Below are 40,649 nucleotides of genomic sequence, written 5' to 3' on the forward strand. Positions count from 1 at the left end.
TCCGCGTCGCTCAACTGAAGATTCAACGCATTCGCACCGGCATGCACCAATGCGGCAAAGCCCGATGCAGACGAAGCCAAACCCGCCGCCGTCGGAAAATTATTCTGGCTGGCTACGTCTGCGCCCCACGCCACACCTGCACGCTCGCGCAGCAGATTGAGGCATGCGGTCACGCGCTTGGCCTCGGCCTCATCGCTGCGACCATTGAGGCTCACGCGGTCTGCCGTTTGTCCCGGCGTGAAGCACACCTGCGTGCGGGTCCACAAACTGTCCAGCGTGATCGAGATGGAACCGACCACCGGCAAGTTGAGCGCAGTGTCGCGCTTACCCCAGTACTTGATCAGCGCGATATTCGGCTGAGCTTGCGAGGCAGCATGGAATGGGCCGTGTGCATCGGCGCGGGTTTCACGAGTCATACGTTTCGCTGGGGAATGGAGTAGCAAAAAACCAAACAATCGTTATTTGTCAGACGTTTGCATCACATAGGGCAGACCGTTCCGACCCGGGGCCTTCATTGCGACCCGGCTCCATACGGTGTTTCCGCCTAACAAACTGATGCCGATATAACCGCGCAACTGCAGCCGATCGGGGCTGAGAAGCCTTACTAGGCAATTGTAGGTCTTGCCATTGTCGGAATTATAAACCCTGCCGCCGGTCCACTTGTTGGTACGGGCGTCATATCGCAGGCCTGTCAGCAGTCTGAGCCCGGTCAGAGGCTGTTCGCGTAGCGCAGGATTGGGATTATTTCGGTCTGTGACGACCTTTCCGTTAAGTGCAGGGCCATCCTCCGGACCGTACGTATCATGCAATTGCCACCGGATATAGCCCTGATATTCGTCACCGACGCGTTCGATATGGATCACCGCGTCGCGCGTCTCGACCAGCCAATCTCCCACAATGCCTGCTGCTGCCGGCGAATCGGACAGCCCATCATTGGCAACGGCAGGAATCCACGGGGCTGCGAAAAGCACGAGTGCGAGCGCAAGCAACCAAAAAGGACCCAGCGGGCGTCCGAGACGTACACAAGTCATCGTGCCCTCCTTGCATGGTGGATAAGTGGACCCAATGTCCGGCGCTTCGGCCAAGCGTGCCTGTAGCATAAACGTCCATGTCATCGAGCCTGATCGTTACCACCATTATCCATGGACTTGGCATCGGGCTGGCCTTTGCGGCGACCGGCTATACCTTCGTATCGCTTTGGGCCGTACTCAAAGGCCACCGCGCACCTGTTTGGAGCGATATCGGCGCACGCCATCCGCGACCGGTGACCGTGCTCAAACCGCTGCATGGCGCGGAACCTCGGCTCTACGAGAATCTACGCAGCTTCTGCATGCAGCAGCATCCGGATTATCAGCTCATCTTCGGCGTGCGCGATCCGGACGATGCCGCGATCGCCGTTGTGCAACGACTGCAATCGGAGTTCCCGCAGCTGGGCATCACGATGGTGATCGACTCTCGCGTGTATGGCGCGAATTTCAAGGTCAGCAATCTCTTGAACATGGTCGCGCACGCCAAATACGACTGGCTCGTGCTGGCCGATGCCGACATCCGCGTAGCCACCGATTATTTGACGCGCGTCACAGCTCCGCTTGCCGATCCGGGCGTAGGCATCGTGACTTGCCTCTATTACGGCATTCCCGGTCCGTCGTTCTGGTCGCGGCTTGGACGTCTATTCATCGACGACTGGTTTGCGCCATCCGTTCGACTTTCGCACGCCTTCGGATCGACGCGCTTCGCCTTCGGTTCCACGATTTGCCTGCGACGCGATGCGCTGCAAGCCATCGGCGGCTTCGAAGCGCTTCGCGATATCTTGGCCGATGACTTCTGGCTCGGCGAACTCACGCGTCGCGCAGGACTGCGTACGGTGTTGTCAGATGTCGTGGTTGGCACGGATGTAAACGAAAGCCAATTGAAAGATTTGTGGACGCATGAACTGCGCTGGTTGCGAACCATTCGCTCGCTCGCCCCTTGGGGCTTCGCCATGACTTTCGTGTGCTTTACCACGCCCTTGCTGTTGCTGGGCCTGTGTCTCGCGCCCGGTGCGATAACCGCGACGATTGCCCTATTCGGTGGCGCGGCCCGGGTTTTGATACACTTTTTGCAGCGGCGCACCGATGATCAAGCCCTCCCCTGGCATGAAGTCCTGTTGGTTCCCCTCCGCGACGTCTTGATGCTGATGGAATGGGCAGCCGCCCTCGCCGGATGGCAAGTAAGATGGCGCGGTCAGGTTCTGCATGCACGAGGCGGCGGTTCAGCGCCGTAGACCTAACATTTTTGAACTATCTGCTGTCCCTGGGCACGGTTACTGCCCCCGCAGGAGTCACACGTAATGAAAACGCTTTTTCTGCAAGCTCCTTCCTTTGATGGCTTCGATGGTGGCGCCGGTTCGCGTTACCAGGCCAAGCGGGAGATCAAGAGCTTCTGGTATCCGACCTGGTTGGCTCAACCGGCCGCGATGGTTCCCGATTCGCGCGTGCTCGATGCACCGGCCGACGAAGTGTCGGTGGAAGAGAGCCTGCGCATCGCCGAAGGCTACGATCTGGTGATCATCCACACCAGCACGCCCTCGTTCCCGACGGATGCGAAGTTCGCGGAGCTGCTCAAAGAGCGCAAGCCGAATGTGCTCGTCGGTCTTGTCGGTGCGAAAGTTGCGGTGGATCCGTCCGGATCGCTTACGGCATCGCCCGCGATCGATTTCGTCGCACGCGAAGAATTCGACTACACCTGCAAAGAAGTGGCCGAAGGTCGTCCGTTCGAAAGCATCACCGGCATCAGCTACAAGCTGGCCGACGGCACCGTGCAGCACAATCCGCCGCGCGCGATGATCGAGAACATGGACGATCTGCCGTTCGTCGCACCGATCTACAAGCGCGACCTGAAGATCAGCAACTACTTCATCGGCTATCTCAACTACCCGTACGTGTCGATCTACACGGGTCGCGGCTGCCGCTCCAAGTGCACCTTCTGCCTGTGGCCGCAGACCGTTGGCGGTCATCGCTACCGCACGCGTTCGGCCGCGAACGTGCTGGCCGAAGCGAAGTGGATCAAGGAGAACATGCCCGAAGTGAAGGAGCTGATGTTCGACGACGACACTTTCACCGACAGCTCCAACATGGAACGCGTGCATGAGATCGCGCGCGGCCTCGGTGCAATGGGCTGGACGTGGTCGTGCAACGCCAAGGCGAACGTGCCGCACGAATCGCTGAAGATCATGAAGGAAAACGGTCTGCGTCTGCTGCTTGTGGGTTACGAGTCGGGCGACGATCAGATCCTGCACAACATCAAGAAGGGCCTGCGCACCGATATCGCGCGCCGCTTCACCGAAGACTGCCGCAAGCTGGGCATCACCATCCACGGCACCTTCATCCTCGGCTTGCCGGGCGAGACGAAGGAAACGATCGACAAGACGATCGCGTTCGCCAAGGAGATCAATCCGCACACCATCCAGGTATCGCTGGCCGCGCCGTATCCGGGCACTACGCTGTACAAGCAAGCAGTGGAAAACGGCTGGCTGCAGGAAAATGAAGCGGTCAACCTGGTCAATGACAAAGGCGTGCAGCTGGCGCTGATCGAGTACCCGCACCTGTCCAAGCAGGACATCTTCCACGGCGTCGAGAAGTTCTATCGGGCCTTCTACTTCCGCCCATCGAAGATCTGGGAAATCGTCAAGGAAATGCTGACCAGCTGGGACATGATGAAGCGCCGTTTGCGCGAAGGCGTGGAGTTCTTCCGCTTCCTGCGCGCGCACGAAGCCTGATTCACCCGTCACTCCGGCGCAGACCGGAGTCCAGTATCGGAGGGCCGCATGCGTGTTCACGACGTCATGCGGCGACTTGACTGGACTCCGGCCTGCGCCGGAGTAACGTTTTAAGCGGGACGTTTTTAACCATCGTGCCAAACGCAGTCACGTCAACTCAGCGCCCTCGACTGATCGTCACCGCAGACGACTTCGGTTTGCATCATGCCGTCAATGAAGCTGTCGAGCATGGTTACCGCGATGGTGTGTTGCGCGCCGCAAGCTTGATGGTCGCCGCGCCTGCTGTCGCTGATGCGGTGGCTCGCGCCAAGCAGAATCCAGGCCTAGCGGTTGGACTTCATTTAGTGCTCGCCGATGGTCGTGCGATGTTGCCGCCGCAGCGCATCCCCGATCTGGTCGATGCGCACGGCATGTTCAACTCTGACATGGTACGCAACGGTTTTCGTTTCTTCTTCCTGCCGCACTTGCGCCGGCAACTCGCTGACGAAATTCGCGCGCAATTCGAAGCCTTCGCAGCAACGGGATTGCATCTGGATCACGTCAACGCGCACAAGCATTTCCATCTGCACCCCACGATTCTGTCGATGATGTTGGCCATTGGCCGCGATTACGGCATGCATGCCATTCGCCTGCCGTCGGAACCTGGCATGGGTCCGTGGCTGCGGCCATGGCTTGCACTTATGCGCTGGCGGATGAAAGAGGCGGGCATCACATACAACGACCATGTATTCGGCCTGCGCCATAGCGGCGGGATGGATGAAGCCGTGATGCTGGATATCCTCAAGCAGTTGCCGCCGGGCCTTTCCGAGGTGTATCTGCACCCTGCCTCGCACGGCCATATCACCGAAAGCATGGCGGACTATCGCCACGCCGACGAACTCGCTGCGCTGTTGTCGCCGCGCGTGCGCGAAACCATCGCCGAACGCTACGTGTTGTGTGACGGCTTCTCCGATCCAGCGGTGTCGGCGGCATGAACATGAAACGCCTGACGTATCTCGCCGGATTTCTCGGTCTGGCTGGCGCGATTGCGCTGATCGTGCATCAGGGCTGGGGGGAAGTTGTCGCGGCGATCGATCGCGCCGGCTGGCCGCTGCTTTGGTTGCTGCCGTTCCACATCGTGCCTCTGACCCTTGACGTGATTGCCTGGCGCATCTTGCTGGCACCGCGCGATCCGCACAAGCGAGCGACATTGCCGTTCCTCTTCTGGGTCGCATCCATTCGCGAAGCGAGCAATCGCCTCTTGCCAGTCGCCAACATCGGCGGCGAAATCATCGGCATTCGCCTTGTGAAGTGGCGCGGCATCGGTGGCGCCGCGGCGGCGGCCAGCATCATCATGGAAGTACTGCTGACGCTGGTGAACCAATACCTTTTCACCGCGCTGGGCATCATTCTGCTGGTGGAGCTAACGCGAAATATCAGCGCCTTCAGCACGGTGATTTCCGCGTTAGCGGCAAGCCTGCCGCTACCGATCTTCCTGATCATCGTGCTTCGCCACGGCAAGGTGTTTTCGCGCCTGGAAGGTTTCGCGGAAAAAATGCTGGGCGGTCGCACCAAGCTCACCGAGCTGATGGATGGCGCGGGTCTCGATCTGGAAATCCGTTCGCAGTATTCGCGTCCGCTGCGCCTGATCGTCGCCTGCTTCTGGCAGTTCCTTGGCTATGTCGTCGGCAGCTTTGAAACATGGTTGGCGCTGCGCTTGCTCGGTTATCCGATCAGCGTATGGGATGCGATCGCCATCGAAGCGGTGACGCAGGCGCTGCGCCATATCATTTTCGTGGTGCCTGCCGGCCTGGGCGTTCAGGAAGGCGGTCTGGTGCTGTTCGGCGATATCATCGGTTTGCCGCCTGAAGCGAGCGTGGCGCTGTCGCTCGTCAAACGCATGCGCGAGATTGGTTTTGGCGTACCCGCCCTGATTTCCTGGCAGTGGGCCGAAGCGCGCCGGATGTATGCCGCCGGTGCATCCGCCACGAAGGCTGCGGTCAACCATCAATCTGATGAGAATGTAAGTTCATGACGCTCCAACACGAGGTGTTCGACACGCAGACGCTGGTGCCTGGTTTTCACGAACCGGTGCTGCCGACGGGTGAGCCGGATGAAGCCACCATTGCGGCCTCCGAGGAACGCTCACGCCATTGGTCGAGCGCTGGCAACGAACGCATCAAATACGGCTCGGACGCGCACAAAGAAATGATGTGCCGGATGTTCGCCGAGACGTTCAATCCCTATCGCCCGTCGGTGCTCAAATGGCCGACGCTGGATGATGCGGCACTTCATCGCATTACGTCGCTGCCGATCTGGGACATCGCCGTGCAGACCGAGGGCAAGGCGCGTCTGCGCATGGCCGCTTATGCACGCACGATCAACGACACGCCGATGCGCAACGCGCTGGCGCAAAACGCGTGGGAAGAAAACCGCCACAAGGACGTGTTGTCCAAGATGGTGCAGCACTACGGTATTCCGCTTGTGCCGGAACCGCCTTACGAATATCCGCAAGACCCCGAATGGGCGTATCTGGTCACCGGCTACAGCGAGTGCATCGATAGCTTCTTCGCGTTCGGCCTGTTCAAAGTGGCGCACGAGTCAGGGTTGTTTCCCCCCGAATTGATCGACACGTTCGAACCCGTGATGCAGGAGGAATGCCGGCACATCCTGCTGTTCGCCAACTGGGTCGCCTGGCATCGCGCCAACCTCAATCTGTTCCAGCGCATCGCGTTCGAATGGAAGGTGTTCCGCGTCTGGTGGTTCCTGGGCATGGAACGCATGGATCTGGCCAAGAGCCTGGACGGCGACGGCAACGAACACGCGCAGGACAACAACTTCACCGTCAACGGCGCGCAGTCGGTGACGGAGAAGGAATTGAGCGTGGCCGAGCTGATGGCCTGCTGCCTGAGCGAAAACGATCGCCGTTTCGCTGGTTACGACAAGCGCCTGCTGCGTCCGACCACCATGCCTTTCATGGTGAAGTGCGCGTTGCCGATACTGCGGTTTTTCGAGCGCCGCAAGAAAGCCAAATGATCCGTCGACATTCGCAAAGCTGGCGTGCGCGGGTCCGCACGCATCAGCCTTGTTGCTGACGAAACCACCGCACCGCATCTTCCAAAGCCAGACGTGCCGGACGCGCCGTATAGCCAAGTTCGCGCTCGGCCTTGGCGCTGGTGAAGAACATGCGCTTCTTGGACATGCGCACTTCTTCCACTGTCGCAATCGGATTCATGCCCGTCAGACGCGCCCATGCTTCGGAGATGTGCGCAATTGGCATGACGACGCCATGCGGCAAGCGAACTTTCGGCGGCTTGCGTCCAGCGATATCGGCAATCTCTGTGAGCACGTCACGCAGGCTCATGTTGTAGCCGCCGAGGATGTAGCGCTCGCCGACAAGACCACGTTCGAACGCAAGCCAATGACCTTCGGCCACATCCTCGACATGCACGATGTTCAATCCCGTATCCACATACGCTGGCAGACGACCCAGCATCGCATCGCGCACCACGCGACCGGTGGGCGTGGGCTTGATGTCGTGGGGACCAATCGGCGTCGACGGATTGACGATCACCACCGGTGCACCTTCTGCGGCGAACTGTCTGGCCACTTCTTCGGCGAGAAATTTGGAGCGCTTGTAGTGGCCGATCATGTCGTCCACCGTCACGGGCGTCGTTTCGCTGCCCGGGGTTCCATCTTTCGGAATACCCAGCGTGGCCACGCTGCTGGTGTAGACGACGCGCGGTACCCCAACCTTACGCGCAGCTTCCAGAATCGAACGCGTGCCCTCGACATTGGCACGGTACAACTCGTTGGGATCGGGCGCCCACAAACGGTAATCCGCCGCGACATGGAACAGTGCATCGCAACCATCGCAGGCTGGCAGCAGGGAGACCGGACGGGTGAGATCCCCCTCCGCCACCTCGACGCCGAGACCCTGCAGATTGCGACGGTCCGAGTTGGGGCGCGCCAGCACACGCACGCTATGCCCATCGCGCAGCAGGCGTCTTGCTACGGCCGAACCCACAAAACCGGTGGCGCCGGTGACCAGCGCCCTCACTGCGATATCACCGCAAATAGGTCGAAAGGCATATCGAAGCGAACGGCCCGCTCACTCGAAAGAGTTAGAAAAGTCATGCGACAATTATGGACGAAAACCGCTTGCTGCTTCAGCATATTGGGCATGCCAGCCCCTCCCCGCCAGCTCGCTGTCCGTCCCGTTATGACCACACGCGCCGTATCGCACCGTTTGTCAATGAAAACGGGTACCGCCAAAAGCCGCGGCGTTCCGGATTCGTATTGCCATGGGTGTGGCATAATCCCAGCGGCCGAGGCATGCCCATGATCGAACTGAATAGTGCCACCGCCATTGCTGGACGCGACGAGGCCAACACCTACCAGGATGAGATCCTGCCCAAGGTGTCCCGGACCTTCGCGCTGACCATCCCGCAGCTTCCTCCGGAACTGCGTCGTGCGGTTGCCAATGCATATCTGCTGTGTCGCATCGCCGACACGATTGAAGACGAGCCGGCATTGTCGGCCGAGCAAAAGCGCGTCTTCGAAAATGCGTTCGTCAATGCCGTGACCGGCAATGCCGACGCACAACGCGTCGCCCATACCGTGGCGCCGTTGTTGTCGAACGCCACGCTGGAAGCCGAACGCGATCTGATGCGCCGGCTGCCGACGGTGCTGCAGGTAACGCGCAGCCTGAATCCGGAACAGCAGGCATCGATCGTGAAGTGCCTGAAGATCATGTCGCACGGCATGCACGAGTTTCAGCGCAAGGCCGGCGTGCAAGGTCTGGCCACCCTGCACGACATGGATCGCTACTGCTACTGCGTGGCCGGTGTCGTCGGCGAAATGCTGACGGAGATGTTCGTCGACTTCGAACCGGCACTGGCACCGCATCGCAACACCATGTTGCGTCTGGCCGTGTCCTTTGGACAGGGTTTGCAGATGACCAACATTCTCAAGGATCAGTGGGAAGATCGCACACGCGGTGCCTGCTGGTTACCGCAGGACATGTTCGCGCGCCATGGCGTGAATCTTTCCACCCTGAAGTCGGGCGCGCAGAACGCGGGTTACGCCGCCACGATGTCGGAACTCGTCGGCATTGCGCACGCGCATCTTCGCTATGCGCTCGACTACACGTTGCTGATCCCTGCCAAACACGCGGGCGTTCGCCGATTCTGTTTGTGGGCGATAGGCATGGCGCTGCTGACACTGCGCAATCTGCAAAACAATCTCGATTTCTCGGCGGGTACGCAGATCAAGATCTCGCGCAACGCTGTCGCTCGCACGATCCTTTTTACGCGCATCTTCGGCAAATCCAACACGGCGCTGCGCTGGTTGTTCTCGACCACCGCGCGGGGCTTGCCGCTGACGCCGCTGGCTAATGAATGGAACGAACCGTCGGCGCCCGGACGTACCTGGCCCAAGCGTTCCATTCCGCACATCGCTGAAGTTGCGTTGTTCGAGCCGGCGGACGTCCATGAAGCGCAGCACCGATGATTTCGACGACACCTCTCACCGCACCGACCACCGACGACCTTTTCCAGCCTGCGCAGACAAGTCGTCTGGATCAGGCCATCGAGCGTGGTCGCGTCGCCTTGCTAGAACATCAGCACAAGGACGGCCACTGGTGCTTTGAGCTGGAGTCCGACTGCACGATCACCGCCGAATACATCCTGATGATGCATTACATGGATGAAATCGACGATGTGTTGCAGGAGAAAATGGCGCGCTACTTGCGCGCCACGCAGGCAACGCAGACGCATGGCGGCTGGTCGCAGTATTACGGCGGCGTGATTGATCTTTCGTGCACGATCAAGGCGTATTTCGCACTGAAGGCAGCGGGCGAGGATCCGGACGCCGAACACATGCGCATCGCGCGCGATGCGGTGCTTTCGCACGGTGGCGCGGCAAAAGCGAATGTGTTCACGCGCATCCTGCTCGCACTGTTCCAGCAGGTGCCATGGCGCGCGACACCATACGTGCCAGTTGAAATCATGCTGTTCCCGCGCTGGGCGCCGTTCCATATCGAGAAGATCTCGTATTGGGCACGCACCACGTTGGTACCGTTGACGATTCTCTGCTCGCTGAAAGCCAAGGCGGCCAATCCGCGCAACATCAGCATTCGCGAGCTGTTCGTCACGCCGCCGGAAGAAGAGCGTCATTACTTCATCCGTGGCGGCTTGCTCAATCGCTCGTTCCTTGCACTCGATAAAGTCGGTCGCTTCGTCGACCGCTTCATGCCGACGTCGATACGCAAGCGCGCGGTGAGCAAGGCGGAGACATGGTTCCGCGAGCGTTTGAACGGCGAAGACGGCATCGGTGCGATTTTCCCGCCGATGGTCAACAGCTACGAAGCGATGGCGCTGCTGGGTTATCCCAAGGATCATCCGGCCCGTCAGACCTGCCTGCGTTCGATCCAGAAACTAGTCGTGCATCGCGACGATGGTTCGGCGTACTGCCAGCCGTGCGTGTCGCCGGTGTGGGACACCGTGTGGAGCGCGCTCACGCTGATGCACACCAGCGACGATGCGACGACACAATCGGCCATCGCCAAGTCCGTCGACTGGCTGCGCTCCAAGCAGGAGATGGAACTGAAAGGCGACTGGGCAGCGCGTGCGCCCAACGCCACGCCGGGAGGCTGGGCGTTCCAGTACAACAATGCGTACTACCCGGACATCGACGACACCGCAGTGGCTGCCGCGTTGCTGCACATCCAGGATCGCCGTAGTGGTGAATCCGGCCGTCATCGCTTCAACACCGATCGCGCGGCGGACTGGATGATCGCGCTGCAATCGAAGAACGGCGGTTTCGCTGCCTTCGATGCGGACAACACGCACTACCACCTCAACGCGATTCCGTTCGCCGATCACGGCGCACTGCTCGATCCGCCAACCGAAGACGTGTCCGGCCGCGTGGCCGCGTGCCTGGGCGTGCTAGCGCGCCCACAGGATCGCCAGAGCCTGCGCCGATGCCTCGACTATCTGCGTAGCACGCAGCTGGAAGACGGCAGTTGGTGGGGCCGCTGGGGCAGCAATTACATCTACGGCACATGGAGCGTGCTGGGCGGTCTCGCCTTGGCGGGCGAAGATCCGCAGCAGCCGTATATCCGCAAGTCCATCGACTGGCTGCGCTCGCGTCAACATGCCGATGGTGGCTGGGGTGAGACCAACGACAGCTACATCGATCCGGCACTGCGTGGCACGAACCACAACGTCAGCACGCCGCAGTCCACGGCGTGGGCATTGCTTGCGCAGATGGCGATGGGCGAAGTGCATTCCGATTCGGTGAAGCGCGGCATCGCCTACCTGCTTGCCGATCAGCAGGCGACGGGTCTGTGGTATCACCCGTCGCACAACGCACCCGGATTTCCGCGCGTGTATTACCTGAAATACCACGGGTACACCGCGTACTTCCCATTGTGGGCGCTGTCGCGTTATCGGCAACTGCAGAAGTCATCTGCTTGAGCGACGCGCATGCCATCCGCACGACGGGCATTGTCGTCGCGCTGGCATCCGAAGCCAGAACGCTGATCCCTCACGCCACACCCGATCGCCTCACGCCGCTGGCGGACGGTGCTGCGCTGTGGCTCAGTGGCATGGGATTGGCGGCGGCCCAGCGTGCTGCACAACAACTGGTCAACGCAGGCGCGAAAGCACTGGCCGTTTTCGGCGTGGCGGGTGCTCTGGATTCGTCGCTATCCAACGGCGCGCTGATTTGTCCGGAGCACGTTCTCGATGAGAACGGCGCACGTTACGCAACGGATGCTTCCTGGCGCGCCAGCGTGCAGCAGTCACTCGTGACGACATCGGGCTCGCTGCTCAGCGTCCACGCTCCCTTGCTGACTGTCGCCGAAAAAGCCGACGCCCGCCGACGTTTCGACACACTCGCCGTCGATATGGAAAGCGCCGCCGTCGCCGACGTGGCGCAACGACACTCACTACCTTTCATAAGCTTACGAGCGATTGTCGATGAAGCCGGCGATACGGTTCCGGCGGCGCTCAATAACGCCGTCGATGCGTGGGGCCGCCCGCGCGCATTTGGTCTGATAACCGCCGTATGCCGACATCCTTCGGTTCTCGGGGACCTGCCCCGACTATACTCACGCATGCAACGCGCCACCCATGCGCTCCGCGCTGCCGCTCAGGCAACCGGACCGACGCTGGGCTGGCGCCCGTAAGCTGCATCTTTTGTTTCGCCGTCGCAACGGCCATGTCATAACGGAGAAAATTGTGATGTCTCTGCGCCATCGTTTCGGTACTTTTCTGATCGCTGCAAGCTGCGCGCTCGTCAGCGTCGGCGCTTCCGCGCACGCCATCCTTGTCGACAGCTCGCCCAAGGCCAACGGCACGGTGACGGCCGGTCACGTCGACATCGTCTTCAAGTACAACAGCAAGATCGATCAGCACCGCTCGCGTATGACGCTGGTGAAGTCGGACCAAAGTGAAACGACATTGACGATTGCGACGAATGGCCAGCAACCCAACGAGCTGGATTCGGGTGTCGATCTGACGCCTGGCACATACACCATTCGTTGGCAGGCGCTGGCACTCGATGGCCATATCACACGTGGTGATGTGCCGTTTACCGTCACTGCCAAACCGTAATTTCCATGTCGTCATTCCGGCGCAGGCCGGAATGACGAACTAAAAAGCGGCCCTTCGAGGCCGGCATTCACTTCAAGCCTGAGCGACTCCTCGTGGAACTTCTCGTCGACATCTTCGGCTACCTCAGCATCATCCTGCACGGTTTGGTCATCGTCGCGCAGTCGATGACGCTCGGTGGTGTGCTGTTTCTGGTTTTCCTGCTCCGTCCCTTCATGCATCTGCTGCCGCAAGGCGCCGATCTCGAACGACGCATCGCACGACTCACCATCTACAGTGCCATCGGGCTTGCCCTTTCGGAAATCGCAGGCACTGCGCTGCAAGTGGCGGTGTTGATGTCGACGGTCGGACTGTCGTTCACCGACGTGATGCAGGCACCGTTCGCCGTGTGCGGTACGGTGAAAGTCATCTGCGCATTACTGCTGATTCCCTGCCTGGGCAAGCGCATTTCGTCCAGCCCGCTTGGCGCCTTCTTGCCGCTGCTGATTGGCGCCGTGGAACTGACTGCCGCAACATTCACCACCCATGCATTCGCCCGCTTGAGCGACAACACGCTGCTGCTTTTTGTCGAAGGCCTGCATCAGTTCGGTGCAGCGATCTGGATTGGCGCCATTCCCTGCTTCGTGCTTGCCTTGGCGAAACTCAAGGATGCCGACGGCTGGCGCATCGTCGGTGCGCGCTTCTCCCGGATGTCGATGATCGGCGTGGCCAGCATCATCATCTCCGGCTCGATCATGAGCGTGTACTACATCGGCAGCATTCAGGGCTTTTACGGCACTGCCTACGGTGTGATGGTGGGCGCCAAGATCGCGATGTTCATTGCGCTGCTGCTGCTTGGCCTTGGCAACCTGATGGTCACCGAACGCCTGCGCAACAATCGGGAAACATCGGTGATTCGCCTGCGCCGTTTCGCCGAAGTGGAAATTGGCATTGGCTTCACGATTTTCTTCGCAGCGGCATCGCTGACATCCGTTCCACCTGCCGTGGACCTCACGACCGATCGCGTCACGCTGCACGAGATCGCCGTGCGCAACGCGCCGGTGTGGCCGCGCTTCACATCGCCGGATCACGACGCGCTTGCGATCTCGCAAATGCAGTCGCAGTTGGACAAAGACGCCGAACAACGTCATGCCTCCGCTGCGCAAGCGAATGTGCCGGGCTCGGGCATTCTGCCGCCGCGTAACGCCGAAGACATTGCCTGGTCGGAATACAACCACCACTGGGCCGGCATCTTTGTACTCCTGATCGGCTTGCTTGCACTGATCAACCGTGCGGGCGTGGGGTGGTTGAAACACTGGCCATTGCTATTCCTGCTGATGGCCGGCTTCCTGCTCATACGCTCGGATCCGGAAGTGTGGCCGCTCGGCCAGGAAGGATGGTGGATCGCATGGCGCGATGTGGAAGTGGCGCAGCATCGCTTCTTCGTGGCGCTGATCCTTCTGTTCGGCTTGTTCGAGTGGGCCGTGCGCACCGGACGCCTGCACAACCCGAAGGCAGCGCTCGTATTTCCGCTGCTGGTTTCAGTGGGCGGCGCGATGCTGTTGACGCACAACCACCAGATCTCGAACGTGAAGGATCAGCTGCTGATCGAACTGACCCACACACCGCTCGCGCTGGCAGGCGTGTCGGCGGGTTGGGCACGCTGGCTGGAGCTGCGCCTGCCCGGCCGTGGCGGCCGCATTGCAGGCTGGGTATGGCCGATCTGCTTCATGCTGGTCGGCGTGATCCTGCTTTGGTACCGCGAGGCCTGATCCTGGCGATGTAAAATGATTCGGCTGTCCCCGGTCCGTCTGCACCCGGGGCAGTCATAATACGCACTGTCCCGATTTTCATTCCGGAACCGCATGAGCCTGACGTCCCCCGAGGTCTCCTTCGACACCCGCGTGCCCGCGTATCTGCGCCGGCTCGAACATGCCATGGATGCCTTGCTGCCACCGGGTAACACCGATCCGGACCGGCTGCACCAAGCCATGCGCTACGCCTGCGAAGGCGGCAAGCATCTGCGCGCGCTGATGGTGTATGCCACGGGCGAAACGCTGGGTGTCGCGCCGGAGAAACTCGATGCCGCAGCGTGCGCCGTAGAACTGATTCATGCCTACTCGCTGGTGCACGATGACTTGCCGGGCATGGACAACGACGATCTGCGTCGCGGTCGTCCGACGGTACACAAAGCGTACGACGTGGCAACGGGAATTCTGGTTGGCGATGCACTTCAAACGCTCGCTTTCGAAGCGTTGGCAAACGCCAGTGGGCTGGATGCGGAACAGAAAATCCGCATGATCAAGGCGCTGACGCATGCGTCCGGCTCGCTCGGCATGGTTGGCGGCCAGGCCGTCGACATGGCCTCGGAAAACCTCACGCTGAGCCTCGATCGTCTTGAATCGCTGCATGCGCGCAAGACGGGTGCACTCATTCTCGTGACATGCCAGCTCGTCGGTATTGCCGCCAACGTATCGGACCGTGTTCGCGATGCGCTTGAACACTACGGCAAGCGCATCGGCCTTGCGTTCCAGATTCAGGACGATGTGTTGGATCAAATTGCCGACACCGCAACGCTCGGCAAGACAGCGGGCAAGGATCTGGCGCAAAACAAGTCCACGTTCCCGTCCTTGCTTGGATTGGAACAGGCACGTGAACGTGCCGATGCACTGTTTGACCAAGCACGTGAGGCCGCCCGTAGCGTATCGAGCGACGCCGAACCGCTGCTATGGCTTGCCGATCACATCCAGCAGCGCAATCACTGAAAACCGCTCGACCTGAGTACGGCTCAGGCCGGTCGCACGTCGTGCAATTGCCAGCTCATGCCGATCAGCCAATTCAGGCGCTGACGCACAATGTTCATTGGAAGGTCGGTAATCACGTCCACCTCGGTGTGCAGATCGACCAGTTTTGCGTTGACCATGGCCGACTGATCGGTGACACCAAGACGTTCATCGACCTGATCGGGATCCGGTTGCATCGCGCGCCAGCGTTGAAAAAGTGCTGGGGTGCACAGGGCTTCCCGCAACGCCGCAGCGAAATCGTTCGGACCTGCGCCGTCATAGCTCAATTCTGGCTGAGAACCTCGCGCACGTGCGAGATCCTGGATCTGCAAAAAATAATGGCTGCGCTGGTTCATGGCCTCCCCCTTTTACTCGACTGCTTGTGAAGAACCGGCAAGCTGGCTCTTCTCTTTCCTTTAAGCTCCCAAAACTGCGCCATCCAGCAGATCGGACGCCTGCTCGGGTGATAACCCATGCGGCAGGATGCCCAGACAAGGCGCTGGCAGCAGCCCTCGCAAGGTGTCGATATTTTCCTCGATAGCGAGCATCTGCGGATCGATCCGGTTGCCGATCCAACCTACGAGCTTGCAACCGTCCGCCTCGATCGCTTCGGCCGTCAGCAAAGCGTGGCTGAGACAGCCCAAACGCAATCCCACCACCAGCACCACCGGTAGCGCCAGTGTTTTGGCGATATCGGCCGCAAACAAATCCGGTGCTAACGGTACACGCCAACCACCTACTCCTTCGACGACAACCACATCGTAGCGCTTGCGCAAGACATCGAACGCCGCGTGCACGAGTGACAGCGTAATCGTCACGCCTTCGTGCGATGCAGCCAGGTGCGGCGAAAGCGGCTCGCGCAAAGCGACGGGGTTGATCTCGTTGTACGACGGTTGCGGCGCACTGCTCGCATCCTGCAGCGCAAGCGCATCGTCGTTGCGCAAGCCTTCCGATGTTTCTTCGCAACCGCTGGCGATCGGCTTCATGCCGCAGGCACTTCGACCCGTCGATCTGATCGCATGCAACAACGTACACGCTGCATGTGTCTTGCCGATACCGGTATCGGTACCGGCGATGAATAAAGCACGTGTCATGCTGGTTTTGCCTTGGCTTTGCGCGACCAACGGCCGGTGATCCAGTAAACCGCCGTCAGCAGTACATAGATGTAACCCGGCAATCCTGCACCCGCACCGGATTCGGGTATCAGCAACGCCGTGGCAAGGGAAAGCGCTGCGACCAACAAAGAGCCAAACAACGCATACATCGTTTCGCGCGCATCGATGTTGTCGGCATGATCCAAATGCGTGCGACGCAGGCTGTGGCGGTAGAGCAACGCCAGACATCCAGCCATGCAGATATAGGCCGACGCGTAACAGATATACAGCGCTTTCAATTCGTGCACGCTGTCGATCGTCGGCTCATTCGGCAACAACGTGTGCCCAAATGAGTAATAGATCGACGTGAACAATGACTGGAACAGCATGTTGAGCGGATAGACAAAGATCAGCGCAAAGAACACCAGCATGAGGCTCAGCATGATGCTGATGCCATCGTGCGTACGGAAGCGATCGCGCCAGCGCACGTGGCGGTGCCAGAAGACAAGTAGCGTTGCAAAGCTGCACGCAAAGCCGGGAATGCGATACAGATCCAGCAACAGGTCATGCAGACTGTGTGGCGTCTCGGTACCGGCGATCGCCAGCACACTCACAGCGAAGGCGAATGCAGCGTCGAAAAAACCGTCCAACCGGTGCGCTTCAACGCGCCCGGCGTGCCCTGCATCGTGCCGATCGTTCATGATATGCATGCTCCCCTTGTACCCGAGCCCAAGACGTCCCATCTTGTTCCATCAGTCTGCAGCAATCGAGCCATTCCGTCATGTTTGAGATCAAGAACGACACCGCGGCAACCAAGTCCGAGCAGTATGCCGAGCTGGCTGAACAGGCGCGGGGCATGCTGGCTGGCGAACCCAGCCTGGTGGCTAACGCGGCCAATTTCTCGGCGCTGGTTTTCAACAGCCTGTCCGATCTTAATTGGGCAGGGTTCTACCTCTATGACGGCACCGAATTGGTCGTGGGACCCTTTCAGGGCAAACCTGCCTGCATTCGCATCGCGATCGGCAGAGGCGTGTGCGGTACCGCCGCGCAAACGCGCGAGACGCAAGTGATCCGTGACGTGCACAGCTTCGACGGTCACATCGCCTGCGATGCGGCGTCGCAATCGGAAATCGTCGTGCCGCTGGTCAAGGCCGATGGCACGCTGTTGGGCGTGTGGGATGTCGACAGCCCCTCCGTCGCGCGCTTCGACGAAGAAGATCGCGCGGGCATGGAGGCGCTCTGCAAGGTCTTCATGGAAGCCGCGGCTAACGCGGCTTAGCGGCCCTTAGTCGGTTGGGCGACCTTCGCCGTGCATCATGCGCATCACGGCCTCCCGCGCCGCATCGACGCCAGTACCCTCCGATGATGAAAACACCTGCGCCGTGACAGGCGTGCTCGCATCCAGCTGCTTGCGCAGTACCGCAAGCGCCTGCGCCGCCTGATTGCGCGAAAGTTTGTCTGCCTTGGTCAGCAACACGTGACACGGCAGCAGCGTGCCGAAGCAGAACTCCAGCATCGTCCGGTCGAATTCCTTGAGCGGATGACGGATGTCCACGATCAGCACCACGCCACGCAGACTCTTTCGCTCGTGCAGGTAGCGATCGATTTCCTGGCGCCAGTGCTCGCGCAGCTCCTCGGGTACCTTCGCATAGCCATAGCCTGGAAGATCGATCAGGCGCGTCGGCGCCGCCTGCGACATTTCGTCATGCACCACGCCCGGCAGCGAAAACGCGACCATCTGCTGGGTGCGACCGGGCGTTTTCGAGGTGCGCGCCAACGACTTGTGGCCCGTCAACGCATTCAATGCACTGGACTTTCCTGCATTGGAGCGACCGGCAAAGGCAACCTCAGCCCCCACATCCGCAGGCAACTGGTTGACGCGATGGGCGGCGAGCACGAATTGTGCGCCCTGCAGCGGATTGGTAGTCATAAGGTGTGGTTTGACCGGCTAAGATGGCGTGAGGATAATTTCGAGGTTCTGCCAGTCACGGCACGCAGAGGGTGCGCGCTGTACATCCGTAGCAGTATTTCCTGGAGGCAAGTGTATGAGTTTTCGGCTCGCCGGTTTTCGGCCCGCTGTTGTGAATGCAGTAGCCCTGGTCTTCGCGCTCTCTGCCGGCGTGGTCTTCGCGCAGAATGCCAAGGGTCAGGCGGCCCAGAAAACCCCGGCCCCGGCCACCACCGCCGCCAAGCCAGCCGCTGCCAGCAGCGCCCCGGCGGCGGCGGCCACACCTGCCGCTTCGGATGAAGACGTCATGGCGGCCAAACCCGGCAACGCCACCGCAGGGCAGGCCAAGGCCGCCGCCTGCGGCGCCTGCCACGGCGCGGACGGCAACTCCACCGACGGGCAGTATCCGAAGCTGGCGGGCCAGCACGAGATGTACATTGCCCATCAGTTGAACAACTTCAAATCCGGCGCGCGGCAGAACGCCATCATGCAGGGCATGGTCGCGCCGCTCTCGGTGCAGGATATGCACGACATCGGCGCTTATTTCGCCAGCAAGCAGTCGCTTCCCGGTGTGGCCGACGAGTCGCTGGTCACGCAGGGCCAGAAGCTGTATCGCGAAGGCGATACCGCACGCGGCATTCCCGCCTGCATGGCCTGCCATAGCATCGACGGCCGCGGCAACCCGGGCGCGATGTATCCGCAGCTCACCAGCCAGCACGCGCAGTACATCGAAGCCAAGCTGAAAGATTTCCACGACGGGGTGACGTGGGGCACTGAAGCGCATGCCCAGATCATGCCGCTGATTGCCAAGAAGCTCGATCCGCAGGACATCTCCGCACTGGCCACCTACATCGAAGGTCTGCACGTGGCGGACAAATCCGCGCCGGTGTCGGCGTCGCCGTAACTTTCCATTTGCGTTGTTGTCCCAGGTTTTCTTGTACCGCCCCCTTTTGAGGCCAGCCATGTTGAAGCGTTTGTCTTTCCTTTGTATCGCGCTGCTTGCGCTGACTGCCTGCGGCCACAACGGCAGCTCCGATAACAACGCATCCACGACACCCGCACCCGCGCAGACAGCGCCCGCTGCGCCGGCTTCGGCAGCCAAGCCTGCTGCATCGGCCAGTACGCCGGCACCGGCGTCCACCGCCGCAGCCGCAAGCACCACTGCGGCGCCTGCAACGGCGAGTACGACCGCGCAAAAACCGGCCGCGCCATCGGCGCCTGCCGAACCGTTTGTCGATAACGGCAAGTGGGTGGAAGGCAAGAACTACTTCACCATCGAACCGGCACAGCCCACCGGCATCCCCGACAAGATCGTGGTGACCGAAGCATTTTCCTATGCCTGCCCGGCCTGCAACGCGTTCCACACCACGGCCGATCAGCTGGCGCAGGGCCTGCCGTCGAACGCGGTGATGACGTATCTGCCCGTTTCGTTCCGTCCGGACGAAAACTTCCCGCTTTTCCAACGCGCTTACTTCGCTGCAAAAGCACTTGGCGTGGCGGATAAAACCTATGATGCGATGTTCGATGCCGTTTGGAAGACCGGCGAGCTCGCTTCCGACGATCTGACCACCGGGCGCCCGAAGCCGCAATCGGCATGGCCCACCATCGACGACGTCGCCAAGTTCTACGCCAAGTACGGCGTGGATCCGAAGCAATTCGTCGCGGTCGCCAACTCCTTCAGCGTCAACACGCAAATGAAGCGCGCTGACGACATGGTCAAGGCCTACGCTGTGGACGGCACACCCACGATCATCGTCAACGGCAAATATCGCTTCACGCCGGGTGATGCGGGTGGCTATCCGCAGTCGATCGAGCTGACCAAATGGCTCGTCGCCAAAGAAGCAGCCGGCAAGTAAGTCGAAAGATCCAGGCGCCCGGTTCACCGGGCGCTTTTTGTTTGACGTCGCTTATGTCTGGCGACATGAGATTGGCGACAAGCCATTTGTCGTTATTGCGCAGGAAGAACCATGTACACCACCGCCCGATTCCGTTGGACCACCTTGCTTTTCGGCTTGCTGCTGACCAGCGCCTGTAATGCAGCGAGCCCTGATGCATCAACCCCCACGCCGACCTACACGGATGGCAACGAATACGTGACCTTGTCGCCGCCCTACCAACGTATGAGCAGCGCCGGCAAAGTCGAAGTAGTGGAAGTGTTCTCCTACGCGTGCATCCATTGCGCCGAGTTCTCGCCGTATGCCGATGCACTGCGCAAGTCGCTGCCGCCGGGCGTGGTTTTCAAACTCGTGCCCGCTCCGTTCAACGACACGTGGGTACCATTCGCGCGCGCGTACTACGCCGCAAAGAAACTGGGCGTCTTGGAGCAGACGCACGACGCACTCTTCAAGGCCAAGTTCACGGATCAATATCCGATCAACTCTCCTGGCGAGATCGCCAACTACTACGCCAGCCAGGGTGTGAACAAAGAAAAGTTTGTGACCATCGAAAACTCGCCGGAAGTGGATGCACAGATCAAGAGTGATCTCGCATTGATCCAAGGCTGGGGCGTGGACGGCACACCGACCATCGTCGTGGACGGCAAATATCGCACCGCCAACGTCGGCACGTTCGACAATCTCGTCGCCGTGACCAAGTGGCTGGTACAGAAAGAATTGAACGACAAGGGTAAATAAGGCACGTGCGGCGGCCATTCACACCCGCCGCACCCTGAGCATGTAACGTTGCACCAATGACCCGCGCCGCATCCCCTGCCAAGCAAAGGCTGCGCCTGCTGAGCTGTAACATTCTCGCAGGCGCCAGCGTGCAACGTTATCGGCAGTACGTCACACGCAGCATCAATGCGGTGCTGCCCGGCCGCAGTAAGCTGGACAACCTCGATCTCCTTGCCGAACTGCTACCGCAATTCGATGTGATCGGACTTCAGGAAGCCGACGCAGGCAGCCTGCGTTCGGGCTTTCTCAACCAGACGCGCTATCTCGCAGAAACCTCGGGCATGCCGTTCTGGAGTCATCAACCGAATCGCCCCGTGGCGCAGCTTTCGCACACGGCGAACGGACTGATCTGTCGGCTCGAACCGCAGGCTGTGATCGATTATCCGCTGCCGAGCCGTATTCCGGGACGCGGCGCGTTGCTCGCACGATTCGGCGACGACACGCATGGACTGGCGGTGATGATCGCGCATCTCTCACTCAGCGCACAGGCGCGTGCGAAGCAGCTCGGTTTTATCGCGGAGGTGTTGCAGGATCATCCGCACGCCGTGCTGATGGGCGATCTCAACACCGATGCGCACAGCCCCGAAATGCGGCACCTGTTCGCACACTCGACACTGCAACCGCCCGAGAATCCCGTACCCACGTTTCCAAGCTGGAAACCACGGCGGGCGCTGGACCACATTCTGGTCTCTCCGGAAATCCAGATCGAAAAAGTCTGGACGCTGCCGCAAGCTTTCTCCGATCATCTGGCGCTTGCCGCGGAAATCCAGCTACCCGCATTCCCTGCCTTGCGACAACATCGATGACAGCTAAACGAACCATCCACGCACTTCTGCCATGGCTCATGCTGGTGGTGATCGGGTTTGCATCGGCGTGGCTGCGCTACCGCTTTATCGAGCCGGCCGCACTTGCGCACATGTGCGATGAAGGTAATGCGCACATTCCCGCGTCGTGCGGTTTTCGTCATGCCGTCGTGATCGGATTCAACACCTACAGCTTTGGTATCGCGGCGCTTGTCGTTACGGCGGCCGCGCTGGTGTCGAAGAATCGCTTCATCGCATGGCTTGCTGCAGCGCTCGGCCTGTTCGCCGTGATCATCTATTGCTATTACGCCGGCGCCGTGGCTTTGCTCATCGGATGCTTACGCTTCGTGCGGTTGCAGGTGAACGGCATGCCGACACCAGTTGACCCATACCGGCACCGCGATCGCAACGTTCAAACCCAGCCATAGCCAAGCCACGTAGTTCATTCCCACTTCCACCACAACGGGCACGACGGCCAACACAGGGCCGGCGCAGGCAAGAAAGCGTTGCTCGACGGATGGCATTTTTTCTTCGAGCGTCAACAATCCGAACAGGGCGTAGCCGATGCACGGCAACGCGAACAAACCGATCGGAAAATCCATGTAGCGGCCGTCGAACGCCATCAGAATGTCGTAGAGCACCAAACCGAACAGCGCGACGAAACGCCACCACGACGCGGGCTCGGAATGATCGTAACGATCCGCCAGATGCGCCGCGATACGCCGCCCCAACGCCAGCGCCACCATCAACGCCAGCGCCAGGCTCACCGACGACAGTACCCATTCCCACAGCGGTCCGCAGGCGTACATCATCTTTCGCACTTGCCACGCAATGGCCGCACCTGCCGCAACGCCCGACAGAAGCGACGCAAACCAGCCGCGCCAGCTGTGCCATGTGCGCCCCAACCCACCGACGACCATAAACAGCACCGCGCCAATGCCGGACGCCAACCAGCCCAACCACCAATGCGGATCTTCGGTCACCGGCCCGAGCATCGGGAATTTCGGTTTCGCATTCGAATCGAAAATACCCCAGTAACCGCCAACGGTACCTTCAAGCGCACGCTTCCACGGCTGATCGAAGGTTTCGATCACGTTGTACGGCATGTGCACGGTCGCCGCGTAATTGACGAACTCGCGCAGATAGCGCGCCTCGTTGACGAGGCTTGGTTCGGCCGTGCGGCGCAAACGGCCCGCGCTTGGCCAACCCGTCTCGCCGATCATCAGCTGCTTGCCCGGAAACGCGTGCTGCAAGCGCGTGTAGACACTCTCGACGTAAGGGACGGCATCCTTCGCAGCAACCGGTTTGTCTTCCCAGTACGGCAGAATGTGGATGGTGATGAAATCCACCGAGCCGGCCATTTGCGGATACTGCAGCCAGCGTTCCCACACATCGGCGTACGTAATGGGAATATTGGCGGGCGTCGCTGCACGGACGGTCTGGATATAGGCAGCCAGATTCTTCGGCGACACTTCGCCACGCAGCAGCACTTCATTGCCGACGACAATGCCGCGAATCGTCGTCGGATTCGCATTGGCCGTCGCGATGCCAGTCGCTATTTCCCGGTCGTTCTGCTTGCTGACGCTGCTGATCCAGATGCCCATCAACACTTGCATGTGGTACCGCGCGGCAATCGCCGGCACCGCGCTCAATCCATTGCTTTGCGAATACGTGCGTACGCAATCGAAACGCTGCGAGAGCGCGCGCAGGTCTTCATCGATACGTTCGGGCGTGATGACAAACCGGGTGTTCAACGGCGACTCGTCCACCTTGCGGAACGGCGCATACGACACACAGGCGATGCGTGCCGATGGTGCATCCTGCAAGCTCACCGGTTGCCCAACACCCCACCACCAGATCACGCCGGTCAGCGCAGCGGCCGCGAGCAGCAGCCAGGCGAAGCCGAAAGCAACAGCGTTATTGGAAGGTTGCGGCATGTGGTTCCCGTCAGTGCGGCGTGCTCCAAACGCGCAAGCTTAGCAGCCTGTTCGTCGCCGGAACTCTCACTGGTTGTCGACGTAATGCATGGAAAGCTTACGACTCGTTCAGGGCACCTCCAAACCATCCATTACACTTTGCCGGGATTGCCTGTAGGAGTTTTCATGGCCCCGCAAGCCTTAACGCGTCTTGGCCGCCGTCTGTTGATCGCGATCGCCAGCTGCGCGCTGGTCGCTCCGATCGCCGCGCAGACGGACACCGCAACCCTCGAATCGCAGCGTGCCGCGTTCAAACAGGCTTATGCCGCTGCAAGTCAGGGCGGGGACAGCTGGCGCTCGCTGGCGGCCGGCTTGCAGGATTACCCGCTGTATCCCTACCTGGAAGCGACATCGCTGGAGCACGACATCCAGCAGATCGACCGCCCCACGGTCGAGGCGTATCTCAAACAGTATCCGGATCTGATTCCCGCCGATGACCTGCGTCGCAATTTTTTGGGGGAACTGGCGCGTCGGCAGGACTGGACCGACTTCCAGGCGATGTATCAACCGGGCCTCGGCGATGCGCTGACCTGCGATGCGCTACAGGCGAAGCTGGCCGGGAATGCGACGCTGGATTTCGACAAAGATCTTGCGGCGCTATGGTCCGAATCGTCGTTGCCCTCAGCCTGCGATCCCGTATTGCAAGCGGCCCATGACCAGGGCCTGCTGACACCGGCACGGGTGTGGGCGCGTATCGATCTGGCCGCCGATGCGGGCAAGGGCAACACCATTTCGACCCTGGCGCCATGGCTGCCCGATGGCGATGCCAATGAAGCGCAGCGTCTGGCGCTGGCGTTGAACGATCCCGCCAACGCCGTACGTGCCGCCGGAACATGGCCCGATACGCCGCGCTCGCGGCAAGCGGCCACGCTTGCGCTGGTGCGTCTGGCGCGACGCCAATCCGATACAGCGGACGATGCCTGGCAAAGCCTGCAGGGGCGCTTCCAATTCGCGCCCACGCAACGCAACAGCATTCTCAACGCGCTGGCGGTATTTCATGCCACTGATTACGACGCCAATGCGCTGCAGCGTCTGATCGACCTGCCTGCTTCCGCACAAACCGATACCAGTCGCGAATGGCGCGTGCGCGTTGCGCTGGCGGAACAAAACTGGAGCGCGGTGCTGGCAGCCATCGAGGCGATGCCCCCATCACAGCGACAGGATGATGAGTGGCAATACTTCCGCGCGCGTGCGCTGAGCCAGCTTGGTCGATCGGATGAAGCGCAACGCGCCTATGACAGCGTGGCGAAGCAGTCGAGCTACTTTGGCTACCTCGCCGCAGATCATCAGAGCACGTCGTATTCCATCTGTTCCGTGCAGCCGGCCGCCAGTCAGCAAGGCGAGCAGGACGTACTGGCGATCCCGGGCATTCGCCGTGCGTTCGAACTGTTTGCGGTGGACATGCTGAATCCCGCGCGGCGCGAGTGGAATAGAGCGCTTGCGAACGCTGACGCGCAAACCATTCGACAAGCCGTCATCATCGCCGACCAGCGCGGCTGGTACGACCGCGCCGTCTTCGCGTTCAACAACGGCCAAGGCCTGCACTACTACACACTGCGCTTTCCATTGGGTCGTCAGTACGACCTCGTGCAGCGGGCCGATCAGGCCGGCATTGACCCCTATTGGGCCTACGGCATTCTTCGCGTGGAAAGCGCTTGGATGTTTGATGCCCATAGCGGCGCCGATGCGCGCGGCCTGATGCAGCTCGTGCCCGGCAGCGCTGCAGAAGTGGCCCGTCGCAATGGGCTGCCGTGGAGCGGTGGCAACAGTCTTTTTGACCCTTCGGTCAACATCCAGCTTGGAACGCGTTATCTCGCGCAGATGGCGGACCGTTTCAACGGTTCCCTGTGGCTGGCCAGCGCCGCTTACAACGCGGGCGCAGCGCGCGCCAATCAGTGGCTGGATCAGCGCAGCGAGCTGCCGCCGGACGTTTTCGTCGCCACGATTCCGTTCAAGGAAACCCGCGAATACGTGGCACGTGTGATGTACTACAGCGTGATCTATGATTGGCGATTGAATGAAACCGCGGCGCCGATTTCCACACGTATGGCGCCGTTGAGTCAGGTATATAGCCGTCCAACCGGCGAACCGTCGCGCAAGACGATCACCTGCGCCACGCCACCGGAACCGGCATCGACAACAACGATTCCTGCACCGCCCAGCTCTGCCCGTCTGAGTCCAGTACCATCGAGAAGCAGCGTACCCGCCACGGAACCGGCGCATTGATTTAAGGATTGTCGCCATGACAACGCAGCGTATCGTTCTACTCGGCGGAACCGGGTTCGTCGGCAGCTATCTTGTGCCCAGGCTTGCCGCTGACGGTCATCAGATCACCCTGCTCTCGCGCAATCGCGAATTGCGACGTTCGCTTGCGGTGCTGCCCGGCGTTTCCGTCCAGAGTGCCGATGTGTACGACGACAACGTGTTGCGCCAGCACTTCGGCGCCGCCGATACCGTTATCAATCTGATCGGCATACTCAATCCCGGCGGCCACCATACCTTCCAGCGTGCGCACGTCGAGATGGCGCGTCGTATCGTCGATGCATGCAAGGTGGTGGGTGTAAAGCATTTGCATCAGATGAGTTCGCTGAAGGCCGGTCAAGGTCTGTCGAACTATCTGAAATCGCGGGGCGAAGCAGAGACGCTGGTGAAGGTGTCGCCATTGAACTGGACGATTTACCAGCCAAGCGTGATCTTCGGAGAAGGCGATGGCCTAGTCACGCGCTTCGCTGTACTGCTGCGCAAGCTGCCCGCATTGCCGCTGGCACGCGCCAATTCACGGCTGGCGCCCACCTATGTCGGCGATGTTGCCGAAGCCATCGCACGCTGCGTAGCCGACGATAAACTGGCTGCGCGTCGAAGCCTCGAACTATACGGACCGGAAGTGCTGACGCTTGGCGAGATCGTGCACGCCATTGGCGATGCAGCGGGGCTTCGCACCGCGATCATTCCGCTGCACGACAGCCTGGGACGTCTGCAGGCGCAGGTCGCCGGCATGCTGCCGGGCAAGCCGTTTTCGACAGATAACTTTCTCTCGCTGCGCACAGATTCGGTCGGCAAGGTCGATGGTTATGCCTCGCTAGGCATCGTGCCCCAGCCATTCACGCCATGGTTGCCTTACCTCGTGCATGGCTCGCGGCGTCAAAACCGGCTCGATATCGCACGACAAACCTTCCGCCACCATTGACTCCCCCATCGAGGGAGTCATACGCGTTGCGTGGCAGAATAGACGGATGCGTACCTACCTCGTTGGCGGCGCCGTCCGCGACAAATTGCTCGGACGACCGGTGATCGATCGCGATCATGTGGTGGTCGGCGCACGCCCCGAGGACATGCTTGCGTTGGGCTATAAACCCGTCGGCAAAGATTTTCCGGTTTTTCTGCATCCTCAATCCAGCGAGGAATACGCACTTGCGCGCACCGAGCGCAAAACGGGACCCGGCTATCGCGGCTTCGCTGTTCAGGCCGATCCTGGCGTGACGCTTGAAGAAGACCTTGCGCGACGCGACCTCACCATCAACGCAATTGCACAAGACGAAAACGGTACGCTCGTCGACCCTTATGGCGGCCTGCGCGATATCGAGCAACGCATGCTGCGACATGTCTCGCCAGCTTTCGTGGAAGACCCCGTGCGCCTTCTACGCGTGGCGCGTTTCGCTGCGCGCTTTGCACCGCTCGGCTTCACGGTCGCCGACGAAACGATGGCGCTGCTGCAGCAGATGGTGCGCGCGGGCGAAGTCGATCATCTGGTACCCGAGCGCGTATGGGCCGAAACGCGCAAAGCATTGACGGAAGCGCAGCCTTCCGCGTTTTTGCGCGTGCTGCGCGAATCGGGTGCGCTGGCCGTGTTGTTTCCTGAAATCGATGCGTTGTATGGCGTCCCGCAGCGCGCGGAGTTTCATCCTGAAATCGACACCGGTGTGCATCTGGAAATGGTCCTCGATGCCGCCGCGAAACTGGCGCCAGGCGACGACCTGGTCGGCTTCTGCGCACTCACCCACGATCTGGGCAAGGCACTCACGCCGGTCCAGGAGCTGCCGCGTCACGTGGGTCACGAACATCGCGGCGTGAACCCCCTGCGTGCGCTTGCCCAGCGCCTGAAGGTGCCGGCGGACTATGCCGACCTCGCCGAACTGGTCTGCCGGGAGCATCTCAACGCGCACCGTGCGCTGGAGCTCAAACCCGCCACGGTGTTGAAACTGCTGGTGTCGCTTGACGCCCTGCGCCGCCCGGAGCGCCTACAGACTTTCCTAGCGGCCTGTATGGCGGACAAGCGCGGCCGCCTTGGCCACGAGCACGACGATTACCCGCAGGCGGCATGGCTGCGGTGCGCGCGCGACGCTGCCGCATCCGTTATCTCCGCCCCTTTTGTCGCCGAGGGTCTGCAGGGACCGGCTGTGGGCGCCGCAATGGAAAAGGCCCGGGTTCAGGCCATCGCCGAAGTGCTTCATAACAACGAAGCTGGTCAATGAAACTATGTAACATTTGACCGAGTCGGCGTATAAAGAGCGACTCGGAAAAGTGACAACATTGTCATTAAGCTTTCATTTGACTGACAAAATGGCACAAACCCCTTTATGCCGTCCGCCCTGATCGGAGCACGTCTGTGCCGTTGACCTTTTCCTCCCCTTCCCCAATGCGCGAACGCTTCCGCCCGTTGTGGTGGTTCGCCATCGTTTACGTGTTGCTGGGCGCCATCACGCGTGCCGCGTTGCTGGTGATGACAGGCAAAGGGGTCCCGGCAAATCCGCTTTATTGGCTCGTCGCGTTCGGCGTGGGCCTGTGCTCGGATCTGGTGACGTTTCTGTACGTCGCGTGGCCGCTGCTACTGTTCTTGTGGATCGTGCCATCGCGACGTCCGTTGATTTCCACGGCACGTCAGTGGGTCGTCTATGCGATCGCGATGGCGGCGCTTTACGCGTTAACACTGGCGCTATTGCATCTCACCATCCACGCACAGGTACACGATGTCTGGCCGGTGATACTCGTGTTCCTGTTCTTTTTGCCGCTGCCGGCGCTCTGTTACGACGCGCGCAGCGGTCAGCGCGGGCTGCGCCTTCTTTGTCTGATTTTGATTTTCGGACTGCTTTTCGTCGCGGCGTCCGAACTGGTGTTCTGGCAAGAATTCGGCGTGCGATTCAACTTCATCGCCGTGGACTATCTGGTCTACACGACGGAAGTGGTCGACAACATTCGCGAGTCGTACCCGCTCGGCCGCTGGATCACGATCATGGCGATCGTTGCCATCGCCATACTGCTGCTATCTCGCGGCTACCTGCGCGCGCGCGATAGCAACACACGCTTCTGGCAACGCACCAGGGTCGTTGCGGTGTGGTTCGTGCTGACGGTGGTGTCGCTGTTTGTCTTCACCAGTTCCAGCAAGGACGTCACCAGCAACACCTATGTCAACGAGCTGGCGGGCAACGGCATTTACCAGTTCTTTGGCGCCTTCCGCAGCAGCCATCTGGATTACGATCGTTTCTATCGCACGATTCCCATCGACGAAGCGTTCACACGCGTACGCACGATGCTGAAAACACCCGATGCAACCTTTGTCAGCAACGACCCGCACGATATCACGCGCGAGATTCGCAACCCCGCACCGGAAAAGCATCTCAACGTCGTATTGATCAGCGTGGAAAGCCTTTCGGCCGATTTCATCAAGGCATTCGGATCGAGCCATGGGGATATCACTCCCAACCTCGATGCGCTGGCCGATCAGAGCGTTTTCTTCGATCATCTTTATGCCAACGGCACGCGCACGGTGCGCGGTCTAGAGGCGTTGTCGATGTCGATTCCGCCGACACCGGGCGATTCGATCCTCAAGCAGTCGCACAACGAAGACATGCTGTCGCTGGGCCAGATTTTCGATCAGCACGGTTATGTCTCGCAGTTCGTCTACGGTGGCTACGGCTACTTCGACAACATGAATTATTTTTTTAGCCATAACGGCTATCAGATCGTCGATCGCAGCTCGATTCCCAAGAGCATGCCGATTCACGGCCAGAACGTGTGGGGCGTAGCGGACGAAGATCTGTACACGCTGGCCTTGAGCCAGATGGATGCAATCCATGCGCAGGGAAAGCCTTTCTTCCTGCACATCATGACCACGTCGAACCACCGCCCCTTCACCTTCCCAGACGGACGCGTGAAGCAGCGTAACGGCACGCGCGAAGGCGCTATCGCTTATACGGATTGGTCGATTGCCGACTTCATCAACCGCGCGCGGTCAAAACCGTATTTCGATGACACGGTGTTTGTCATCACCGCCGACCACTGCGCATCGAGTGCCGGCCGCAGCAGCGTCCCGATCGATCGCTATCACATTCCGCTGTGGATTTACGCACCGAAGCATTTTGCTCCCAAGCACGTCGAGCAACAGATGGGGCAGCTGGATATACCCGCAACGCTACTTGGCATGCTCGACTTCAGTTATCGCAGCCGCTTCTTCGGCCGCGATGTTTTCCAGATTACGCCAGAGCAGGAACGCGCTTTTCCGGCCACTTATGAGAAGTTGGGCTATCTGCACGGCAAGCGCCTGACCATTCTCGATCCGCAACGCAAAACCGAGCAGGTATTCCCCAACTTTGAGACAGGCGACGCAACGCCGGTACCCAGCGTCGATCAAAACGATGTGGACGACGCTACGGCCTCTTACCAGGTTGCCAGTTATCTGTTCAAACACGGGATGCTTGCACGCACCGCCGCAGACGCAACGCCCGTAGCACCGGCCACGTCCATCGCGCCCGCCCCACAGCCGGCGCCAGCCACCAGCGCCGAGGCGCAGCCTGGCAGTCATTAATTCTGCACATGTCAGACGGCTGTAAGGCCGTCTGATTATCTTTTCAATTTCAAGGACTGCAAACGTCTTATATGACGCAGGCCATGGGGTCGCACGTCATTGCGCACGTATTTCAAGGGACTTGAATGAGTTCGGAAAACATCTCGTTTCGTCGCCTCTTCGGTGTGCTTTGCCTGATCTGGCTGCTGCTGAATCTGCCCGTGCTGCTAGGCCTGAAGGCAATGCCTTGGGATGCGCTTGACGAGTTCTATCCCACTGTTTATTTCAACGCTCATCATCTTCGACTTGGCGAAGCACCGTGGTGGAACCCGTTTATCTATTCGGGTTATCCGCAAATTGCCGATCCGCAGGGGATGTTGTTTTCACCCCTGCTGATGGCATGGATGTTGATGCGCCAGGACCCTGGCACGATATGGTTTGCGTGGGGTGTTTTGCTGCATCTGCTGATGGGCGGCGCGGCCATGCTCGGCATGCTGCGCCGTGATGGCATCAACGCGTTGGGCGCACTGATCGGCGCGACTGTGTTTATGGCCGGCGGTGTCGCGGCGTCGCGCATGGAGCATACGCCGGATCTCATTGCCTATGCCTATGTGCCAGTGGCTCTGCTCGCACTACGTTATTTCATCGCTTCGCCGTCATTGATTCGTGGCGTGATGCTCGGTCTCGCAGCCGGCGCGATGGCAACGCAACTCGTGCAGATTTCCTATTTAGCCGCATTGATGATCATCGCCTATGCGATCGCAGATACGTTGCGGCATTGGCGCAGTTACATAACGGCAGACCGATGGCGCTGGTACGGAGGGATGAGCACAGCCATCGTGTTCGCGCTCGCGCTGGCGCTGCCGCAACTCATTTTCAGTTGGGCTTACATGAGCATGTCCAACCGTGCGCTCATGACGTTGGGGGATGCGTCAAATGCATCGCTGGACTGGCGTGCCCTGCTTACCTTGGCCGATCCCAACGCGTTGCATGCGTTGCGCGGCAACTACAGCGGCCCGGCAAGCGGCGTCGAGGCTTATCTCTTTATCGGCGCCATGCCTTTGTTGCTGATGGTCGGCATCAAAGACGCGTGGTGCGAACCTCGTTACAAGCATCAACTGCTGTTCTTCGCTGCTGTGTTGCTGGTTGTCGGCCTGTACATGTGTGGCACCAACACGCCGTTCTATCCATGGCTCTATGCCTGGCTGCCAGGTGTCCAGCATTTCCGCCGTCCCGCCGACGCGGCTTACCTGTTCAACTTCGCGCTGGCCGTATTTGCGGGATTGGCTGCGGGCCATGTCAATCTGAAATCATCTCGCCATGTGATGATCCTGACAGCTATCGCAGCGTCTTGGTTGGCTCTCGTCAGCCTGCACATGCGCGACCTAGGTTTCCGATGGCAATACGGCACGCTTGCCGCGGCGACGTTTGCATTGCTTGCACTTTGGCGGTTGAGCAAGCCGGGAAGTGCGTGGCGCAGCACGCTCTGGCTGCTGGCATTACTAGTCGTGGATTATCGATGCTTCAATTTGAACGGCAGCTTCAACGAACAACGTGATTCGGCTCGCCAGTTCGCCGCCAATCCGGCGGTGCCTTTTCTTGAGCACGCCTTGCACGAAAACCATCCTGTGCTGCCTGCGCGCGTTGAGACGTTGAATACAAGCACCGAGTGGGACAACGAGATGGCGCTGCATGGCATGCCATCCACACAGGGTTACAACCCGTTACGTTACGCGCTCTACCAGCAGTGGTACGGCGCGCGTGAAAGCAGCAACGGACCGAGAGTCAACACACTGTTCAACCCTTCGCCTGGTAGCGTGATGGACAGGCTTCTAGGTGTGGAATATCTGGTTGTTGGCCATCGAAAGGATAAACCATCCGCCGCTGCGCCAACCCGCTTCGAGCGCGTGTTTGCCGGCAAAGATGACGATATCTGGCGCAATGATCTGGCGCTTCCACGCTTGCTGACACCCTCGTCCGTGCGCTTGCTGGCGACGGGTGAATCGCCGGATATCACGCAATTCGGGGCTACCGATTTTCGTCAGGTCCTTTGGCTGACACCACGCGATAGCGAGGATGCACGCCAAGACCGTATGGACGCGTCCACCTGCAACGCCAGCGCAGAACAAGCAACGGCAGCCAAGGCAACACTCACGCAGCTGACCGTACGGACACACAGCAGTTATGCGGCGTGGATTGCCGTCAGCGATCTCGACTTTCCAGGATGGGAAGCCGATGTCGACGGCCACACCCTACCCATTCATCGCGCGAATGGCATGTTCCGGGCAGTGTGCGTTCCCGGGGGCGATCACGATGTGCACTTCACGTTCCATCCTTTGTCGATGGTGGCTTACGCGTGGCAACATCGACACGGCTCGATTAAAGGCGATCGCCCTGATCGGCAGCCAGCAGCTCTTCGGGCACAGGCAACACAGTGAGCCCGCGCGCGAATAGCATGGCCTGGAAGCGCTCACCCATCTGATCGGGCAAGGTCAGTTTCTTCACTTGCTGCGCAAGGCGATAACGCTCGGCCTCGTCATTGGCGTGCTCGTAAGCGTCCTCGAACACCCGCTGCAGTCCAGCAGCGATAAGAAACTGCGCCTGCGGCAAATAAGCCGCTACGCCGAAACCAGCGCCGTTGCCTGCCTCGGCAAGTGCGGTGAAATCGACGGAGGCCGTGAGGTCGTTAAGACCCGGCAAATAGAACGGATCGTTATGTGCACGATGACGGTAATGCGCCATCAACGTGCCGTCGTGACGCTCGGGCAGATAGAACTCGCGGCGCACATAGCCGTAGTCGATAAACAACATCACACCCGCTTCGAGCGTCCCGGCAATCGCCTGGATCCAGTACGGCAATTGCGGCAGGATTTCCGAGCGATAGCCGTCTTCGAACTGGCGCTCGAGGTCGCGCTCCACATGTCGCACGGCGCCTGCAACCAATGCATCGGCAGGGCGATCGACGCGCACAAGACGACCGTAGCCATCCAGTGCAACATGTTCTTCGTATATCTCGCCGTGACCGATGACAAAACGCGTCGTCGGCAATGCGTCGATCACTTCGTTGGCGAACAGCACGCCTTTCCAGTTTTCTTCGGGTGGCCGGTCGATCCAGGCGACACGCGCAAAAACATCGGACGACAGAGCGGCGTGTAGCCGCTCGCGCTGACGATCGCGCAAGTCGGCGCTCGGTTCCAGAATCAGATATCGACGCGGTAACGTGCCGTTCTCGGCAAAGGCGCGCAATGCCACCTCGGCGAAAACGCCGCTGCCGCCGCCAAGTTCGAGAAAGTCCGCATCGTCACCGAGTACGGCGAGTACCGGCTGCACGGCTTTGACGACACAGCGCGCGAAGAGATTACCAAGCTCTGGCGCAGTGACAAAATCACCCGCTTCACCAAACTTGGTCTTGCCGGCGCTGTAGTAACCCAGGCCGGGCGCATACAGGCAGCGCTCCATGTACTGCGCGAAGGACATCGGACCATGCGCGGCAATCTGTTCGCGCAGGTGTTGCAGCAAGCGATCCGAATGCGCGAGTTCGTCTGCGGCGGGTTCCGGCAGGCGTGAGGTTTTTGAGGAATTCATGGATCAGAGCGGAGCTTCGGCAGGACGTGGCTTGAGCAGCCAGCGCACGGCAAGCACACCCAATTCATAAAGCAGGCACATTGGAATGGCCAGCATGATCATCGAGGTAATGTCGGGCGGTGTCACGATGGCCGCCACAGCGAAAGCGCCGACCATCGCATAACGCCGGCCCTTGCGCAGTTTATCCAGATCGACAATGCCTACCGCGGCGAGAATCACCACGGCAACAGGTACCTCGAAACACAGACCGAACGCGAAGAACATCAGCATGACGAAGTCGAGGTAATGCGTGATGTCCGTCATCATCTCCACACCCTGCGGCGTCACCGCCGTCAGAAACCGGAACGCGGCGGGTAGCACCAGGAAAAAAGCGAAGGCGCAACCGATATAGAAAAGGATCATCGCGGCGATCAACAGCGGACGCGCAAGGCGTTTCTCGTGCTTGTACAAACCGGGGCTGACGAATGCCCACAGCTGATAAAGAATCACCGGCATGCTGATGAATAGCGCCGTGTAGAACGCCAGCTTCAATGGGGTGATGAAGGGGCTCGCCACCTCCGTCGCGATCAGATGCGCACCTTGGGGCAAACGCGATACGAGCGGCGCTGCCAGCAATGAGTAGAGGCGATTGGCAAACGGCACCAACGCAGCAAGCACTACAACCACGGCGATGATCGCCTTGATCAGACGCGAACGCAGTTCAAGCAGATGCGAGAACAGGCCCTGCTGCAAATCCATCTCCGGCTCAGACGCTGCCATGCTCGGATTCCTTCGGCGCGTCGATCTGCGTGACTTCTTTCTTCGTTTCAGCAGCGGCCGTTTCGACCTGCTCGCGCGTCTGGCGCATGGTGGTGCTCACTTCTTTCTGCATGGCTTCCGCTTTGGCAGCCGCCTCGCGTGCAGTGCGCTTGAGATCTTCAATTTCCAGCTCGCGCTCGACCTCAGCGCGTACGCTATCCCAGCCGGAGCGCAGGCGGCGCACCAATGCACCGGCGGTGCGCGCTGCATGGGGCAGCTTTTCCGGGCCGAGCACGATCAACGCGACCAGCGCCAGCAACATCAGCTTGCCGAGGCTGATCTCGATCATGACCGTGTCTCGTTTCGGCTGCCGTTATTTCGATTCGGTGGAATCGCGCTGTTTTTCCGTGGACTGGGTATTGCTCGGCGGCGGATCGGCCTGCAGTGTTTCCTGCGCCTTGCGCTTTTCTTCGTCCTCATCGCCCTGCATGGCTTTCTTGAAGCCGCGCACGGCGTTGCCCAGATCGGAACCGACGCGCGTCAGCTTGCCGGTGCCGAATATCAGCAGAATGACGACCAGAAGAATCAGCCAATGCCAAATGCTATCCAAACCCATGAGTACCTCGTTGCGGAGCTCTTGCCGTCTGCGACCGCGGTTGCTGCCGCTGGCCTTCCGTATCAGTGGGCAGTGTACTCCTCCAAGGCGTCACGGAAGTTGACAACCGGCGCAGGAACGTTTGTCACGCCCCCTTCAAAAATGCGCCGCGGGGTGATGCCCGGGCCATAAACTGCCGCATTGGCGTCATAATCGATCTTCAGCACCGAGCCATCCAGCGCCACGCCGGCAAAAAGACCCCTGGCGCGCGAATACGAATAAATTTCGGCTTTCAGCTGCTCATCCGTGGCAGCCGACGCAGTGCGCCCCACGGGGCCGGCGGCAGCCGAGGCATCCGCGCCGAGCGTGAATTTGCCGTTGACGACGGAATCCACGCCACGCTGTGTGCGAAACACCAGGATCACGTCGGTCTTGGACACACCGATCTGGAAACCGACACTGCCGCCACCGAAGGAGATGAAGCTGGGATTGGACCACGTGCCATCCGGATTCTTCACCGAGATGAGGCCCTCCCCTCGACGTCCGCCGAAGACGAAGCCCACCTTCAGCACGTCCGGAATCACTGCAATGGCCTTGGCGTCCCTGAGCAGATCGCCCGGGATGGATTTGTCCGGCGCCTGCTCGATTTCATTGAGCACACGCACTGCATTCTGCGCACGGGCCTGCGGGGTGTCGTCGTCGGCGTGCACGGCCAGCGGTAGCAAAAGCGCCAAAGCCAGGAACGAAATACGACGCAACGATGTTTTGAACATGGGCAGCTCCGGTTGAGTCAAAAGAGTCTGGATCGTGATGCGGCGGCATGGAACCGGCGCGATGCGGAGTGCTTGTGGCAGACTTCGTCTGCTAACCCGTCACCCTCGCCACGATGCCACGCAGCCACTATACCCACCTGGGCGGTCATTCCAACGACCAGTCTTCCAAGGCTGGCGTACTGCTCGTGAACCTTGGCACACCGGACGCGCCGACCGCATCTGCCGTAAGGCCTTATCTGGCAGAGTTTCTAGGCGATCCACGCGTTATCGAATACCCGCGCTGGCTGTGGTGGCTGATTCTGCACGGCGTCATCCTGCGCATTCGCCCGGCGCGTTCGGCGCACGCCTACGCGCGCATCTGGACGTCCGAAGGTTCGCCCCTGCGCGTGGGCTCGGAAAAGCTTGCCGCCGGTTTGCAAGAGAAGCTCGGTCAGCTTTGCGGCGAGCCGGTACGCGTCGCACTGGCGATGCGCTATGGCACCCCGTCCGTGCGCACGCAAATCGAACAACTGCAGCGCGAGGGTGTGCGACGACTCCTGGTGCTACCGCTTTATCCGCAATATTCGGCCACATCCACCGGTTCGGTGATCGATGCGGTGGCAGATGCGCTCAAGCAACTGCGCTGGCCGCCGGAGTTGCGCATCGCCAACGATTATCACAACGATGAAGGTCATATCCACGCGCTCGCGCAATCCATCGAGCGCTGGTGGTCCAAACATGGCCGCGGCGAAAAACTGCTGCTTTCTTTCCATGGCATTCCGCAGCGGTATGTCAGCGCGGGCGATCCGTATTTCGATCAATGCCAGGCCACCGCGCAGTTGTTGCGCACACGCCTGGGACTGAGCGAAACGCAACTCATCGTAAGTTTTCAGTCGCGCGTAGGCCGCGAACCGTGGTTACAGCCGTATACCGACGTCACGGTGCCGCACCTCGCCAAAGAAGGCGTGAAACGATTGGATGTCGTCTGTCCAGGCTTTGCCGTGGATTGCCTGGAAACGCTGGAAGAAATAGCGATGCAGAATCGCGATTTCTTTATCGGCGCCGGCGGTGAGGATTTGCGTTATATACCCGCGCTCAATGACAGCCCTGAACAAGTGAGCAGTCTCGCCACCCTGATTTTGAAACACACACACGGTTGGCTACAGCCCGCCAGTGTGGGTACGCAAGCAACATGACTTTGTGAGAACGCCGCGTGATCGCACCCATTGAAGAGCGTATTCCGCTGCGCAGTCATTTGACGCTTACTGCGCAGATGTGGGGCAAGCCCGATGCGCCACCACTGCTCGCACTGCATGGCTGGCTCGATAACGCGGGCAGTTTTGCATTTCTCTCGCCGCTGCTGGCCAAGCGCTGGCGCGTGATCGTGCTGGAATTGCCCGGTCACGGCCACTCCGGTCACCTGCCCGCCGGCGGCACCTATCACTATCTCGACTATGTCAGCGCCGTGCTCGCGGCAGTCGATGCGCTGCACCTGCAACGGTATTCCCTGCTCGGCCATTCGCTCGGCGCGGGCATTGGATCGCTCGTGGCGGCGGCACGGCCCCAATGCGTCGAGCGGCTTTATCTGATCGAAGGACTGGGGCCGCTCGGCGATGACGGCTCCAACACGCTGAAGCGTTTCCGCGACGCCTACGTGTCGACCACCACGAAAACCAAATCCAAACGCGTCTTTGCAAGCATCGAACAGGCTATCAGCGCGCGCACGCTTGCGAGCGGCTTGCGCGCGGAACTGGCGCGGCCGATTGTCGAACGCGGCTTGGTTGAAGTGGAGGATGGCTGGCGCTGGCGTAGCGATTCACGCCTGACACGGCCAAGCCCGGTGCGCCTCGCGGAAAGTCAGATCTGCGCATTGCTGTCGGGCATCGAAGCACCGACGTCGCTGTTGCTTGCGAGCCCTTGCACTCCTTATTTGCCGACGACGTTGATGCAGGCGCGGGCCGCACATGTCAATCGCATTACCTTGACGCATATGGAAGGTGGCCATCACCTTCATCTGGAACATCCCGAAGCCGTCGCCGCTTGGTTGATGGCTCAAGCCAACGTTTAAGTCAGCTGGGTGCGGTGCAGCCAGCACAACTCTCTTTGGGAACCATCTCAAAAACCGGTAGCACATTGAATCTGAGTCGTCATTCCCGCTTTCGCAGGAATGACGAGCAAAAATGTCTATGGCCGTGCGTCTGGCAATTTTGAGATAGGTTTTGCGCACTCAAGCAGAAATCGCCAACCGCTCCGAGCGATAGACGTACGCCGTCACCAGCGTCACCAGAAAAGCAACCACCAGACCGACCACAATAACGGTCGCCAGTTGCGAGCCGCTGATGCTGTCGCCATGAAGCAGTCGCGTGATGCCAACCTGCTGTCCGAGCAATGGCACGCCATACATCCAGTTGGCAACCTTCACTGGCAACACACTCAACATGACGGACGGCACCGCGGGTATCAACATCAGCATGGAAAGATACGTCTGCGCTTCGCGATAACTCTTGGCAAACGCAGCCACGAGTGTTTGCAGCGAGGCGAACAGGATGACAAGCGGGATCATCATCACAAGCACCTGCAATACGAAGGAAGGTCCGAGATTCATCGTCATGCCCAGCTTTTCCGCGGGAATCAGTCGGCCGAATACATTGAAGCCGAGAAGACAAATCAACAGACTCGTCGATGAGAACACGCAAATCGCTCCCAGCTTGCCAAGCAACACTTGCCAACGCGACACCGGATTGGCAAAAAGCGGTTCAAGCGACTGCCGCTCTCGCTCGCCCGCCGTGAGATCGATGGACAGGTACATGCCGCCTACAAAGATGGCGAGCACTATGAAGTACGGAAGGATGGCGAACAACTGTCCCGCACGCGACTGTGGCGTGGACTGATCGCGCTCATCGATCGATACCGGTGCCATCATGGTTGGCGAGAGGCCGCGCGCCACAAGCCGCATCGCACCCTGCTCGCGCGTGTAGAGCTGAAGCATACTTTTGAGCCGATCGACGGAACTGCCCGTGTCGCGTTGCGATGAGTCGTAGATCATCTCCACCTGCGACGCCTGGCCTTTGCGCCAGGAATCGCCGAAGTCCTTCGGGATGCGCAGCACCACATCGGCATCCATATCGCGCACGGCCTTTTCGGGATTGGCGATGCCAGGCTGAGGCACGAATCCTTGCTGCTTAAGCGCGCTGATCAGATTTGGCGCGTACTGGGCACCGATCACCGGCACCTTCAACGGTTGATCCGCCTTGTTGAGTTCACGCGTGATGACAACGTTCATTATCATCACGAGAAACAGTGGGCCAATCAGCGGGCTAAACAACAGTGCACTCATCATGGTGCGCTTGTCGCGCAGGTTTTCTTTCACTTCTTTGAAGAAGACGATCAGCATCGTATTCATGCGGCCAGGCCCTCGTCGCTGCCGATAATCTTCACAAATGCATCCTCCAGATTGGGCTCACCCGTTTGCGCGCGTAGCGCGTCGGGCGTTTCATCGGCGACGACACGGCCGTGGGCAATCACGACGATGCGATCGCACAGCGCCGCCACCTCTTGCATGATGTGACTGGAGAACAACACGCAGCGGCCTTCTTCCTTCAACTTGTGCATGAACTGACGCAGGCTTCGCGTTGCCATGACGTCGAGGCCGTTGGTGGGTTCGTCGAGGATCACGTTCTTCGGATCGTGAATCAGCGCCCGTGCAATCGCTGTCTTGACGCGCTGGCCTTGCGAGAAACCTTCCGCGCGGCGATCGGCGATGTCAACCATATCTAGCGTTTCGATGAGTTTGTCGCGGCGCGTTCGAATCAGCGCTTCGTCCATGCCTTGCAGACGTGCGAAGTATTCGATGTTTTCACGCGCGGTGAGGCGTTTGTACAAACCGCGCGCATCCGGCAGCACCCCGAGCTGACGACGGACGGCTTTTGCATCGCGTGCGACGTCGATGCCATCGACCAATACCTGCCCCTGGTCCGGCGTCATGAGCGTGTACAGCATGCGCAACGTTGTCGTCTTGCCGGCACCGTTGGGGCCGAGGAGCCCGGTGATTTCGCCATTGCGCGCCTTGAAGCTGACGCCATCGACGGCTTTCACGGCGCCGAAGTGTTTACGTAGATCCTTCACTTCGATCATGGCGAGGCTCCATTGAAATCGATGAATGCGGGTGTTCCATCCAACCTGTCCAGGCAACTCGCGTCGAGCTGCTTGGGATCGGGTTTGTCGATGAATTTGCCGAGCAGCTGCGGCATGCAGCCACGCGCCAGCAACGAGTGTCCCTGCCCCTTGAAGATCAGCTGCCGTCCGTTGGAAAGACCCGGCAAAATCTCCTCGCCATAGCGAGGCGGCGTTACCGGATCGAATTCACCGGACAGGATCAGGATCGGCTTATCGCTCTTCAACGGATCGTGGAAGTTCGCCGGACGCGTACCGTGCGGCCACGCATCGCACTGCGCTTTCAATGCGTCGATAAGATGGTTGCCGAGTATGGTGTTTTGATCCTGCGGACGCGGTTGCAAAAGGTCGGCATCTTCGCTGCATATCACACTCATCGACATACCGTTATTCATGTCGCCGCTGAGATCGCCGCTGAG

The 40,649-nt window shown here is 60.1% G+C and carries 38 protein-coding genes and 2 pseudogenes; 24 read left to right on the forward strand and 16 right to left on the reverse strand.

Features of this window, described 5'->3' with window-relative positions; translation table 11 throughout:
* Both VK725_RS16730 and VK725_RS16735 read right to left on the reverse strand, forming a co-directional pair.
* Positions 1-416 (reverse strand): annotated as a pseudogene (locus VK725_RS16730) (hypothetical protein); the annotation flags it as partial.
* A gap of 42 nt (positions 417-458) precedes the next feature.
* Positions 459-1,031 carry a DUF2147 domain-containing protein gene (locus VK725_RS16735; RefSeq protein ID WP_325319196.1) on the reverse strand — a complete coding sequence of 191 codons (573 nt, stop codon included), beginning with the start codon at positions 1,029-1,031 and terminating at the stop codon, positions 459-461.
* A 77-nt stretch (positions 1,032-1,108) separates the two neighbouring features.
* Here VK725_RS16735 and hpnI point away from each other — a divergent pair, with 77 nt between their 5' ends.
* From hpnI to VK725_RS16760, 5 genes are all read left to right on the forward strand, one after another.
* Positions 1,109-2,263, forward strand: coding sequence for a bacteriohopanetetrol glucosamine biosynthesis glycosyltransferase HpnI (hpnI, locus tag VK725_RS16740; protein WP_325319197.1), 1,155 nt, complete (start codon positions 1,109-1,111; stop codon positions 2,261-2,263).
* 66 nt (positions 2,264-2,329) lie between these two features.
* The gene (gene hpnJ / locus VK725_RS16745; RefSeq protein WP_325319198.1) at positions 2,330-3,757 is read left to right on the forward strand and encodes a hopanoid biosynthesis associated radical SAM protein HpnJ; all 1,428 of its coding nucleotides are present in this window, start codon (positions 2,330-2,332) and stop codon (positions 3,755-3,757) included.
* Between the two features lie 134 nt (positions 3,758-3,891).
* The gene (gene hpnK / locus VK725_RS16750; protein WP_325319199.1) at positions 3,892-4,731 is read left to right on the forward strand and encodes a hopanoid biosynthesis-associated protein HpnK; all 840 of its coding nucleotides are present in this window, start codon (positions 3,892-3,894) and stop codon (positions 4,729-4,731) included.
* Positions 4,728-5,771 carry a lysylphosphatidylglycerol synthase domain-containing protein gene (locus VK725_RS16755; protein WP_325319200.1) on the forward strand — a complete coding sequence of 348 codons (1,044 nt, stop codon included), beginning with the start codon at positions 4,728-4,730 and terminating at the stop codon, positions 5,769-5,771. Before hpnK ends, VK725_RS16755 begins: the two co-directional genes overlap by 4 nt.
* Positions 5,768-6,772: a ferritin-like domain-containing protein gene (locus VK725_RS16760; RefSeq protein WP_325319201.1), complete on the forward strand. Its 1,005-nt coding sequence runs from the start codon at positions 5,768-5,770 to the stop codon at positions 6,770-6,772. The genes VK725_RS16755 and VK725_RS16760 overlap by 4 nt, the downstream gene beginning before the upstream one ends.
* Before the next feature lie 43 nt (positions 6,773-6,815).
* On the opposite strand, the gene hpnA is transcribed toward VK725_RS16760, so the two are convergent.
* On the reverse strand, positions 6,816-7,796 hold the full coding sequence (hpnA, locus tag VK725_RS16765) for a hopanoid-associated sugar epimerase (protein WP_325319202.1): 981 nt from the start codon (positions 7,794-7,796) through the stop codon (positions 6,816-6,818).
* 281 nt (positions 7,797-8,077) lie between these two features.
* On the opposite strand from hpnA, the gene VK725_RS16770 reads away from it, so the two are divergent.
* The 6 genes from VK725_RS16770 (at position 8,078) to VK725_RS16795 (ending at position 15,095) form a co-directional block, all read left to right on the forward strand.
* Positions 8,078-9,247: a phytoene/squalene synthase family protein gene (locus tag VK725_RS16770; protein ID WP_325319203.1), complete on the forward strand. Its 1,170-nt coding sequence runs from the start codon at positions 8,078-8,080 to the stop codon at positions 9,245-9,247.
* Positions 9,244-11,214 carry a squalene--hopene cyclase gene (gene shc, locus VK725_RS16775; protein WP_325319204.1) on the forward strand — a complete coding sequence of 657 codons (1,971 nt, stop codon included), beginning with the start codon at positions 9,244-9,246 and terminating at the stop codon, positions 11,212-11,214. The genes VK725_RS16770 and shc overlap by 4 nt, the downstream gene beginning before the upstream one ends.
* Entirely contained in the window at positions 11,211-11,927 is a 717-nt protein-coding gene (locus VK725_RS16780) for a purine and other phosphorylase-like protein, family 1 (protein WP_325319205.1), read from the forward strand. Before shc ends, VK725_RS16780 begins: the two co-directional genes overlap by 4 nt.
* Before the next feature lie 55 nt (positions 11,928-11,982).
* Positions 11,983-12,354, forward strand: a complete 372-nt coding sequence (locus VK725_RS16785) for a copper resistance CopC family protein (RefSeq protein WP_325319206.1) — start codon at positions 11,983-11,985, stop codon at positions 12,352-12,354.
* A gap of 92 nt (positions 12,355-12,446) precedes the next feature.
* Positions 12,447-14,102: a copper resistance D family protein gene (locus VK725_RS16790; protein WP_325319207.1), complete on the forward strand. Its 1,656-nt coding sequence runs from the start codon at positions 12,447-12,449 to the stop codon at positions 14,100-14,102.
* 93 nt (positions 14,103-14,195) lie between these two features.
* Positions 14,196-15,095 (forward strand): farnesyl diphosphate synthase, encoded by a 900-nt coding sequence (locus tag VK725_RS16795; protein WP_325319208.1) that lies wholly within the window; start codon positions 14,196-14,198, stop codon positions 15,093-15,095.
* Positions 15,096-15,118: 23 nt separating this feature from the next.
* Here VK725_RS16795 and VK725_RS16800 read toward each other — a convergent pair whose 3' ends face one another.
* The 3 genes from VK725_RS16800 to VK725_RS16810 are packed head-to-tail and all read right to left on the reverse strand — an operon-like array spanning position 15,119 to position 16,908.
* The gene (locus VK725_RS16800) at positions 15,119-15,469 is read right to left on the reverse strand and encodes a hypothetical protein (RefSeq protein ID WP_325319209.1); all 351 of its coding nucleotides are present in this window, start codon (positions 15,467-15,469) and stop codon (positions 15,119-15,121) included.
* 60 nt (positions 15,470-15,529) lie between these two features.
* Entirely contained in the window at positions 15,530-16,207 is a 678-nt protein-coding gene (gene bioD, locus VK725_RS16805; RefSeq protein WP_325319210.1) for a dethiobiotin synthase, read from the reverse strand.
* The gene (locus VK725_RS16810; protein WP_325319211.1) at positions 16,204-16,908 is read right to left on the reverse strand and encodes a TMEM175 family protein; all 705 of its coding nucleotides are present in this window, start codon (positions 16,906-16,908) and stop codon (positions 16,204-16,206) included. The genes bioD and VK725_RS16810 overlap by 4 nt, the downstream gene beginning before the upstream one ends.
* Positions 16,909-16,988: 80 nt before the next feature.
* On the opposite strand from VK725_RS16810, the gene VK725_RS16815 reads away from it, so the two are divergent.
* Complete coding sequence (locus VK725_RS16815; protein WP_325319212.1) at positions 16,989-17,486, forward strand: GAF domain-containing protein; 498 nt, start codon at positions 16,989-16,991, stop codon at positions 17,484-17,486.
* 6 nt (positions 17,487-17,492) lie between these two features.
* Here VK725_RS16815 and yihA read toward each other — a convergent pair whose 3' ends face one another.
* Positions 17,493-18,137: a ribosome biogenesis GTP-binding protein YihA/YsxC gene (yihA, locus tag VK725_RS16820; protein WP_325319213.1), complete on the reverse strand. Its 645-nt coding sequence runs from the start codon at positions 18,135-18,137 to the stop codon at positions 17,493-17,495.
* 115 nt (positions 18,138-18,252) lie between these two features.
* Here yihA and VK725_RS16825 point away from each other — a divergent pair, with 115 nt between their 5' ends.
* The 5 genes from VK725_RS16825 (at position 18,253) to VK725_RS16845 (ending at position 22,058) form a co-directional block, all read left to right on the forward strand.
* Positions 18,253-19,059 (forward strand): c-type cytochrome, encoded by an 807-nt coding sequence (locus VK725_RS16825; RefSeq protein ID WP_325319214.1) that lies wholly within the window; start codon positions 18,253-18,255, stop codon positions 19,057-19,059.
* A gap of 58 nt (positions 19,060-19,117) precedes the next feature.
* Complete coding sequence (locus VK725_RS16830; RefSeq protein ID WP_325319215.1) at positions 19,118-20,011, forward strand: thiol:disulfide interchange protein DsbA/DsbL; 894 nt, start codon at positions 19,118-19,120, stop codon at positions 20,009-20,011.
* 111 nt (positions 20,012-20,122) lie between these two features.
* A complete protein-coding gene (locus tag VK725_RS16835; protein WP_325319216.1) occupies positions 20,123-20,788 on the forward strand; it encodes a thiol:disulfide interchange protein DsbA/DsbL in 666 nt (221 codons plus the stop codon).
* A 56-nt stretch (positions 20,789-20,844) separates the two neighbouring features.
* Positions 20,845-21,633, forward strand: coding sequence for an endonuclease/exonuclease/phosphatase family protein (locus VK725_RS16840; RefSeq protein ID WP_325319217.1), 789 nt, complete (start codon positions 20,845-20,847; stop codon positions 21,631-21,633).
* A complete protein-coding gene (locus VK725_RS16845) occupies positions 21,630-22,058 on the forward strand; it encodes a hypothetical protein (RefSeq protein ID WP_325319218.1) in 429 nt (142 codons plus the stop codon). The genes VK725_RS16840 and VK725_RS16845 overlap by 4 nt, the downstream gene beginning before the upstream one ends.
* Here the strand turns inward: VK725_RS16845 and VK725_RS16850 are convergent.
* A complete protein-coding gene (locus VK725_RS16850) occupies positions 21,969-23,567 on the reverse strand; it encodes a glycoside hydrolase family 17 (RefSeq protein ID WP_325319219.1) in 1,599 nt (532 codons plus the stop codon). The two genes, VK725_RS16845 and VK725_RS16850, sit on opposite strands and share 90 nt — an antisense overlap.
* A 165-nt stretch (positions 23,568-23,732) precedes the next feature.
* Here VK725_RS16850 and VK725_RS16855 point away from each other — a divergent pair, with 165 nt between their 5' ends.
* The 5 genes from VK725_RS16855 to VK725_RS16875 all read left to right on the forward strand — a co-directional run bounded on the left by VK725_RS16855 (position 23,733) and on the right by VK725_RS16875 (position 32,825).
* On the forward strand, positions 23,733-25,832 hold the full coding sequence (locus VK725_RS16855) for a transglycosylase SLT domain-containing protein (RefSeq protein WP_325319220.1): 2,100 nt from the start codon (positions 23,733-23,735) through the stop codon (positions 25,830-25,832).
* Positions 25,833-25,848: 16 nt separating this feature from the next.
* Positions 25,849-26,793, forward strand: a complete 945-nt coding sequence (locus VK725_RS16860) for a complex I NDUFA9 subunit family protein (protein ID WP_325319221.1) — start codon at positions 25,849-25,851, stop codon at positions 26,791-26,793.
* Positions 26,794-26,839: 46 nt separating this feature from the next.
* Positions 26,840-28,078 (forward strand): multifunctional CCA addition/repair protein, encoded by a 1,239-nt coding sequence (locus tag VK725_RS16865; RefSeq protein WP_325319222.1) that lies wholly within the window; start codon positions 26,840-26,842, stop codon positions 28,076-28,078.
* A gap of 164 nt (positions 28,079-28,242) precedes the next feature.
* The gene (locus tag VK725_RS16870) at positions 28,243-30,408 is read left to right on the forward strand and encodes an LTA synthase family protein (RefSeq protein ID WP_325319233.1); all 2,166 of its coding nucleotides are present in this window, start codon (positions 28,243-28,245) and stop codon (positions 30,406-30,408) included.
* 125 nt (positions 30,409-30,533) lie between these two features.
* Complete coding sequence (locus VK725_RS16875) at positions 30,534-32,825, forward strand: hypothetical protein (RefSeq protein ID WP_325319223.1); 2,292 nt, start codon at positions 30,534-30,536, stop codon at positions 32,823-32,825.
* On the opposite strand, the gene VK725_RS16880 is transcribed toward VK725_RS16875, so the two are convergent.
* The 5 genes and pseudogenes from VK725_RS16880 to VK725_RS16900 form a co-directional block, all read right to left on the reverse strand.
* A complete protein-coding gene (locus VK725_RS16880) occupies positions 32,767-33,972 on the reverse strand; it encodes a class I SAM-dependent methyltransferase (protein WP_325319224.1) in 1,206 nt (401 codons plus the stop codon). The genes VK725_RS16875 and VK725_RS16880 overlap by 59 nt on opposite strands.
* Positions 33,973-33,975: 3 nt before the next feature.
* Positions 33,976-34,731 (reverse strand): twin-arginine translocase subunit TatC, encoded by a 756-nt coding sequence (gene tatC / locus VK725_RS16885; protein ID WP_325319225.1) that lies wholly within the window; start codon positions 34,729-34,731, stop codon positions 33,976-33,978.
* Positions 34,732-34,830: 99 nt separating this feature from the next.
* Positions 34,831-35,059: pseudogene (tatB, locus tag VK725_RS16890) on the reverse strand (Sec-independent protein translocase protein TatB); the annotation flags it as partial.
* Between the two features lie 24 nt (positions 35,060-35,083).
* The gene (gene tatA / locus VK725_RS16895) at positions 35,084-35,326 is read right to left on the reverse strand and encodes a Sec-independent protein translocase subunit TatA (RefSeq protein WP_325319226.1); all 243 of its coding nucleotides are present in this window, start codon (positions 35,324-35,326) and stop codon (positions 35,084-35,086) included.
* 62 nt (positions 35,327-35,388) lie between these two features.
* On the reverse strand, positions 35,389-36,078 hold the full coding sequence (locus tag VK725_RS16900) for a lipid-binding SYLF domain-containing protein (protein WP_325319227.1): 690 nt from the start codon (positions 36,076-36,078) through the stop codon (positions 35,389-35,391).
* Between the two features lie 113 nt (positions 36,079-36,191).
* Here VK725_RS16900 and hemH point away from each other — a divergent pair, with 113 nt between their 5' ends.
* Positions 36,192-37,253: a ferrochelatase gene (gene hemH / locus VK725_RS16905; protein WP_325319228.1), complete on the forward strand. Its 1,062-nt coding sequence runs from the start codon at positions 36,192-36,194 to the stop codon at positions 37,251-37,253.
* Between the two features lie 17 nt (positions 37,254-37,270).
* Positions 37,271-38,125 (forward strand): alpha/beta hydrolase, encoded by an 855-nt coding sequence (locus VK725_RS16910; RefSeq protein WP_325319229.1) that lies wholly within the window; start codon positions 37,271-37,273, stop codon positions 38,123-38,125.
* A 159-nt stretch (positions 38,126-38,284) separates the two neighbouring features.
* On the opposite strand, the gene VK725_RS16915 is transcribed toward VK725_RS16910, so the two are convergent.
* From VK725_RS16915 to VK725_RS16925, 3 genes are all read right to left on the reverse strand, one after another.
* The gene (locus VK725_RS16915; RefSeq protein WP_325319230.1) at positions 38,285-39,460 is read right to left on the reverse strand and encodes an ABC transporter permease; all 1,176 of its coding nucleotides are present in this window, start codon (positions 39,458-39,460) and stop codon (positions 38,285-38,287) included.
* Positions 39,457-40,191 (reverse strand): ATP-binding cassette domain-containing protein, encoded by a 735-nt coding sequence (locus VK725_RS16920; protein ID WP_325319231.1) that lies wholly within the window; start codon positions 40,189-40,191, stop codon positions 39,457-39,459. Before VK725_RS16920 ends, VK725_RS16915 begins: the two co-directional genes overlap by 4 nt.
* Positions 40,188-40,649 (reverse strand): alpha/beta hydrolase (locus VK725_RS16925; RefSeq protein ID WP_325319232.1); only part of this gene is annotated, 462 nt, incomplete at its 5' end. The genes VK725_RS16920 and VK725_RS16925, both read right to left, overlap by 4 nt.

This window comes from Dyella sp. (assembly GCF_035486915.1).
Lineage (GTDB): Bacteria > Pseudomonadota > Gammaproteobacteria > Xanthomonadales > Rhodanobacteraceae > Dyella_B.

What these genes read in the sequence shown, in the direction of transcription:
- tatC (WP_325319225.1), bottom strand. Translation starts at nt 34,731, where the DNA reads ATGGCAGCGTCTGAGCCGGAGATGGATTTGCAGCAGGGCCTGTTCTCG.
- VK725_RS16830 (WP_325319215.1), top strand. Translation starts at nt 19,118, where the DNA reads ATGTTGAAGCGTTTGTCTTTCCTTTGTATCGCGCTGCTTGCGCTGACT.
- VK725_RS16755 (WP_325319200.1), top strand. Translation starts at nt 4,728, where the DNA reads ATGAACATGAAACGCCTGACGTATCTCGCCGGATTTCTCGGTCTGGCT.
- VK725_RS16865 (WP_325319222.1), top strand. Translation starts at nt 26,840, where the DNA reads ATGCGTACCTACCTCGTTGGCGGCGCCGTCCGCGACAAATTGCTCGGA.
- VK725_RS16800 (WP_325319209.1), bottom strand. Translation starts at nt 15,469, where the DNA reads ATGAACCAGCGCAGCCATTATTTTTTGCAGATCCAGGATCTCGCACGT.
- VK725_RS16880 (WP_325319224.1), bottom strand. Translation starts at nt 33,972, where the DNA reads ATGAATTCCTCAAAAACCTCACGCCTGCCGGAACCCGCCGCAGACGAA.
- VK725_RS16850 (WP_325319219.1), bottom strand. Translation starts at nt 23,567, where the DNA reads ATGCCGCAACCTTCCAATAACGCTGTTGCTTTCGGCTTCGCCTGGCTG.
- VK725_RS16840 (WP_325319217.1), top strand. Translation starts at nt 20,845, where the DNA reads ATGACCCGCGCCGCATCCCCTGCCAAGCAAAGGCTGCGCCTGCTGAGC.
- VK725_RS16810 (WP_325319211.1), bottom strand. Translation starts at nt 16,908, where the DNA reads ATGAACGATCGGCACGATGCAGGGCACGCCGGGCGCGTTGAAGCGCAC.
- VK725_RS16875 (WP_325319223.1), top strand. Translation starts at nt 30,534, where the DNA reads ATGAGTTCGGAAAACATCTCGTTTCGTCGCCTCTTCGGTGTGCTTTGC.
- VK725_RS16795 (WP_325319208.1), top strand. Translation starts at nt 14,196, where the DNA reads ATGAGCCTGACGTCCCCCGAGGTCTCCTTCGACACCCGCGTGCCCGCG.
- VK725_RS16915 (WP_325319230.1), bottom strand. Translation starts at nt 39,460, where the DNA reads ATGAATACGATGCTGATCGTCTTCTTCAAAGAAGTGAAAGAAAACCTG.
- VK725_RS16845 (WP_325319218.1), top strand. Translation starts at nt 21,630, where the DNA reads ATGACAGCTAAACGAACCATCCACGCACTTCTGCCATGGCTCATGCTG.
- bioD (WP_325319210.1), bottom strand. Translation starts at nt 16,207, where the DNA reads ATGACACGTGCTTTATTCATCGCCGGTACCGATACCGGTATCGGCAAG.
- VK725_RS16900 (WP_325319227.1), bottom strand. Translation starts at nt 36,078, where the DNA reads ATGTTCAAAACATCGTTGCGTCGTATTTCGTTCCTGGCTTTGGCGCTT.
- VK725_RS16870 (WP_325319233.1), top strand. Translation starts at nt 28,243, where the DNA reads ATGCGCGAACGCTTCCGCCCGTTGTGGTGGTTCGCCATCGTTTACGTG.
- hpnJ (WP_325319198.1), top strand. Translation starts at nt 2,330, where the DNA reads ATGAAAACGCTTTTTCTGCAAGCTCCTTCCTTTGATGGCTTCGATGGT.
- VK725_RS16785 (WP_325319206.1), top strand. Translation starts at nt 11,983, where the DNA reads ATGTCTCTGCGCCATCGTTTCGGTACTTTTCTGATCGCTGCAAGCTGC.
- VK725_RS16835 (WP_325319216.1), top strand. Translation starts at nt 20,123, where the DNA reads ATGTACACCACCGCCCGATTCCGTTGGACCACCTTGCTTTTCGGCTTG.
- VK725_RS16860 (WP_325319221.1), top strand. Translation starts at nt 25,849, where the DNA reads ATGACAACGCAGCGTATCGTTCTACTCGGCGGAACCGGGTTCGTCGGC.
- VK725_RS16825 (WP_325319214.1), top strand. Translation starts at nt 18,253, where the DNA reads ATGAGTTTTCGGCTCGCCGGTTTTCGGCCCGCTGTTGTGAATGCAGTA.
- VK725_RS16855 (WP_325319220.1), top strand. Translation starts at nt 23,733, where the DNA reads ATGGCCCCGCAAGCCTTAACGCGTCTTGGCCGCCGTCTGTTGATCGCG.
- hemH (WP_325319228.1), top strand. Translation starts at nt 36,192, where the DNA reads ATGCCACGCAGCCACTATACCCACCTGGGCGGTCATTCCAACGACCAG.
- VK725_RS16760 (WP_325319201.1), top strand. Translation starts at nt 5,768, where the DNA reads ATGACGCTCCAACACGAGGTGTTCGACACGCAGACGCTGGTGCCTGGT.
- VK725_RS16770 (WP_325319203.1), top strand. Translation starts at nt 8,078, where the DNA reads ATGATCGAACTGAATAGTGCCACCGCCATTGCTGGACGCGACGAGGCC.
- hpnI (WP_325319197.1), top strand. Translation starts at nt 1,109, where the DNA reads ATGTCATCGAGCCTGATCGTTACCACCATTATCCATGGACTTGGCATC.
- yihA (WP_325319213.1), bottom strand. Translation starts at nt 18,137, where the DNA reads ATGACTACCAATCCGCTGCAGGGCGCACAATTCGTGCTCGCCGCCCAT.
- VK725_RS16920 (WP_325319231.1), bottom strand. Translation starts at nt 40,191, where the DNA reads ATGATCGAAGTGAAGGATCTACGTAAACACTTCGGCGCCGTGAAAGCC.
- VK725_RS16735 (WP_325319196.1), bottom strand. Translation starts at nt 1,031, where the DNA reads ATGACTTGTGTACGTCTCGGACGCCCGCTGGGTCCTTTTTGGTTGCTT.
- VK725_RS16815 (WP_325319212.1), top strand. Translation starts at nt 16,989, where the DNA reads ATGTTTGAGATCAAGAACGACACCGCGGCAACCAAGTCCGAGCAGTAT.
- tatA (WP_325319226.1), bottom strand. Translation starts at nt 35,326, where the DNA reads ATGGGTTTGGATAGCATTTGGCATTGGCTGATTCTTCTGGTCGTCATT.
- shc (WP_325319204.1), top strand. Translation starts at nt 9,244, where the DNA reads ATGATTTCGACGACACCTCTCACCGCACCGACCACCGACGACCTTTTC.